Origin of the sequence: Klebsiella sp. CN_Kp097 (assembly GCF_040064495.1) — a bacterium.
GTDB lineage: Bacteria > Pseudomonadota > Gammaproteobacteria > Enterobacterales > Enterobacteriaceae > Klebsiella > Klebsiella aerogenes.
In genome coordinates this window covers 1-56,414 of sequence record NZ_JBEAIL010000004.1, presented here as the reverse complement: position 1 = coordinate 56,414, position 56,414 = coordinate 1, and the positions used below count along the sequence as shown (strand labels likewise).

52 protein-coding genes, 1 pseudogene and 1 riboswitch (1 of these 54 running past the window's edge) are annotated in these 56,414 nt (G+C 56.2%); of the genes and pseudogenes, 31 read left to right on the top strand and 22 right to left on the bottom strand.

The genetic code is table 11. From position 1 onward, the window contains the following. The 4 genes from galS to mglC all read left to right on the top strand — a co-directional run. Nucleotides 1-705, top strand: the 3' portion of a protein-coding gene (gene galS / locus ABLV07_RS05915) for an HTH-type transcriptional regulator GalS (RefSeq protein WP_015365710.1). Its footprint begins 318 nt before the window's first position; the window shows 705 of its 1,023 coding nt (coding positions 319-1,023); its start codon lies off the left edge, out of view; the stop codon is at nucleotides 703-705. A gap of 298 nt (nucleotides 706-1,003) precedes the next feature. Continuing rightward, a complete protein-coding gene (mglB, locus tag ABLV07_RS05910; protein WP_015365711.1) occupies nucleotides 1,004-2,002 on the top strand; it encodes a galactose/glucose ABC transporter substrate-binding protein MglB in 999 nt (332 codons plus the stop codon). A gap of 115 nt (nucleotides 2,003-2,117) precedes the next feature. Next, nucleotides 2,118-3,638: a galactose/methyl galactoside ABC transporter ATP-binding protein MglA gene (gene mglA / locus ABLV07_RS05905; protein ID WP_015365712.1), complete on the top strand. Its 1,521-nt coding sequence runs from the start codon at nucleotides 2,118-2,120 to the stop codon at nucleotides 3,636-3,638. A 15-nt stretch (nucleotides 3,639-3,653) separates the two neighbouring features. After that, nucleotides 3,654-4,664: a galactose/methyl galactoside ABC transporter permease MglC gene (gene mglC / locus ABLV07_RS05900; RefSeq protein WP_015365713.1), complete on the top strand. Its 1,011-nt coding sequence runs from the start codon at nucleotides 3,654-3,656 to the stop codon at nucleotides 4,662-4,664. Between the two features lie 70 nt (nucleotides 4,665-4,734). Here the strand turns inward: mglC and sanA are convergent, their stop codons facing one another. The 5 genes from sanA to ABLV07_RS05875 form a co-directional block, all read right to left on the bottom strand. Beyond that, nucleotides 4,735-5,451, bottom strand: a complete 717-nt coding sequence (gene sanA / locus ABLV07_RS05895; protein WP_015365714.1) for an outer membrane permeability protein SanA — start codon at nucleotides 5,449-5,451, stop codon at nucleotides 4,735-4,737. A gap of 169 nt (nucleotides 5,452-5,620) precedes the next feature. Beyond that, the gene (cdd, locus tag ABLV07_RS05890; RefSeq protein ID WP_015365716.1) at nucleotides 5,621-6,505 is read right to left on the bottom strand and encodes a cytidine deaminase; all 885 of its coding nucleotides are present in this window, start codon (nucleotides 6,503-6,505) and stop codon (nucleotides 5,621-5,623) included. Nucleotides 6,506-6,632: 127 nt separating this feature from the next. Continuing rightward, nucleotides 6,633-7,328, bottom strand: coding sequence for a CidB/LrgB family autolysis modulator (locus ABLV07_RS05885; RefSeq protein ID WP_015365717.1), 696 nt, complete (start codon nucleotides 7,326-7,328; stop codon nucleotides 6,633-6,635). Further along, complete coding sequence (locus ABLV07_RS05880; RefSeq protein ID WP_020078292.1) at nucleotides 7,325-7,723, bottom strand: CidA/LrgA family protein; 399 nt, start codon at nucleotides 7,721-7,723, stop codon at nucleotides 7,325-7,327. Before ABLV07_RS05880 ends, ABLV07_RS05885 begins: the two co-directional genes overlap by 4 nt. Before the next feature lie 112 nt (nucleotides 7,724-7,835). Continuing rightward, nucleotides 7,836-8,741 carry a LysR family transcriptional regulator gene (locus ABLV07_RS05875; protein WP_015706106.1) on the bottom strand — a complete coding sequence of 302 codons (906 nt, stop codon included), beginning with the start codon at nucleotides 8,739-8,741 and terminating at the stop codon, nucleotides 7,836-7,838. Nucleotides 8,742-8,868: 127 nt separating this feature from the next. On the opposite strand from ABLV07_RS05875, the gene ABLV07_RS05870 reads away from it, so the two are divergent. From ABLV07_RS05870 to ascB, 9 genes are all read left to right on the top strand, one after another. After that, complete coding sequence (locus ABLV07_RS05870; protein WP_020078293.1) at nucleotides 8,869-10,227, top strand: aromatic acid/H+ symport family MFS transporter; 1,359 nt, start codon at nucleotides 8,869-8,871, stop codon at nucleotides 10,225-10,227. A gap of 11 nt (nucleotides 10,228-10,238) precedes the next feature. After that, nucleotides 10,239-11,276, top strand: a complete 1,038-nt coding sequence (gtdA, locus tag ABLV07_RS05865; protein WP_015365721.1) for a gentisate 1,2-dioxygenase — start codon at nucleotides 10,239-10,241, stop codon at nucleotides 11,274-11,276. 17 nt (nucleotides 11,277-11,293) lie between these two features. Continuing rightward, nucleotides 11,294-11,995 (top strand): fumarylacetoacetate hydrolase family protein, encoded by a 702-nt coding sequence (locus ABLV07_RS05860; protein ID WP_048229075.1) that lies wholly within the window; start codon nucleotides 11,294-11,296, stop codon nucleotides 11,993-11,995. Between the two features lie 8 nt (nucleotides 11,996-12,003). After that, nucleotides 12,004-12,648, top strand: coding sequence for a maleylacetoacetate isomerase (gene maiA, locus ABLV07_RS05855; RefSeq protein ID WP_015706104.1), 645 nt, complete (start codon nucleotides 12,004-12,006; stop codon nucleotides 12,646-12,648). A 12-nt stretch (nucleotides 12,649-12,660) separates the two neighbouring features. Next, on the top strand, nucleotides 12,661-13,854 hold the full coding sequence (locus ABLV07_RS05850; protein WP_015365724.1) for a 3-hydroxybenzoate 6-monooxygenase: 1,194 nt from the start codon (nucleotides 12,661-12,663) through the stop codon (nucleotides 13,852-13,854). Nucleotides 13,855-13,928: 74 nt separating this feature from the next. Beyond that, entirely contained in the window at nucleotides 13,929-14,861 is a 933-nt protein-coding gene (dusC, locus tag ABLV07_RS05845; protein ID WP_015365725.1) for a tRNA dihydrouridine(16) synthase DusC, read from the top strand. Between the two features lie 210 nt (nucleotides 14,862-15,071). Continuing rightward, complete coding sequence (bglG, locus tag ABLV07_RS05840; protein ID WP_015365726.1) at nucleotides 15,072-15,905, top strand: transcriptional antiterminator BglG; 834 nt, start codon at nucleotides 15,072-15,074, stop codon at nucleotides 15,903-15,905. 28 nt (nucleotides 15,906-15,933) lie between these two features. Then, nucleotides 15,934-17,901 carry a PTS beta-glucoside transporter subunit IIABC gene (gene bglF / locus ABLV07_RS05835; RefSeq protein WP_162184139.1) on the top strand — a complete coding sequence of 656 codons (1,968 nt, stop codon included), beginning with the start codon at nucleotides 15,934-15,936 and terminating at the stop codon, nucleotides 17,899-17,901. 15 nt (nucleotides 17,902-17,916) lie between these two features. Continuing rightward, nucleotides 17,917-19,311, top strand: a complete 1,395-nt coding sequence (gene ascB, locus ABLV07_RS05830; RefSeq protein ID WP_020078295.1) for a 6-phospho-beta-glucosidase — start codon at nucleotides 17,917-17,919, stop codon at nucleotides 19,309-19,311. Between the two features lie 38 nt (nucleotides 19,312-19,349). On the opposite strand, the gene ABLV07_RS05825 is transcribed toward ascB, so the two are convergent. After that, complete coding sequence (locus tag ABLV07_RS05825; protein ID WP_020078296.1) at nucleotides 19,350-20,084, bottom strand: class I SAM-dependent methyltransferase; 735 nt, start codon at nucleotides 20,082-20,084, stop codon at nucleotides 19,350-19,352. Nucleotides 20,085-20,208: 124 nt separating this feature from the next. Here ABLV07_RS05825 and mdtQ point away from each other — a divergent pair, with 124 nt between their 5' ends. Next, a complete protein-coding gene (mdtQ, locus tag ABLV07_RS05820) occupies nucleotides 20,209-21,648 on the top strand; it encodes a multidrug resistance outer membrane protein MdtQ (RefSeq protein WP_045359634.1) in 1,440 nt (479 codons plus the stop codon). 27 nt (nucleotides 21,649-21,675) lie between these two features. On the opposite strand, the gene ABLV07_RS05815 is transcribed toward mdtQ, so the two are convergent. Next, a complete protein-coding gene (locus ABLV07_RS05815; protein WP_015365732.1) occupies nucleotides 21,676-22,269 on the bottom strand; it encodes a DedA family protein in 594 nt (197 codons plus the stop codon). Between the two features lie 154 nt (nucleotides 22,270-22,423). On the opposite strand from ABLV07_RS05815, the gene ABLV07_RS05810 reads away from it, so the two are divergent. Both ABLV07_RS05810 and pbpG read left to right on the top strand, forming a co-directional pair. Beyond that, the gene (locus ABLV07_RS05810) at nucleotides 22,424-23,011 is read left to right on the top strand and encodes a Yip1 family protein (RefSeq protein ID WP_015365733.1); all 588 of its coding nucleotides are present in this window, start codon (nucleotides 22,424-22,426) and stop codon (nucleotides 23,009-23,011) included. A gap of 174 nt (nucleotides 23,012-23,185) precedes the next feature. Then, a complete protein-coding gene (pbpG, locus tag ABLV07_RS05805) occupies nucleotides 23,186-24,136 on the top strand; it encodes a D-alanyl-D-alanine endopeptidase (RefSeq protein WP_161798740.1) in 951 nt (316 codons plus the stop codon). Nucleotides 24,137-24,180: 44 nt separating this feature from the next. Here the strand turns inward: pbpG and ABLV07_RS05800 are convergent, their stop codons facing one another. Together ABLV07_RS05800 and dld are read right to left on the bottom strand one after the other, a co-directional pair. Further along, nucleotides 24,181-24,735: a GNAT family N-acetyltransferase gene (locus ABLV07_RS05800; protein WP_015706095.1), complete on the bottom strand. Its 555-nt coding sequence runs from the start codon at nucleotides 24,733-24,735 to the stop codon at nucleotides 24,181-24,183. Nucleotides 24,736-24,827: 92 nt separating this feature from the next. Further along, nucleotides 24,828-26,561: a D-lactate dehydrogenase gene (dld, locus tag ABLV07_RS05795; RefSeq protein ID WP_058676197.1), complete on the bottom strand. Its 1,734-nt coding sequence runs from the start codon at nucleotides 26,559-26,561 to the stop codon at nucleotides 24,828-24,830. A gap of 201 nt (nucleotides 26,562-26,762) precedes the next feature. Between dld and bglX the strand changes: the two genes are divergently transcribed. The 5 genes and pseudogenes from bglX to ABLV07_RS05770 all read left to right on the top strand — a co-directional run bounded on the left by bglX (nucleotide 26,763) and on the right by ABLV07_RS05770 (nucleotide 32,947). After that, nucleotides 26,763-29,060, top strand: a complete 2,298-nt coding sequence (gene bglX, locus ABLV07_RS05790; protein WP_015706093.1) for a beta-glucosidase BglX — start codon at nucleotides 26,763-26,765, stop codon at nucleotides 29,058-29,060. A 146-nt stretch (nucleotides 29,061-29,206) separates the two neighbouring features. Next, the gene (locus ABLV07_RS05785; protein WP_020078301.1) at nucleotides 29,207-30,121 is read left to right on the top strand and encodes an ABC transporter substrate-binding protein; all 915 of its coding nucleotides are present in this window, start codon (nucleotides 29,207-29,209) and stop codon (nucleotides 30,119-30,121) included. A 6-nt stretch (nucleotides 30,122-30,127) separates the two neighbouring features. Continuing rightward, nucleotides 30,128-31,285, top strand: a complete 1,158-nt coding sequence (locus tag ABLV07_RS05780; protein WP_110916248.1) for an ABC transporter permease — start codon at nucleotides 30,128-30,130, stop codon at nucleotides 31,283-31,285. Then, nucleotides 31,278-32,223: pseudogene (locus ABLV07_RS05775) on the top strand (ABC transporter ATP-binding protein); the annotation flags it as partial. The gene ABLV07_RS05780 and the pseudogene ABLV07_RS05775, both read left to right, overlap by 8 nt. After that, nucleotides 32,210-32,947 (top strand): ABC transporter permease, encoded by a 738-nt coding sequence (locus ABLV07_RS05770; protein WP_015365742.1) that lies wholly within the window; start codon nucleotides 32,210-32,212, stop codon nucleotides 32,945-32,947. The pseudogene ABLV07_RS05775 and the gene ABLV07_RS05770, both read left to right, overlap by 14 nt. Here the strand turns inward: ABLV07_RS05770 and ABLV07_RS05765 are convergent. Together ABLV07_RS05765 and ABLV07_RS05760 are read right to left on the bottom strand one after the other, a co-directional pair. Continuing rightward, nucleotides 32,922-33,035, bottom strand: a complete 114-nt coding sequence (locus ABLV07_RS05765) for a protein YohO (RefSeq protein ID WP_015365743.1) — start codon at nucleotides 33,033-33,035, stop codon at nucleotides 32,922-32,924. The two genes, ABLV07_RS05770 and ABLV07_RS05765, sit on opposite strands and share 26 nt — an antisense overlap. A gap of 59 nt (nucleotides 33,036-33,094) precedes the next feature. After that, on the bottom strand, nucleotides 33,095-33,826 hold the full coding sequence (locus ABLV07_RS05760) for a MerR family transcriptional regulator (protein WP_015365744.1): 732 nt from the start codon (nucleotides 33,824-33,826) through the stop codon (nucleotides 33,095-33,097). Between the two features lie 199 nt (nucleotides 33,827-34,025). On the opposite strand from ABLV07_RS05760, the gene ABLV07_RS05755 reads away from it, so the two are divergent. From ABLV07_RS05755 to ABLV07_RS05745, 3 genes are read left to right on the top strand one after another with little or no spacing between them, the layout of a single operon-like run. Continuing rightward, a complete protein-coding gene (locus ABLV07_RS05755; RefSeq protein WP_015365745.1) occupies nucleotides 34,026-35,714 on the top strand; it encodes a sensor histidine kinase in 1,689 nt (562 codons plus the stop codon). Then, nucleotides 35,708-36,427, top strand: a complete 720-nt coding sequence (gene btsR, locus ABLV07_RS05750; protein ID WP_015365746.1) for a two-component system response regulator BtsR — start codon at nucleotides 35,708-35,710, stop codon at nucleotides 36,425-36,427. Before ABLV07_RS05755 ends, btsR begins: the two co-directional genes overlap by 7 nt. A 53-nt stretch (nucleotides 36,428-36,480) precedes the next feature. Beyond that, complete coding sequence (locus tag ABLV07_RS05745; protein WP_020078305.1) at nucleotides 36,481-36,948, top strand: DUF1456 family protein; 468 nt, start codon at nucleotides 36,481-36,483, stop codon at nucleotides 36,946-36,948. Nucleotides 36,949-36,991: 43 nt separating this feature from the next. Here ABLV07_RS05745 and ABLV07_RS05740 read toward each other — a convergent pair whose 3' ends face one another. Further along, entirely contained in the window at nucleotides 36,992-37,456 is a 465-nt protein-coding gene (locus ABLV07_RS05740) for a YehR family lipoprotein (protein ID WP_126027657.1), read from the bottom strand. Between the two features lie 138 nt (nucleotides 37,457-37,594). After that, nucleotides 37,595-39,628, bottom strand: coding sequence for a methionine--tRNA ligase (gene metG, locus ABLV07_RS05735; RefSeq protein ID WP_015706086.1), 2,034 nt, complete (start codon nucleotides 39,626-39,628; stop codon nucleotides 37,595-37,597). Nucleotides 39,629-39,779: 151 nt separating this feature from the next. Here metG and apbC point away from each other — a divergent pair, with 151 nt between their 5' ends. After that, nucleotides 39,780-40,889 (top strand): iron-sulfur cluster carrier protein ApbC, encoded by a 1,110-nt coding sequence (gene apbC / locus ABLV07_RS05730; RefSeq protein ID WP_348853355.1) that lies wholly within the window; start codon nucleotides 39,780-39,782, stop codon nucleotides 40,887-40,889. On the opposite strand, the gene ABLV07_RS05725 is transcribed toward apbC, so the two are convergent. Next, entirely contained in the window at nucleotides 40,886-41,338 is a 453-nt protein-coding gene (locus ABLV07_RS05725) for a GNAT family N-acetyltransferase (protein ID WP_042893879.1), read from the bottom strand. The genes apbC and ABLV07_RS05725 overlap by 4 nt on opposite strands. Further along, nucleotides 41,331-41,648 (bottom strand): RcnB family protein, encoded by a 318-nt coding sequence (locus ABLV07_RS05720; RefSeq protein ID WP_042893809.1) that lies wholly within the window; start codon nucleotides 41,646-41,648, stop codon nucleotides 41,331-41,333. Before ABLV07_RS05720 ends, ABLV07_RS05725 begins: the two co-directional genes overlap by 8 nt. Before the next feature lie 183 nt (nucleotides 41,649-41,831). Between ABLV07_RS05720 and ABLV07_RS05715 the strand changes: the two genes are divergently transcribed. Continuing rightward, the gene (locus ABLV07_RS05715) at nucleotides 41,832-42,731 is read left to right on the top strand and encodes a LysR family transcriptional regulator (RefSeq protein ID WP_015365754.1); all 900 of its coding nucleotides are present in this window, start codon (nucleotides 41,832-41,834) and stop codon (nucleotides 42,729-42,731) included. Here the strand turns inward: ABLV07_RS05715 and ABLV07_RS05710 are convergent. Next, nucleotides 42,721-44,064 carry an NCS2 family permease gene (locus ABLV07_RS05710; protein ID WP_032708742.1) on the bottom strand — a complete coding sequence of 448 codons (1,344 nt, stop codon included), beginning with the start codon at nucleotides 44,062-44,064 and terminating at the stop codon, nucleotides 42,721-42,723. The genes ABLV07_RS05715 and ABLV07_RS05710 overlap by 11 nt on opposite strands. Before the next feature lie 2 nt (nucleotides 44,065-44,066). Beyond that, on the bottom strand, nucleotides 44,067-45,878 hold the full coding sequence (locus tag ABLV07_RS05705; RefSeq protein WP_042893808.1) for an adenine deaminase C-terminal domain-containing protein: 1,812 nt from the start codon (nucleotides 45,876-45,878) through the stop codon (nucleotides 44,067-44,069). A 124-nt stretch (nucleotides 45,879-46,002) separates the two neighbouring features. On the opposite strand from ABLV07_RS05705, the gene ABLV07_RS05700 reads away from it, so the two are divergent. Further along, the gene (locus ABLV07_RS05700; RefSeq protein ID WP_032712026.1) at nucleotides 46,003-46,914 is read left to right on the top strand and encodes a LysR family transcriptional regulator; all 912 of its coding nucleotides are present in this window, start codon (nucleotides 46,003-46,005) and stop codon (nucleotides 46,912-46,914) included. Here ABLV07_RS05700 and ABLV07_RS05695 read toward each other — a convergent pair. After that, nucleotides 46,911-47,333, bottom strand: a complete 423-nt coding sequence (locus ABLV07_RS05695) for a universal stress protein (protein ID WP_032712025.1) — start codon at nucleotides 47,331-47,333, stop codon at nucleotides 46,911-46,913. The two genes, ABLV07_RS05700 and ABLV07_RS05695, sit on opposite strands and share 4 nt — an antisense overlap. Nucleotides 47,334-47,474: 141 nt before the next feature. Further along, nucleotides 47,475-49,451, bottom strand: coding sequence for an alkyl sulfatase dimerization domain-containing protein (locus tag ABLV07_RS05690; RefSeq protein ID WP_042893807.1), 1,977 nt, complete (start codon nucleotides 49,449-49,451; stop codon nucleotides 47,475-47,477). Nucleotides 49,452-49,666: 215 nt separating this feature from the next. Here ABLV07_RS05690 and ABLV07_RS05685 point away from each other — a divergent pair, with 215 nt between their 5' ends. Further along, the gene (locus tag ABLV07_RS05685) at nucleotides 49,667-50,302 is read left to right on the top strand and encodes a helix-turn-helix domain-containing protein (protein ID WP_020078313.1); all 636 of its coding nucleotides are present in this window, start codon (nucleotides 49,667-49,669) and stop codon (nucleotides 50,300-50,302) included. Between the two features lie 45 nt (nucleotides 50,303-50,347). Here the strand turns inward: ABLV07_RS05685 and ABLV07_RS05680 are convergent, their stop codons facing one another. Both ABLV07_RS05680 and ABLV07_RS05675 read right to left on the bottom strand, forming a co-directional pair. Next, nucleotides 50,348-52,324, bottom strand: coding sequence for an alkyl sulfatase dimerization domain-containing protein (locus ABLV07_RS05680; RefSeq protein ID WP_348853356.1), 1,977 nt, complete (start codon nucleotides 52,322-52,324; stop codon nucleotides 50,348-50,350). A 283-nt stretch (nucleotides 52,325-52,607) separates the two neighbouring features. Continuing rightward, complete coding sequence (locus ABLV07_RS05675) at nucleotides 52,608-53,033, bottom strand: hypothetical protein (protein WP_348853357.1); 426 nt, start codon at nucleotides 53,031-53,033, stop codon at nucleotides 52,608-52,610. A 291-nt stretch (nucleotides 53,034-53,324) separates the two neighbouring features. Continuing rightward, a riboswitch (TPP riboswitch) is annotated at nucleotides 53,325-53,421 on the top strand. Between the two features lie 34 nt (nucleotides 53,422-53,455). Here ABLV07_RS05675 and thiM point away from each other — a divergent pair. The 3 genes from thiM to fbaB all read left to right on the top strand — a co-directional run bounded on the left by thiM (nucleotide 53,456) and on the right by fbaB (nucleotide 56,227). Continuing rightward, entirely contained in the window at nucleotides 53,456-54,229 is a 774-nt protein-coding gene (thiM, locus tag ABLV07_RS05670) for a hydroxyethylthiazole kinase (protein ID WP_015365766.1), read from the top strand. After that, the gene (gene thiD / locus ABLV07_RS05665) at nucleotides 54,226-55,026 is read left to right on the top strand and encodes a bifunctional hydroxymethylpyrimidine kinase/phosphomethylpyrimidine kinase (protein ID WP_015365767.1); all 801 of its coding nucleotides are present in this window, start codon (nucleotides 54,226-54,228) and stop codon (nucleotides 55,024-55,026) included. Before thiM ends, thiD begins: the two co-directional genes overlap by 4 nt. A 148-nt stretch (nucleotides 55,027-55,174) precedes the next feature. Then, entirely contained in the window at nucleotides 55,175-56,227 is a 1,053-nt protein-coding gene (fbaB, locus tag ABLV07_RS05660; RefSeq protein ID WP_015365768.1) for a class I fructose-bisphosphate aldolase, read from the top strand. A 62-nt stretch (nucleotides 56,228-56,289) separates the two neighbouring features. Here fbaB and ABLV07_RS05655 read toward each other — a convergent pair. Beyond that, nucleotides 56,290-56,414: hypothetical protein (locus tag ABLV07_RS05655; protein WP_348853358.1), on the bottom strand; the 125-nt coding region annotated here is incomplete at its 5' end.

The window sequence follows — 56,414 nt, the reverse complement described above, 5'->3', positions numbered from 1 at the left end:
GCCATTGAGGTGCTGATTCGCCAGCGCTGTTCGGCGCTTATCGTGCATTCGAAAGCGTTAAGCGATGCCGAACTTGGCGACTTTATGCAGCATATTCCAGGCATGGTGCTGATAAACCGCATTGTGCCGGGCTTCGCGCACCGCTGCGTGGGTCTCGATAACGTCAGCGGCGCGCTAATGGCTACGCGGATGCTGCTCAATCACGGCCATCAACGGATTGGCTATCTCTCTTCCAACCACGGCATTGAAGATGATGAACTGCGCCGCGAAGGGTGGAGTAAAGCGCTGCAGGAGCAGGGCATTATCGCGCCGGATAGCTGGGTGGGCTCGGGTTCGCCGGATATGCAGGGCGGTGAAGCGGCGATGGTAGAACTGCTGGGGCGTAATTTAGGCCTGACCGCGGTGTTTGCCTATAACGACAGTATGGCTGCCGGGGCGTTAACCACTCTCAAGGATAACGGCATTGCCGTGCCGCAGCATCTCTCGCTGATTGGTTTTGATGACATTCCCATTTCCCGTTACACCGATCCGCAGTTGACTACCGTGCGCTATCCCATTATGTCGATGGCGAAATTGGCTACCGAACTGGCGCTACAAGGGGCGGCAGGGAAACTCGATAGCGAGGCTAGCCACTGCTTTATGCCCACGCTGGTGCGGCGCCATTCGGTGACGCAAAAGCAAAGTGTGGGGCCGATCACTAACTGAATCTATTAGCTGATGTAACCGCTTTCAATCTGTGAGTAAATTCACAGTATATTAACATTCAGCTGTTTATGATGGCAGCGTTGACCAGTCCGAACCAGACTGTACGGGTGATGCTTTAAAATATCATCTTAAACAATAGGTTAGGCACTTGATGAAGCCGTTTTTCTGGAGCGTTACCCTACACGGAAGACAGAATTAACGTTGTGAATATCGTTGTGCGGTAACCCTAATGTAACAACTCCCGCCAGCTATCTTCACGCCAAAAAAAACGATGCAAAATAATAAAACCGGAGATTCCATGAATAAGAAGGTCTTAGCTCTGTCCGCCGTCATGGCTGGCATGCTTTTTGGCGCCGCAGCGCATGCCGCGGATACCCGTATCGGCGTTACGATCTACAAGTATGACGACAACTTCATGTCCGTTGTGCGTAAAGCGATCGAAAAAGACGGCAAATCTGCGCCGGACGTGCAACTGCTGATGAATGACTCGCAGAACGATCAGTCCAAACAGAACGATCAGATCGACGTGCTGCTGGCGAAAGGTGTGAAGGCGCTGGCCATCAACCTGGTTGACCCGGCGGCGGCGGGTACGGTTATCGACAAAGCGCGTGGGCAAAATGTGCCGGTGGTGTTCTTTAACAAAGAGCCATCGCGCAAGGCGCTGGATAGCTACGATAAAGCCTATTATGTGGGTACCGACTCCAAAGAATCCGGGATTATCCAGGGCGATCTTATCGCCAAACACTGGAAAGCGAATCCAAACTGGGATCTGAACAAAGATGGTCAGATTCAGTTTGTTCTGTTGAAAGGCGAGCCGGGCCACCCGGATGCCGAAGCGCGTACTTCCTACGTTATCAAAGAGCTGAATGAAAAAGGTCTTAAAACTCAGCAACTGGCGTTAGATACCGCCATGTGGGATACCGCGCAAGCGAAAGATAAAATGGACGCCTGGCTCTCCGGCCCGAACGCCAACAAAATCGAAGTGGTCATCGCGAACAACGATGCGATGGCGATGGGCGCGGTAGAAGCGCTGAAAGCGCATAACAAGAGCAGCATTCCGGTGTTCGGCGTCGATGCCCTGCCTGAAGCGCTGGCGCTGGTGAAATCCGGCGCGATGGCCGGTACCGTGCTGAACGACGCCAACAACCAGGCCAAAGCGACCTTCGATCTGGCGAAGAACCTGGCTGACGGCAAAGAGCCCGCTGCTGGCACCAACTGGAAAATTGAGAATAAGATTGTCCGCGTACCGTACGTAGGCGTAGATAAAGACAACCTCAGCCAGTTTATCGGTAAATAAGTTCTTCATGCATTGCGGGCGCGCTCGCGCGCCCGATTATTCCTGATACCGAAGCCGATTTTGCTGCGATACAACTTATCGTCGCGGATCGGCACGAACGCAGCCAGGTATAACTATGGTCAGCAATAATAGCGTACAGTCGGGCGAATATTTGTTGGAAATGAGTGACATCAACAAATCTTTCCCCGGCGTTAAAGCTCTTGATAATGTCAACCTGAAGGTTCGTCCGCACTCTATCCATGCATTAATGGGGGAGAATGGCGCGGGTAAATCGACATTATTAAAATGCTTATTTGGAATCTATCAAAAAGATTCCGGCAGTATTCTTTTTCAGGGAAAAGAGATCGATTTCCATTCGGCGAAAGAAGCGTTGGAAAACGGTATTTCTATGGTGCACCAGGAATTAAACCTGGTACTTCAACGTTCGGTCATGGACAACATGTGGCTGGGACGTTACCCCACCAAAGGCATGTTTGTCGATCAGGATAAAATGTATCGCGATACCAAAGCGATATTTGATGAGCTCGATATTGATATTGATCCGCGCGCTCGTGTGGGGACTTTATCGGTATCGCAGATGCAGATGATTGAAATTGCCAAAGCATTCTCCTATGACGCGAAAATCGTCATTATGGATGAGCCTACCTCATCGCTGACAGAAAAAGAGGTTAATCACCTGTTTAAAATAATCCGCAAGCTGAAAGAGCGTGGCTGCGGTATTGTTTATATCTCCCATAAAATGGAGGAGATATTTCAGCTATGCGATGAGATTACGATCCTGCGCGATGGTCAGTGGATCGCCACCCAGCCGCTGGAGGGGCTGGATATGGATAAGATCATCGCGATGATGGTGGGACGTTCGCTGAACCAGCGTTTTCCGGATAAACAAAACAAACCGGGCGAAGTAATCCTTGAAGTTCGTAACCTGACCTCGCTGCGCCAGCCGTCAATTCGCGATGTCTCATTCGATCTGCATAAAGGTGAAATCCTCGGCATTGCCGGACTGGTGGGCGCTAAACGTACCGATATTGTTGAAACGCTGTTTGGCATCCGCGAAAAGGCCAGCGGCACAATTACCCTGCATGGCAAAAAAATTAATAACCATAGCGCTAACGAGGCGATAAACCACGGCTTTGCGCTGGTGACCGAAGAGCGTCGCTCGACGGGAATTTATGCTTACCTCGATATTGGTTTTAACTCGCTGATATCAAATATCAAGAAGTATAAAAACAAGGTCGGTCTGCTGGATAATTCGCGGATGAAAAGCGACACCCAATGGGTTATCGATTCCATGCGGGTTAAAACCCCAGGCCATCAAACGCAAATCGGTTCGCTGTCCGGCGGGAATCAGCAGAAGGTTATTATCGGTCGTTGGTTATTAACCCAACCGGAAATATTAATGCTTGATGAACCGACCCGCGGGATTGACGTCGGGGCCAAATTCGAAATTTATCAGCTGATTGCCGAACTGGCCAAAAAAGATAAGGGCATCATTATTATCTCTTCCGAAATGCCGGAACTGCTGGGAATTACCGACCGTATTCTGGTTATGAGTAACGGGCTGGTTGCCGGAATTGTTGAGACCAAAACCACGACGCAAAATGAAATTCTGCGTCTTGCATCATTGCACCTTTGAGATCAGGGGCTTTCCATGAGTGCGTTAAATAAAAAGAGTTTCCTCACTTACCTGAAAGAGGGTGGGATTTACGTTGTACTTTTGGTCTTACTGGCCATTATTATTTTCCAGGACCCGACCTTCTTAAGTCTGTTGAACTTAAGTAACATCCTGACGCAATCCTCGGTACGTATTATCATCGCGCTCGGCGTCGCCGGGCTGATTGTCACCCAGGGGACCGACCTTTCCGCCGGACGTCAGGTGGGTCTGGCGGCGGTGGTAGCGGCTACCATGCTGCAGGCGGTGGATAACGCCAACAAGGTGTTCCCGGAGATGGCGACCATGCCGATTCCGTTGGTGATTCTGCTGGTCTGCGCGATCGGCGCGGTGATTGGCTTGATTAACGGTATCGTCATTGCCTATCTCAACGTGACGCCGTTTATCACTACCCTGGGGACGATGATCATCGTTTACGGTATCAACTCCCTGTACTATGACTTTGTCGGCGCGTCGCCGATTTCCGGTTTCGACAGCCACTTCTCGCAGTTTGCCCAGGGCTTTGTCGCTTTAGGTTCATTCCGCCTGTCGTACATTACTTTCTACGCGCTGATCGCTATCTTCTTCGTGTGGATCCTGTGGAATAAAACCCGTTTCGGTAAAAACATCTTCGCTATCGGCGGCAACCCGGAAGCGGCGCGTGTCTCCGGCGTTAACGTGGCGCTGAACCTGCTGATGATTTATGCCCTGTCCGGGGTGTTTTACGCCTTCGGCGGGCTGCTGGAAGCCGGACGTATCGGTTCGGCGACCAACAACCTCGGCTTTATGTACGAACTGGATGCGATTGCCGCCTGCGTGGTGGGGGGCGTTTCCTTCAGCGGCGGCGTGGGTACGGTTTTCGGCGTGGTGACCGGGGTCATTATCTTTACCGTCATCAACTATGGTCTGACCTACATTGGCGTCAATCCATACTGGCAGTACATTATTAAAGGGGCGATTATCATCTTCGCTGTGGCGCTGGATTCACTGAAATACGCGCGTAAGAAATAAGATTGAACGTATAAAAAACCCGCGTCTGGCGCGGGTTTTTTATGCCTGAAATTCGATAAAACGACGGCGGCTATTTTTCTTTCTGTAGCTCCAGTAACTGCTCGGGCGTGACCGCCGGGTAGGATTGAGCATCCTCCGGAACTTCATGCTGCTGCGCCGGAATGGGGATCAGCGGCCCGAGGAAACGCGGTTCGCGTTTGAAGATATAGAGATCCGCCAGCGCGCCAAACCGGGCGCCAAACTCGCGCAGACGTACGGTCCACATATCCTTCGGCGAAGGCACCGCATAGCACTGCGCCTGAATCCCCATATGCAGGGCGATAAACAGCGCGCGTTCGCAATGGAAGCGCTGGGTGATAATAATAAAATCATTGGTATCGAACACTTTGCGGGTGCGCACGATCGAATCGAGGGTACGGAAACCGGCATAGTCCAGCACGATATCCGCCGGATCGACGCCGGCTTTAATCAGATCGCGGCGCATGGTCATCGGTTCGTTATAGCTTTGCAAGGCGTTGTCACCGCTCAACAGCAGATAATTAACCTTACCGCTATTGTAGGCGTTGAGCGCGCCCTGGATCCGATAACGATAATACTGATTGATCACGCCGGTGCGATAATATTTGGCAGTGCCCAACACCACGCCCACCTGGCGGTAGGGGAGATCCTGCAGCTCATCGTAAATATAGGGCGCGGTTTTCCAGCTCATCCAGCGGTCAAGACCCAGCACGGTCAACAGCAGCAGGCCGAGCAGGACTAACAGGCTGTATAACACACGCTTTAACATGAACTTGACTCAATGGTGGACGAGGGAAGCTTCAGGCTACTTTACCCGCCGGGTAAGCGCAAGAAACCATCGTTTAATTGCGGGGATTTTCAGCAATATGGCAGATTACCGAATCCAGGCCGGAGAAGCCAAAGGCGCATCCGGCAATCTGCTCAGGCTATCAGGCTAATTAACCTAACAGCACGCGGTCGATATTCTGACAGCCCAACGCTTTCAGGGTCGCGACGGTCGCATCCCACTGGATAAGCGATGCATCGGCTTTCTCGGCCAACAGCGCGCGCTGGATATCCGGATAGTCGTAACCGTTAAGGCTCAGCAGGTTCAGCGCGCCCTGTAGCGGCGGTAGTGTTGGATTGAACGCCGCGTTTTCCGCGTAGCTGCCGCAGAAAATGGTGCCGTCTTTCAGCTCCAGCGCCACGCCGGAAGGGGAGTTGCTGTACGGCGCGTGGCAGCGGTTCGCCGCCTGAATAGCCGCCTGCGTGAGCGCATCGCCGCTGAGGGGGAAGCCGTGATCCTGCTCATCCATCAGCAGAGTTTTGATTTCCAGGTCTTTCGGGCCAAAGGCGTCCGGCAGATAGTGCTGCAGGGAGTGCGCTTCGCGACCCGGCAGATGAATGCGCAGCGCCAGACCGCTATTCAGTTCATTCATAAACTGGCGGCAGTGACCGCAAGGCGTGTAGTTGACGGTAATGGCGCGCAGGGATTTTTCGCCGCGTAGCCAGGCGTGGCTGATGGCGCTCTGTTCCGCGTGGACGGTCTGTTGCATGGTGGCGCCGAGGAATTCCATGTTGCCGCCGAAGTACCAGCGACCGCTCACGCCGCGGGCGATAGCGCCAACGTTAAAGTGAGAAAGATCGGCGCGGGCGCAGGCGGCGGCAAGCGGCAGTAGCGCAAAGGCCAGCGCGTCTTCATCCAAACCTGTTGCTTGTTGTAGCGTCGCCACCTGATCGGCTTCGAGCAGCGCCGGGAAGTGCGGGTCTGCGAGCATCGGGGCGATGGCCGCCTGCAGGTCTGCCGCCAGATTAGTCAAAGCAGCTTGAAAACGAGAGTGCATAGCGTTGCCTCATAACAATGTAATGGGAAGCTAGTGTACGGGCCCGCACGGGACCCATATGTGACATAAGTCTCATTGTTTATGCAACGCTAATTTGTTGCATTTATAAATGTGATGCAAATCACAATTATCCGACAACAGCGACGATCACCGGGAACAGAAAAGGCGCGACCAGCGAGGTAATAATTCCGCACAGTACCAGCGCCAGCGAGCTAAACGCCCCTTCCTGGTAGTCCAGTTCGGCGCAACGCGCGGTGCCGAGGGCGTGCGAGGCGGTACCCATCGACAGGCCGCGGGATGCTTTAGTATGAATACGCATGGCGTTAAGCAGCGTATGGCCGAACACCGCGCCGAGGATCCCAACGAAAATGACGCACACGGCGCTAATCGCTGGAATACCGCCAATACTGCCGCTGACCGCCATGGCAATTGGCGTGGTGACGGATTTTGGCATGATGGAAGCGGCGATTTGCGGGGTGGCGCCCATCAGCAGAGCGACGGTGGTACCGGTGATCATCGCCACGCAGCTACCGATAAAGCAGATGGTGATGATGGATTTCCAACGCGCGCGGATCTGGTGCAGTTGTTCATATAGCGGAAAGGCCAGCGCAACCACCGCCGGCTGCAGCAGATCGTTAAGGATTTTGCTGCCGGCAAAATAGCGTTCATAAGAAATACCGGTGACCAGCAGGAAAGGAATAATGACCACCATGGCGACCAGCAGCGGGTTGAGCAGCGGAAATTTAAACCGCGCCGCCAGCTTGCGGGCAAGGAAAAAGACAATCAGCGTTAACGGTAGCGACCACCACATTTCATGGATCATTTTTTACTTCCTTTTTGCCCGATGATTTTGCGTTCACCGTGGACCAGATGCGAGCTCCAGCTCACCACCAAAAAGACTAATAAAGTACTGACGGCGCAGGACACCGCCACCGGTCCCAGCTGCGCACGCAGTAAATCCCAGTACTGCATTACGCCAACGCCGATAGGCACGAACAGCAGCGCCATGTAGCGGATCAGAATGTTGCAGCCGGGGTTGACCCACTGCGGCGGCATAATTTGCAGCGCCAGCAGCACGAACAAAATCAGCATGCCGATAATGCTGCCGGGGATCGTGATGGGCAGTAGCCCGGCGATAAAAATGCCTGCATACAAGCAGGCGTAAATCAGGACGAAAGCTCGCACGTACTGCCAGATAATATTCAGCGACTTACTCATGGTAATAACCCTTGATGAACTGCCATTCATCATACAATTAAACCCTGAAATGTGCTACCGATCACATCATGAATTCTAGGCATCGTCAGCATAGAAAATGGGAACAGCGGCCTTATTCTGCGAGGTAGTGCAGAAAACGAGTGAGCGCCAGCGATGGTACTTCGCTTTTGCGCCAGAACACCCCAACGCTACCTTTTTGTTCAATACGCGGCAAATTCAGAATCGTCAGCTGCCGATGTTCGGCGTAATGCTGCGCCAGCCGCAAAGAAAGAATAGAGATCATATCGCTGCTTTGCAGCAAATTGCTGGTGACATTCATCGAGGCTGACTCGATAGTATTCTCCGGCAGCATGACGCCGTTATCGACCAGCGCGTTATCAATGCTCTGACGAATGGGCGTGCCGGTAGGCCAGACTATCCAGCGCCAGGCGGCAAGATCCGCCCAGCTCAGACGCGGCATGCTAGCCAGCGGATGGTCGGGACGGGCGACGAAGCACACCGGTTCGGTATAGAGCACACGATAGTTGAGCGGCAGTTCCAGCGCGCGGCCACCAACACGTCCGACGACCACATCGACCACGCCGGAGAGCAGGTCGTGCAGCAGCGGGGTCATCACTTTTTCTTCAATATTCAGATGCAGGGTCGGCATCTCTTTAAGCAGGGAGAGGATCGCCTGCGCCACGCAGTCTGTCGCCACGGGAGAGCAGCCGATCATCAGGCTGCCGACCAGTCCACCTTGCTTAAAGCGCTCGATCTCGTACTGCGAGCGCGACATATCGTTGATTAGCCGCTGGGCGTGCTGAAGCAGCAGTTTGCCGCCTTCCGAAGGGCGCAGGCCCTTACTGTGGCGCTCAAAGAGCGGCATGCCGACTTCTTCTTCAAATTGCGTCAGCCACTTAGAGAGTGCGGGCTGGGTAATATTCATCATTTTCGCGACCTGCGTGAGATTGCCTTGCTCACCCAGCGCCACCAGCATTTTCAAATGCTGCAGCTTCAACTTTTGCGTCCAGTTCGCCATCAGCCGATAACCTCCAGGTTATGTCTATGCCCGAAAAGCCATTGTACATTTCATCGCCATGGTTACAAAATCGCAACATAAAAGAAATAAATACAACATCTACCCTGACCTGCACTGAGGCATCATTATGGCTCAACGACGTGAACTACAGACGTTACTTAACGCAGCGCCGGTTGGCGCCCTGCAGTGGCGTGTGATTATCTGCTGTTTTCTGGTGGTGATGCTTGATGGATTTGACACCGCCGCCATTGGCTTCATCGCTCCCGATATCCGTGTTCACTGGCAATTGAGCGCCAGCGACCTCGCGCCGCTGTTTGGCGCCGGACTATTGGGATTGACCGCCGGGGCGCTGCTCTGCGGCCCGCTTTCCGACCGTTTCGGTCGTAAACGGGTGATTGAGTTTTGCGTGGCGCTGTTTGGCCTGTTTAGTCTGCTCTCCGCATTCTCGACGAATCTAGAGATGCTGGTTTTTCTGCGTTTCCTCACCGGTCTGGGATTAGGCGGGGCGATGCCCAACACCATCACCATGACTTCGGAATATCTGCCCGCCCGCCGCCGCGGCGCGTTAGTTACCCTGATGTTCTGCGGCTTCACCCTCGGTTCGGCGCTGGGCGGGGTGGTGAGCGCCCAACTGGTGGCGCATATCGGCTGGCACGGCATTCTGGCCTTAGGCGGGATCCTGCCGCTGCTGCTGGCCGTCGCGCTGCTGTGGGCGCTGCCGGAATCGCCGCGCTGGCAGGTTCGTCGCGGGCTGCCGCAGGCGACTATCGCCAGAACCGTCAGCGCTATCACCGGCGAGCGCTATCCCGAGACCCATTTCTGGCTCGACGAACCGGCAGCCGGGCCGAAAGGCAGCATTAGCCAGTTGTTTGCCGGCCGACAACTGGCGATCACCTTGATGCTCTGGGTGGTGTTTTTTATGAGCCTGCTGATTATCTATTTGCTCTCCAGTTGGATGCCGACGCTGCTTAACCATCGTGGTATCGATTTACAGCACGCTTCGTGGGTGACCGCCGCGTTTCAGGTGGGCGGCACGCTCGGCGCACTGTTGCTCGGCATCCTGATGGACCGTTTCAATCCCTTCTTTGTACTGGCGCTAAGTTATTGCCTGGGCGCGTTGTGCATCGTGATGATCGGTTTAAGCGAAAACGGATTGTGGCTGATGGCGCTGGCGATTTTCGGCACCGGAATTGGCGTGAGTGGTTCGCAGGTGGGCCTGAATGCGCTGACCGCCACGCTTTACCCAACCCAGAGCCGCGCGACCGGGGTCAGCTGGTCCAACGCCATCGGCCGCTGCGGCGCCATCGTTGGTTCGCTCTCCGGCGGCATGATGATGGCGATGAATCTCTCTTTCGACACGCTGTTTTACGTTATAGCGGTACCGGCGGCGATCGGCGCGGTGATGCTCATCATGCTGATGCTGGCGGTTCGCCGTCCTGGATCTGTACCCGACGCGCTGCCCTCTGCGGGTGTCGCGAATAAATAAGGAGAACAATAATGACCCTATCTACTCCGCAATCGAACCGCGAACGCCAGCAGTTCTACCAGCATATTGCCGGGCAGAATCTGACGCCGCTGTGGGAATCCTTGCACCATCTGGTGCCGCAAACACCGAATGCCAACTGCGCCCCGGCGTACTGGAACTATCAGGAAATTCGCCCGCTGCTGCTGGAAAGCGGGCAGTTAATCGGCGCTAAAGAGGCGGTGCGTCGGGTACTGGTGCTGGAGAACCCGCAGCTGCGCGGCCAGTCGTCCATTACCGCGTCGCTGTATGCCGGCCTGCAGCTCATCATGCCGGGCGAGGTGGCGCCGAGCCACCGTCACAATCAGTCGGCGCTGCGCTTTATCGTGGAAGGCCACGGCGCGTTCACCGCCGTCGACGGCGAGCGCACGCCAATGCGCCCCGGCGATTTTATTCTGACTCCGCAGTGGCGCTGGCACGATCACGGCAATCCTGGCGATGAACCGGTGGTCTGGCTCGATGGTCTCGATTTACCGCTGGTCAACTATCTCGGCTGCGGATTTGCTGAAGATTATCCGCAGGAGCAGCAGCCGGTGACGCGTAAAGAGGGCGACTACCTGCCGCGCTATGCTGCCAATATGCTGCCGCTGCGCCATCAGGTGGGAAATTCCTCGCCGATTTTTAACTACCGCTACGACCGTAGCCGTGAGGCGCTGCACGACCTGACCCATCTTGGCGAGGCCGACGAATGGGACGGCTACAAGATGCGCTACGTCAACCCGGTCACCGGCGGCTATCCGATGCCCTCGATGGGCGCTTTCCTGCAACTGTTGCCTAAAGGGTTCCGGTCGCGGGTGGCGAAAACCACCGATAGCACCATCTACCACGTAGTAGAAGGTAGCGGCCAGGTGACGATTGGTGAACAAACCTTTGCATTCCAGGCGAAAGACATCTTCGTGGCGCCAACCTGGCACGGCGTATCGTTCAACGCCAGCGAAGAGTGCGTGCTATTTAGCTTCTCGGACCGTCCGGTACAGGAGGCCTTAGGCCTGTTCCGCGAAGCGCGTTATTAATAAGAAGGAAAACAATGATGACTCAATACGTTTTTGCACCCCAGGCGCCGATTAGCATCCCGGTTGTTGGCAGCGATGAGCAGTTCCCGGTACGCCGCGTTTACTGCGTTGGCCGTAACTATGCCGCCCACGCTCGTGAAATGGGCTTCGATCCGGATCGCGAACCACCTTTCTTCTTTTGTAAACCGGCGGATGCGGTTGTGCCGGTGGCGGCTGGCGAAACGCTGGGTCTGCCGTATCCGGCGCAGACCGACAACTATCACTACGAGATTGAGCTGGTGGTCGCCATCGGCAAAGCGGGACGCGACATCCCGCTGGAGCAGGCGCAGGAATATATCTGGGGCTATGCCACCGGACTCGATATGACCCGCCGCGACCGCCAGATGGAGATGCGCCAGATGGGGCGCCCGTGGGAGATAGGTAAAGCGTTCGATCTTTCCGCTCCTGTCGCGCCGCTGCATAAAGCCGCCGAGGCGCGCGAGGTCAATCAGGCCGGGATCTGGCTGCAGGTGAACGGTGAAGATCATCAGCGTAGCGATATACGCCACCTCATCTGGTCGGTAAATGAAACCATCAGCTATCTCTCGGGCTTTTTTGAACTGCAGCCCGGCGATCTGATTTTCACCGGCACGCCGGAGGGCGTCGGCGCGGTGGTGAAGGGGGATGTGATTACCGGCAACGTAGACGGACTGACGCCTATCGCCGTTCGCGTGGTGTGAGGTGAACAATGAAGCTGTACAGTTTTTTTAATAGCTCTGCCTCATATCGGGTGCGTATCGCGCTGGCCCTCAAGGGCATCGATTATCAGAGCGTTGGGGTGAATATCCGCATCGGGGCGCAGAATGCGCTGGAGTACCGGCGGCTCAATCCGGTTGGGCTGGTGCCGACGCTTATCACCGATGACGGTGAATCGCTGGGTCAGTCGCTGGCGATTGTTGACTGGCTTGACCGCCACTACCCACAAATGCCGCTGCTGCCGCAGGAGGATCCCGCGCGGATGCGGGTGCTGGAGATGGTCTACGCCATCGCCTGCGATATTCATCCGATTAATAACATGCGGGTCTTGCGCTACCTTAGCGATGAGTTGAAGGTCAGCGAAGCGGACAAAAAACGCTGGTATGCCCACTGGATCCAGCAGGGGCTGAGCGCGCTGGAGCAACTGCTGCGACAATCGAAATCCGGCGCTTTCTGCGTCGGCGATAGACCAACGCTCGCCGACTGTTGTCTGGTGCCGCAATGGGCCAACGCGCAGCGGATGGGGTGTGATTTGAGCCATTATCCGCGCTGCCAGGCGGTTTACGACGCCTGTACCCGGCTACCGGCCTTTATTGCCGCCGCGCCGGAAAATCAACAAGACAAAATTCCGGCCTAGGGAGGAGGGAAAATGGCGAAAGTGACGCGAGCAATTATCGTTGGCGGCGGCATTGGCGGCGCGGCGACGGCGCTCTCTCTGGCGCGCCAGGGGATCAAAGTGATGCTGCTGGAAAAGGCGCATGAAATCGGTGAAATCGGCGCCGGTATTCAACTGGGGCCGAATGCGTTTTCAGCGCTGGATAGCCTCGGCGTCGGCGAAGTGGCGCGCCAGCGCGCGGTGTTTACTGACCATATCACGATGATGGATGCGGTGAATGGGGAAGAGGTAGTGCGTATCGAGACCGGGCAGGCCTTCCGTGACCATTTCGGCGGCCCGTATGCGGTGATCCATCGGGTGGACATTCACGCCACCGTCTGGGAAGCCGCGCTGACCCATCCCGGCGTGGAATACCGGACTTCAACTCAGGTGGTGGATATCCGCCAGACCGCCGATGACGTGACGGTCTTTGATGACAAAGGCAACAGCTGGACCGCCGATATTCTGCTGGGCTGCGACGGCGTGAAGTCAGTGGTGCGCCAGAGTCTGCTCGGCGATGCGCCGCGGGTCACCGGCCACGTGGTGTACCGCGCGGTGATCGAGGCCGCCGACATGCCGGAAGACCTGCGTATTAACGCGCCGGTACTGTGGGCCGGGCCGCATTGCCATCTGGTGCATTATCCGCTGCGCGGCGGCAAACAGTACAACCTGGTGGTCACCTTCCATAGCCGCGAAAGCGAAGAGTGGGGCGTGCGCGACGGTAGTAAAGAAGAGGTGCTCTCTTACTTTAAAGGGATTCATCCGCGCCCGCGGCAGATGCTCGACAAGCCGACTTCCTGGCGCCGCTGGTCTACTGCCGACCGCGAGCCTGTTGCAAAGTGGGGCAACGATCGCATTACCCTGGTTGGGGATGCCGCCCATCCGGTAGCGCAATATATGGCGCAGGGCGCCTGCATGGCGCTGGAAGATGCGGTAACGATAGGTAAAGCGCTGCAGCAGTGCGACGGCGACGCCGCTCGCGCCTTCGCGCTGTACGAGTCGGTGCGTATTCCGCGTACCGCGCGAATTGTCTGGTCAACCCGTGAAATGGGGCGGATTTATCACGCGGCGGGGGTCGAACGTCAGGTACGTAATCTTCTCTGGAAGGGCAAAGCGCAGGATGAATTTTACCGCGGTATCGAGTGGCTTTACGGCTGGAAAGAGGATAACTGCCTCGAACCACGCTAAGGTCTGGTATTGAGGTCTTTCAACCGACGCACAGAGGCGCTACCATAGCGCCTCTTTTTTTTCCGGGTAACGATATGCGTGTATTACTGGCGCCAATGGAAGGCGTGCTCGATTCGCTGGTGCGCGAGCTGCTGACCGAGGTTAACGATTACGATCTGTGCATCACCGAATTTCTGCGCGTGGTGGACCAGCTGCTGCCGGTAAAATCGTTCTATAGACTGTGCCCGGAACTGCACCATCAAAGTCGCACTCCGTCCGGCACCCGGGTGCGCGTGCAATTGTTGGGGCAATACCCGCAATGGCTGGCGGAAAACGCCGCCCGCGCGGTGGAGCTTGGCTCTTGGGGCGTGGATTTAAACTGCGGCTGTCCATCGAAACTGGTGAACGGCAGCGGCGGCGGTGCGACGTTATTGAAAGATCCCGAGCTTATCTATCGCGGGGCGAAAGCCATGCGCGAAGCGGTTCCCGATCACCTGCCGGTGACGGTGAAAGTTCGCCTCGGCTGGGACAGCGGCGAACGGCGCTTTGAAATCGCCGACGCGGTACAGCAGGCGGGCGCCAGCGAGCTGGTGGTGCATGGCCGCACGAAAGAGGATGGTTACAAAGCTGAACGTATCAACTGGCAGGCCATCGGAGAAATCCGCCAGCGCCTGACTATTCCGGTGGTTGCCAACGGCGAAATCTGGGACTGGCAAAGCGCGCAGGAGTGCATGGCCGTCACCGGCTGTGATTCAGTGATGATTGGCCGCGGCGCGCTCAACGTGCCGAATCTCAGCCGGGTAATTAAATACAATGAACCGCGTATGCCGTGGCCGCAGGTGGTTGAGTTACTCAAAAAATATACCCAGCTGGAAAAGCAGGGGGATACCGGTTTATATCACGTGGCGCGCATTAAGCAGTGGCTGGGCTATTTACGCAAAGAATACACGGAAGCGCTTGGCCTCTTTAATGAAATTCGCACCTTGCAAACCTCAGCAGAGATAGCGAACGCCATTGCACGTTATTAGATAAGGCGGTGTTATTCCGTACGCACTTTATTAATTAGCACTCATCCTTGCACGATGCGACGCGAGCTGTATCACGTTTTTATTCCTTCGCGCTTGAGTCGCCACAAGAAGTTGATACAGTGCAATAGTTGGATTGCTACTGCTTCGGCAGGCGAAACCTGATTACCTGGCATTTGTCGGGGGTCAGGTTTTTTTGTTTCTGGGGTTCATATGCTAATCGCCAAAGTACTTAATAATAACGTGGTGGTAGTGGTCAACGAGCAGCAGCGCGAACAGGTGGTGATGGGGCGAGGGCTGGCCTTTCAAAAGCGCGTGGGCGACTCGTTGGACGAAAGTAAAATTGAAAAAGTCTTCGCCTTACAAAGCGATGAACTGGTTGGCCGCTTAGGCGAATTACTCAGTCAGATACCGTTAGAAGTGATGACCACCTGCGATCGTATCATCGACCTGGCCCGCGGGCGGTTGGGAAAGTTACAGGAAAGTTTGTACATCACATTAACTGACCACTGTCACTTTGCCATCGAGCGGCAGAAAAACGGCGTCGCGATTCGCAACGTGCTGCTGTGGGAGATTAAACGGCTGTATCCGAAGGAGTTCGAACTGGGTCAGGAGGCGAGGGCCATTATCGCCCGCCGGCTGGGCGTCGAGCTTGCCGAGGATGAAGCTGGGTTTATCGCTTTGCATCTGGTGACGGCGCAGCTCAACAGCGAAATGCCGGAAGTGATGCACGTGACGCGGGTGATGCAGGAGATCCTGCAACTGGTGAAGTATCAGCTGCAGCTTAACTATGACGAAGAGTCGCTCAGCTACCAGCGCTTTGTGACCCACCTGAAGTTTTTCGCCCAGCGCATGTTAACGCGAACGGTAGTGCAGGATGACGACGTCACGCTGCACAGCGCGGTGAAAGATAACTACGCCAAAGCGTGGAAGTGCGCGGAAACGGTGGCGAAGCACTTGCAAAAGAATTATCAACGGGCGCTGACCACCGAAGAGATTATGTTTCTTGCCATTCATATTGAACGGGTAAGAAAAGAGGGGCGTTAATTCCCCCACAAAACTGGATTGTTACTGCATGATGCAGGCAAAACCTGAGCGCGACGCCAACCGGCGTGGTTCTCGGGTTTTTTTATTTTTAATACTCAGTCGCCGGTTGTCTGTGGGCAGCGGCAGTAAGGAAAAGAGCATGGAATATAAAGCACTCGCGCAGGATATTCTTCACCGCGTCGGCGGCAAAGAGAATATTGTGAGTCTGGTTCACTGCGCGACACGTCTGCGTTTCAAATTGAAGGATAATGCGAAGGCCGATGCCGAAGGGCTGAAGGCGAACCCCGGTGTGATCATGGTGGTAGAAAGCGGCGGCCAGTTTCAGGTGGTCATCGGTAACCATGTTCACGATGTCTGGCTGGCAGTGCGCCAGCAGGCGGGGTTAAGCGACGACAGCGAACCGGTGCCGCAGGAGAAAGCGGCGAAAAGCTCGGTATTAAGTCAACTCATCGACATCATCTCCGGCATCTTTACCCCTTTTATTGGCGTGATGGCGGCGACGGGTCTGCTGAAAGGTCTGCTGGCGCTGGCGCTAACCTGCGGATGGCTCACGCCGCAGCAGGGGACCTATAAAATCTGGTTTGCCGCCAGCGATGCGCTGTTCTTTTTCTTCCCGCTGTTTCTTGGCTACACCGCCGGCAAAAAGTTTGGCGGCAACCCGTTTATCTCAATGGTGATCGGCGGGGCATTAACCCACCCGCTGATGATTCAGGCCTTTGAAGCCAGTCAGACGGGGGCGCCCGTGGAGCACTTCCTCGGTATACCGGTGACCTATATCAATTATAGCTCCTCGGTGATCCCGATTATCCTCGCCTCCTGGGTCTGCTGCTGGCTGGAACGGAAGAGTAACGCGGTGCTGCCGTCCGCGATGAAGAACTTTTTTACTCCGGCAATCTGCCTGGCGGTGGTAGTGCCGCTGACCTTTCTGGTGATAGGCCCGCTGGCGACCTGGCTGAGCCACATGATTGCCAATGGCTATCAGGTTATCTACGTTTTTGCCCCATGGCTGGCAGGCGCAGTGCTGGGCGCGCTATGGCAGGTATGCGTTATTTTCGGCCTGCACTGGGGGCTGATACCGTTGATGATCAATAACATGACCGTGTTGGGGCATGATTCTATGCTGCCAATTATTCTGCCGGCGGTGATAGCCCAGGTGGGCGCCGTGCTGGGGATACTGCTGGCCACGCGCGATTCGCGTCAGCGGATGCTGGCCGGTTCCGCGTTTTCCGCCGGGCTGTTTGGCATCACGGAGCCTGCCATTTATGGCCTGACGCTGCCGTTACGTCGCCCGTTTATCTTCGGGTGTATCGCCGGCGCGATTGGCGGCGCGATCACCGCCTTCAGTAATAGCTACGCCTATTCCTTTGGGGTGCCGAACATTTTCTTTCCGGCGCAGATGATCCCGCCCGGCGGTATTGATTTTAGCGTGTGGGGCGGATTAATCGGCACCGGGGTGGCTTTCATTCTCGCCTGCGTATTGACCTTCTTCGCCGGCTTACCGCGCAGCCAGGCGGAAGGCGCCGTCGTCGTCGCGCCTGCGGCGGAAAACGATATTCTGGCGCCGATGTCCGGCAGCGTGCTGGCCCTCGATCAGGTGCCGGATAGCACCTTCGCCAGCGGTCTGCTGGGTAAAGGCGTGGCCATTATTCCGGCGGTGGGCAAGGTCATTGCCCCGTTTTCTGGCGAGGTCGCCTCGCTGTTTCAGACTAAACACGCCATCGGCCTGCTGAGCGACAGCGGCATTGAGCTACTGATCCATGTCGGCATTGATACCGTCAAACTCGACGGCGTACCGTTTACCGCCCATGTCAAAGAAGGGGATAGAGTTCAGGCCGGCGATTTGCTGCTGGAGTTCGACCGTCAGGCTATTCTGGACGCCGGTTACGACCTGGCGACCCCAATTATTATCAGCAACAGCGATGATTACCGTAGCGTTGAGATTGTATCCGCGAGCGTCGTGGATGCCGGCCAGCCGCTGTTGTCCGTCAGCCATTAATTACAGGAGAGAGCGATGAAAACATTCCCACAGGGCTTTTTATGGGGCGGCGCCACCGCGGCAAATCAGGTCGAAGGGGCGTATCTGGAAGATGGCAAAGGTTTATCCACCTCCGACGTGCAGCCGCAGGGGGTATTCGGCGACGTCGTGGAGCGCGTTGCGGGCGACAGCGGTATTAAAGATGTGGCGATCGATTTTTACCATCGTTACCCGCAGGATATCGCGCTGTTCGCTGAGATGGGTTTCAACTGTCTGCGGGTCTCGATCGCCTGGACGCGTATCTTCCCGAACGGTGATGACGCCGAGCCGAACGAAGCCGGGCTGGCCTTCTACGACAAGCTGTTTGCCGAGATGGCCGCGCATAATATCACTCCGCTGGTGACGCTATCGCACTACGAGATGCCGTGGGCGCTGGTAAAAAACTATGGCGGCTGGGGCAGTCGCAAGGTGATTGGCTTTTTCGAACGCTACGCCAGAACGGTATTCAGCCGCTATAAAAATCAGGTCAAACTGTGGCTCACCTTTAACGAAATTAATATGTCGCTACATGCGCCAATGACCGGCGTCGGGCTGCCGGCCGGTAGCAGCAAAGGCGAAGTTTATCAGGCTATCCACCACCAGCTGGTAGCCAGCGCGCTGGCGGTCAAAGCCTGTCATGAACTGGTACCGCAAGGCAAGATTGGCAATATGCTGCTCGGCGGGCTGATGTATCCGCTGAGCTGCAAGCCGGAAGATGTCTTTGAAACGCTGCAGCAAAACCGCAGCTGGCAGTTCTTTGGCGATGTGCAGTGCCGTGGCGCCTATCCGGGTTACATGCAGCGCTATTTCCGCGAAAACGATATTACGCTGACCATCACCGACGGCGACCGGGAAGCGCTGAAAGAGACCGTCGATTTTATCTCCTTTAGCTACTATATGACCGGCTGCGTTACCGCCGATGAAGCGCTGAACCAGCAAGCGCGAGGCAACATTCTCAGCATGGTGCCCAACCCGCATCTGGCAAGCTCGGAGTGGGGCTGGCAGATAGACCCGCTGGGGCTGCGTACCCTGTTGAACGTACTGTGGGACCGCTATCAGAAGCCGTTGTTTATCGTTGAAAATGGTCTGGGGGCGAAAGATAAAATCGAAGCCGACGGCAGCATCAACGATGACTATCGCATCAGCTATCTCAACGATCATCTGGTGCAGGCGCGCGAAGCCATTGCCGACGGCGTTGAACTGATGGGCTTTACCAGTTGGGGGCCAATCGATCTGGTTAGCGCGTCGAAGGCCGAGATGTCCAAGCGCTACGGTTTTATCTATGTCGATCGTGACGATCGCGGGCAGGGAACGCTTGAACGGCGTAAGAAGAAAAGCTTCGCCTGGTATCAGGCGGTGATTGCCAGTAACGGCGGTAGCCTGCAGGAATAAGCTGTTCGGCGGCCCGGTTGATGCGGGCCGCATGCCGTTTAAGCCGGTTTACCGGCGCGCAGTAAAAAGATCATCGGGCGCTCTTTCTCTTCCTCCAGCGCCGGTTGGGCGGCGATTTGCTCGGCGCTCGGGCCCCACTCATCAAGCTGCTCCAGCACAAAACCGGCGGCGATGAGCGCGTTAATCCAGCTTGAGAGTTTGCGATGCTGTTTAATCACCCCCTCGGCAAACCAGTTGCTGATACGTTCGCCTTCCTGCTGATAGTGGCTGACCGGCCAGCGTTTCTGCCCCTGTTCATCCACCTGCCAGCCCTGCTGCAGCGGTGCGGTATAGATGGGATGTTCGGCGGAGAAGACCAGCGTACCGCCGGGAACCAGCGCCTGGTAGAGCGTGGCGAACAGCGGGGCGACATCCGGCAGGTAATGCAGCGCCAGCGAACTGTAGACCAGATCGCAGCTCTCGGCGGGCAGCGTCAGGGTTTGCAGGTCGGCGCAGCGATATTCGATAGTTTCGCCGGTGGTCATCTCCCGCGCGCGCTCCAGCATCCGGCTGGAGAGATCGAAACCGATTATCTGTTTTGCCCCCTGTTGCTGCGCCCAGCGGCAAAACCAGCCGTATCCGCAGCCGAGATCGACTACTCGCAGGCCGTCTAACTGTGGCAGCAGGCGCTGAATTGCCGGCCACTCCGGCGCGCCGTCAAGCCCCTTCACCGAACGATCAAGGGTGGCGTAACCGGCAAAGAAACCGGGATCGTCATAAATGTTCTGACTCATTGCAACTCCAATAATAACTTTGTTTATTTTTAGCTGACTCATTGTCAATGCACACGCTTTACTTAACGAACGTCATTCAATTAATTTATGATGACCAACCTTTATAAGTAACCCGACCTGAAGAATGAACCTTACACTGAGCAAAAGCGTGCTGGCGGCACTGCCACTGGCCATCGCGCTGGCTGGCTGCGCGCCATCCCATGACATTGGCGGCCCTTTAAAGCAGCAAACCCCGGCATCTCATGTTTCGATGGATCTTCCCGCCGCCGTAAAAAATGGCTGGCCGCACACCGACTGGTGGAAAGACTACCACGATGCCCAGCTGGATAATCTGATTCAGCGCGCGTTAGCCAATGCCCCGGACATGCAAATTGCCGCGCAGCGCATCAAACTGGCCGAAGCGCAGGCGCGAATGTCGCAGGCGAATCTTGGTCCGGAGATGGATTTCTCCGCCGATATCGAACGGCAGAAAATGTCCGCGGAAGGCCTGATGGGACCGTTCGCTACCGATACCGACGGCAACACCGGGCCCTGGTACACCAATGGTACCTTTGGTCTGACTGCCGGTTGGGATCTGGATCTGTGGGGGAAAAACCGTGCGTTGGTGAAAGCGCGTATCGGCGAAGTGAAAGCCCAGGTCGCCGAGCAGGCGCAGACCCGCGAGCTGCTGGCCAGCAGCGTGGCGCGCCTGTACTGGCAGTGGCAGACCGAAGCAGCGGTAAAAACGGTGCTGCAGCAGGTTAAAAGCGAACAGAATAATATTGTTAGCGTCGATACCGCGCTCTATCAGCGTGGTATCACCAACTCTGCCGAAGGGGCGGAGAACGACATTAACGTCAGCAAAACCGATCAGCAGCTGGCCGACGTGGCGGGTAATATGAAAGAGATTGAAGCGCGGCTGATGGCGTTAACCAACAGCCAGAGCCAGTCGCTCAATCTGCGAGCGGCGCCGCTGCCCGCAGTCAGCGCGCAAATGCCGAGCGAACTGGGCTATGAACTGCTGGCCCGCCGTCCGGATCTGCAGGAAGCCCACTGGTATATTGAATCCTCGCTAAGCGAAGTTGATGCGGCGAAAGCGGCGTTTTATCCGGATATCAACCTGATGGCGTTCCTGCAACAGGATGCGCTGCATTTAAGCGATCTGTTCCGCCACTCGGCGCAGCAGATGGGCGTCACCGCCGGGCTGACGCTGCCTATCTTTGATAGCGGCAGGCTGAATGCCAATCTCGACATCGCCAGCGCGCAGAACGGCCTGTCGATCGCTAAATACAACAAAGCCGTGGTCGATGCGGTGAACCAGGTAGCGAAAACCGCAAGCCAGGTCGAGACGCTGATGGAGAAAAACCAGCAGCAGCAGCAGGTGGAAAAAGACGCGCAGCGGGTGGTCAATCTCGCCCAGGCGCGGATGAATGCGGGAATCTTATCCGGTTCCCGCGTGAGCATAGCGAAGCTGCCTGCGCTTCAGGAGCGAATCACCGCACTGCGTCTGCACGGCCAATGGCTGGATGCCAGCATTCAGCTGACTTCCGCACTGGGCGGCGGTTATCACCAGACGACAAAATAACGGCATCAATAGCGGCGCGCGGCGCCGCTATTGATTATCATCCTCTGTATCTTCCTCTTTTCTTTTCGCTTCCCGGCGTTTCAGCCACAGATGAACCCCGACCACCAGCGCCACTACGAGGATCAGCCAGATCCAGTGTTTAACGTGCTGATCGAGATGGTGCAGCCACGGGCCGATCGCCTCGCCGCCAAGATAGCCAAGGGTAGTAAAAATCAGCGCCCAAACGATGGCGCCAAAAATATTCAGCGGTAGAAATATTTTTGGCGGCAAGCGGCTGGCGCCGATCAAGACCGGGCCGATAACCCGAAAGCCGTACATAAAGCGGGTGCCGATAACGAACAGATAGGGATGGCGCTGAATCAGGCGCTGCGCTTTACGGATGCGCGCCTTCTGCCGCGAGAAGCGGCGCAGTAGCTTACCGCCGAACTGACGTCCAAGGAAATACAACAGCTGATCGCCGATCATGCCGCCCAGGGCCACGGCGATGACCACCAAAGGAAACTTCAATAGACCCTGATGTGCCGCCACGCCGCCAAGGATGGTGATGGTTTCACCTTCTGCGATGCTGCCAATAACCAGCGCCGCGTAGCCGTATTGGGAAATCAGGTGATTGATATCCATATAAACATAAACTCCTACTCTTACCAGTCCCTTAATCATACACCCTGATGATTAAAACGCGCTGAAGCGGATTTTTATCGCTGTACACAAAATAATCTACAGAGTGAATTATACTTGGATCAGTGCTGTACGAAGCCGTGACAAGGGGGACGCTATGAACCATGTCTGGGGACTCTTCGCTCATCCTAATCAAGAGATGAGCGTGATCAAGAGTGAAAATGAGACCGTTTCGCACCACTACACGCACCATGTGCTGGTGATGGCGGCGGTTCCGGTTATCTGCGCCTTTATCGGTACGACGCAGCTCGGCTGGAACTTCGGCGACGGTACGGTGATTAAGCTCTCGCTGATGACCGGGTTGGTATTAGCGGTACTGTTTTACGCCGTGATGTTAGCGGGGGTGGCGGTGATGGGGCGGGTGATCTGGTGGATGGCCAGAAGCTATCCGCAGCAGCCGTCGCTGAAACGCTGTATGGTCTTTGCCGGCTACGTCGCGACGCCGCTATTTTTAAGCGGGATCGTGGCGCTCTATCCGCTGGTATGGCTGTGCGCGCTGATAGGCACCATCGCGCTGTTTTACACCGGTTATCTGTTGTATCTGGGTATTCCGACCTTCCTGAGTATTAATAAGGAAGAGGGGCTCAGCTTCGCCAGCTCAACCCTGGCTATCGGGGTGCTGGTGCTGGAAGTGCTGCTGGCGATCACCGTCGTGCTGTGGGGCTACGGGTACCGACTCTTCTAATCAAATGCATTGCCGGCAGAAATGAATAATTATGTCGGCAATGCAGCATTTACTCACGATTCTTATTGGCCTCAGGGCGTTATGACGCGGTATGATGGCGTTTGCCAGCGGCGTAGCTCACTTTACGCCGCGGCGTACGTTCTATAACGTGCAAAAATACTTTTCAGAATGCCCATGATGCCGAATTTTCGAATTTCTTTGCTCAGCCTGACTTTGCTGCTGGCTGTGCCTTTTGCGCCCCAGGCGATAGCAAAAACCACTGCGGTAACCGCCGCTTCACAGCCGGATATCGCTTCCGGTAGCGCGATGATCGTCGATCTGGCGACCAAGAAAATCATTTACGCCAGCCAGCCCGATTTGGTGCGCCCGATGGCGTCGATCACCAAAGTAATGACCGCTATGGTAGTGCTGGATGCGCATTTACCGCTGGACGAAATGCTGACCGTTGATATCAGCCAGACGCCGGAGATGAAAGGTATCTATTCCCGCGTACGACTTAACAGCCAAATCAGCCGCCGCAATATGCTGCTGCTGGCGCTGATGTCTTCGGAAAACCGTGCCGCCGCCAGCCTGGCGCACCACTATCCTGGCGGTTATAACGCTTTTATCCGCGCGATGAACGCCAAAGCGCAGGCGCTGGGTATGACCCACACACGCTATGTTGAGCCGACCGGCCTGTCGGTGCATAACGTCTCCACGGCGCGCGATCTGACTAAGCTGCTGATCGCCAGCGAACAATATCCGCTGATCGGCCAGCTAAGCACCACCAAAGAAGATACCGCCACCTTTGCGCATCCGGCGTATACCTTGCCGTTCCGCAATACCAACCATCTGGTGTATCGCGATAACTGGAATATTCAGTTGACCAAAACCGGCTTTACCAACGCCGCCGGCCACTGCCTGATTATGCGTACGGTGATTAATCAACGCCCGGTAGCGTTGGTGGTAATGGACGCGTTTGGCAAATATACCCACTTCGCCGACGCCAGCCGGTTACGGACCTGGATTGAAACCGGTAAGGTGATGCCGGTTCCGGCGTCAGCATTGAGCTATAAAAAGCAGCGTGAAGCGCAGATGGCGGAAGCGATGCTGAAAGGCGGCACGCAGACCGCGCAGAACGATTAATTTGTCCTTCCCCCGGATTGCGCCGCAATCCGGGAATTTTGATATCACTCCGGTAACGTCCAGTCGCCGTCGCCAAGCTGGCGCTGCATGATTAGGGTATCGCGCCAGTCGCCCATCTTATAGCCGACGCTGCGCAGCTGTCCGGTAACGGTAAAGCCAAATTTCTTATGAATGGCAATCGAGGCGGCGTTATTGTGGCCGTCGCCAATAATCGCCAGCATCTGCCGCCACGGCCCCTGTTCACATTGCGCGATGAGACGCGTCAGCAGCGCGCTGCCGATGCCGCGCCCGCCCATGCCGGACTCGACGTAAATCGACTCCTCCAGCGTATAGCGATAGGCCGGGCGAGGGCGGTAAAAGGTGGCGTAGCAGTAGCCGACAATGGTGCCGCGCCACAGCGCGACCAGCCACGGAAGCCCGTTATCGCGCACGGTTTTGATTCGCTTACGCATTTCGTCGACGGTAGGCGGGATCTCTTCAAACGAGGCGCGGCCGTTAAGCACGTGCCAGACGTACAGCGCGGCAATCGCATGCGCGTCATCAGGCAACGCTTCGCGGATCTCTAAGTCGGCGTCTTGTAACTTATCCTTGGCGGACATGGGGGCTCCTCAAGCTAATTGGCCGGAGAGTCTTTTTCTCCGGCGTGCAGCGTAATACAGAAGCCCCGCGGCTGAACAGTCCTGGTTGACGATTATTGTGCTTCCGTCGGCTTCTGCGCCTCGCCCCAGTATTTTTGTTTGCTGGTTTTGCCGATCCCCGGATTCATGCTGTTGGTGGGATCGTTCTGGCGATAGAAGCGTTTTAAACTCTCCGCCGCTTCATACAGATGGCCGACGTTGTGCTCCGCCGGGTACTGCGCGCCGCGCGCTTTCAACAGATCCAGCATTTTTTCCTTCAGTTCGTGCGCGTCTACCCCTTTCTTCACGATGTAATCCTGGTGGAAGACGTGGCACATAAAGTGGCCATAGTAAAGCTTGTACACCAGCTGGCTGTCGATTTCCGCCGGCAGATGTTCGAACCATTCGGTGTCATTGCGGCGCAGGGCGATGTCCAGCGCCAGAATATCTTCCACTTCGTCGGCATGTACCGCCTGATAGCGGATCGCCGCGCCGGCGGCGGCGAAGCGGTGCAGGAATGCCTTACTGCCTTCTTCCGCGGTACAGACAAAGAAATCGCCTTCGGCCTGCTGGAAATACTCCGTAAGCCACTTCTGCGCTTCTTCGATGCCGTCGCCGGCCATTTTCAGCAGCAGATGATGTTCGTACTTATCGCGCCAGGTTTTCATGCGCTCCGGCAGGTGCGCCGGGAAGGCGTGACCGAGCTTCTGCATAAAGCGGTCGGTGAAGTGCGGCTTGAACAGGGAGACTTTTTCCAGCATCGCGTCGGTGCGCCCCTTCATGGTGAAGAAGAACGGCATTTTGTCGGTGCCGAGCTTATCGATCATCAGGAAAGTGTCTTTGCCATATTTTTCGGCGATATCGTAAATATCGCGGTGCATATATTCACCGGCCACCGGCAGATTATTGAATTCAGCGAGGATGTGGCGGCGGATTTCGGTGAGCACTTCCGGCTGATTGGTGCCGATATAGAACACCTGCTGGCGTTTTTCCGCCGGAAAAGTATCGAGACGGACGGCGAAGACCGCCAGCTTGCCGGCGCAGCCGGAGGATTCGAACAGGCGGTCCGGGTCGGCGTTATAGCGAGCCGGGGTATCGGCGTTGACGTCGCGCACGCGGGTGACGTAATCGTGATCGTGGGCGTGGCGGCCATCGTGCTGCACGTCGGCATCGTTGATACGGTCATCGTCGAGGCGGCTCAGGATTTGCTCCGGCGTTGAGCCAAGATCGATTCCCAGATGGTTGACTAATTTCAGTTTGCCGTCGGCGTCAATCTGCGCGAACAGCGACATTTCGGTATAGGCCGGTCCGCGTTGCACCAGCGATCCGCCGGAGTTGTTACAGATACCGCCGATGACGGATGCGCCGATGCAGGAAGAGCCGATCACCGAGTGCGGTTCGCGGCCCAGCGGTTTTAGCGCTTTTTCCAGTGAATAGAGAGTGGTGCCAGGGTAGGCCAGTACCTGCTCACCCTTATCCAGCAGGTGCAGCTTATCCAGACGCAGCGTGCTGATAATGACGATTTCGCGATCGTAATCATTGCCGTTTGGGGTGGAGCCTTCGGTGAGGCCGGTATTCGCCGCCTGCATCAGGATAATTTTGTCAGCCTGGACGCAGGCGCTGAGCACTCGCCATAATTCAAGCAGGGTACCGGGGAACACCACCGCCAGCGCATCGCCGTGGCCGGAGCGGAAACCTTTCCGGTAACGCTGGGTTTTCGCCGGATCGGTTAACAGATGCGAGGAGCCAACCAGCCGCGCCAGTTCCGCCAAAAAGGGAGGGTTATTTATTGTTGTTGCAGATGACATGATTCACTCCTTGTGGGCACAGAAAAGCTATATCGCTGTTAGCATACCGCTTTGTATGACAATTTGGTGTATGAATGTTTCTATAAATCAGATAAGAACCTTAGCATTCTACGGGCGCGTTGTTTATATATATGGCAAACTGCGGTTTTTGCTGCGTTTTCGCTGGGCTATTAGCACCGAATCAAAGAGGGATACATAATAATGAAATGGTTGTGTACTGTTGGCGTCGCCGTGAGCCTGGCGCTGCAACCCGCGCTGGCGGATGAACTGTTTGGTAACCATCCGCTGACGCCTGAGGCGCGAGATGCGTTTGTTAGCGAACTGCTGAAAAAAATGACGGTCGATGAAAAAATCGGTCAGCTGCGCCTAATCAGCGTCGGTCCGGATAACCCGAAAGAGGCGATCCGGGAAATGATCAAAGACGGTCAGGTAGGGGCGATTTTTAATACCGTGACCCGGCCTGATATCCGCGTGATGCAGGATCAGGTGATGCAGCTAAGCCGCCTGAAGATCCCGCTGTTTTTCGCCTACGATGTGCTGCACGGCCAGCGTACCGTCTTCCCGATAAGCCTCGGCCTGGCCTCCTCTTTTAATCTCGACGCGGTGAATACCGTCGGACGTATCTCGGCCTATGAAGCGGCTGACGATGGTCTCAATATGACCTGGGCGCCGATGGTCGACGTCTCTCGCGACCCACGCTGGGGCCGCGCCTCCGAAGGTTTTGGCGAGGATACTTACCTGACCACCGTGATGGGTAAAGCGATGGTGGAGTCGATGCAGGGTAAGAGCCCGGCAGACCGCTATTCGGTGATGACCAGCGTTAAACACTTCGCCGCCTACGGCGCGGTTGAAGGCGGCAAAGAGTACAACACCGTCGATATGAGCCCGCAACGCCTGTTCAACGACTACATGCCGCCGTATAAAGCCGGTCTCGATGCCGGCAGCGGCGCGGTGATGGTGGCGCTAAACTCGCTCAACGGTACGCCGGCGACTTCCGATTCCTGGCTGCTGAAAGACGTCCTGCGCGACCAGTGGGGCTTTAAAGGCATCACCGTTTCCGACCATGGCGCCATCAAAGAGTTGATTAAACACGGTGTCGCCTCCGACCCGGAAGACGCGGTGCGCGTCGCGCTGAAGTCCGGTATCAACATGAGCATGAGCGATGAGTACTACAGCAAATATCTGCCGGGGCTGGTGAAATCCGGTAAGGTGACGATGGCCGAACTGGATGACGCTACCCGCCACGTGCTCAACGTCAAGTATGATATGGGGCTGTTCAACGATCCGTACAGCCATCTGGGGCCGAAAGCATCCGACCCGCAGGACACCAACGCCGAAAGCCGTCTGCATCGTAAAGAGGCGCGTGAAGTGGCGCGAGAAAGCCTGGTGCTGCTGAAAAATCGTCTCGATACGCTGCCGCTGAAAAAATCCGGCACGATCGCCGTAGTAGGCGCGCTGGCGGATAGCAAGCGCGACATGATGGGCAGTTGGTCGGCGGCGGGCGTGGCCGATCAGTCGGTCACCGTGCTGACCGGCATTAAAGAAGCGCTGGGCGATAAAGGCAAAGTGATTTATGCCAAAGGCGCTAACGTTACCGACGATAAAGGCATTGTCGATTTCCTTAACCTGTATGAGAAAGCGGTGCAGGTCGATCCGCGCTCGCCGCAGGAGATGATCGATGAAGCCGTGGCGGCGGCGAAACAGTCCGACGTGGTTGTTGCGGTAGTGGGTGAAGCGCAGGGCATGGCGCATGAGGCTTCCAGCCGGACCGATATCACCCTGCCGCAAAGCCAACGCGATCTGATTAGCGCGCTGAAAGCGACCGGTAAGCCGCTGGTGCTGGTGCTCATGAACGGGCGTCCGCTGGCGCTGGTGAAAGAGGATCAGCAGGCGGATGCGCTGCTGGAGACCTGGTTTGCCGGTACTGAAGGCGGCCATGCAATCGCCGATGTGCTGTTTGGCGATTACAACCCTTCCGGTAAGCTGCCGATGTCTTTCCCACGTTCGGTGGGGCAGATCCCGACCTACTACAGCCATCTGAATACCGGCCGTCCGTATAATCCGGAAAAGCCCAATAAATACACCTCGCGTTATTTTGATCAAGCGAATGGCCCGCTGTATCCATTTGGTTATGGCCTGAGCTACACCACCTTCAGCGTTTCGGATGTTAAAATGTCGGCGCCAACGATGCCGCGCGACGGCAGCGTGACCGCCAGCGTGCAGGTGACCAACACCGGCAAGCGCGAAGGGGCGACGGTGATCCAGCTTTATTTGCAGGACGTGACCGCGTCGATGAGCCGCCCGGTGAAAATGCTGCGCGGCTTTAAGAAGGTGAATCTCAAGCCGGGCGAGACGCAAACCGTCAGCTTCCCGATTGATGTTGAAGCGCTGAAATTCTGGAACCAGCAGATGAAATACGTTGCTGAACCGGGCAAATTCAACGTCTTTATTGGGGTGGATTCCGCCCGCGTTAAGCAGAGCGAATTTGAGTTGCTGTAATCGATAGCCCTGTGAAAGGGGATAAACCGGGTATTACTCCTGAAAGGCCGATTAATCGGCCTTTTTTTTTCGTTCGCCGGCCAAATGGACTACGCTTTTCTCTTAAGCTTCTGTAAACGGAGCGCAAAAGAAGAGAAGGAAGCAGGATGATGGCAACGAAATGGTCAGGCGCGTTGGCGCTAGTGGCGCTGGTCAGCCTGCCGCTGCAGGCGGCGGAACCGGTGAAAGTGGGCTCGAAAATCGATACGGAAGGGGCGCTGCTCGGCAATATCATTTTGCAGGTACTGGAAAGCCACGGCGTGAAAACGGTCAATAAAGTCCAGCTTGGCACCACGCCGGTGGTTCGCGGAGCGATTACCGCCGGTGAGCTGGATATCTATCCGGAATACACCGGCAACGGGGCTTTCTTCTTTAAAGATGAAAATGACCCGGCGTGGAAAAACGCCAAACAGGGCTATGAAAAAGTTAAAAAGCTGGACGCGGAAAAAAACAAGCTGGTCTGGCTGACCCCGGCTCCCGCCAATAATACCTGGACTATCGCGGTGCGACAGGAAGTGGCGGAGCAAAATCATCTTGCTTCATTGGCCGATCTTAGCGCCTATCTACAGAAGGGCGGCGATTTTAAACTGGCGGCTTCCGCGGAGTTTATCGAGCGCGCCGATGCTCTCCCGGCGTTCGAAAAAGCCTATGGCTTTAAGCTCAATCAGAATCAGCTGTTGTCGCTGGCGGGCGGCGATACCGCGGTGACCATTAAAGCGGCGGCGCAGCAAACCTCCGGCGTAAACGCGGCGATGGCCTATGGCACCGATGGCCCGGTAGCGGCTTTGGGGCTGCAAACCCTGAGCGATCCAAAAGGCGTACAGCCTATTTACGCCCCGACGCCGGTTGTGCGTGAAGCGGTGCTGAAGGCGTATCCGCAGATGGCGCAGTGGTTGGAACCGGTGTTTGCCAGCCTCGATGAAAAAACGTTGCAGAAATTAAACGCCAGCATTGCCGTTGAAGGGCGTGACGCGAAGAGCGTAGCCGCCGATTACCTGCAACAAAAAGGGCTGCTGAAGTAAATACGAGTGACTATTCGTTGTTATAACCGCGTGGCGCTGCTGCTCACGCTACTGCTGTTGGCCGTGACGGCGCTGCCATTTGTCACTTATGCCCCTAATCGTCTGCTTTCCGGTGAAGCGCGCTGGCTATGGACGCAGATGCCGTGGCTGGCGGCGGCGCAGCTGGCGGGCGCGCTGCTGCTGTTGTTATTGTGCTGGATCCCAGGCCGTCTGGCGCTGCTCGCTAGCCTGCTTATTGCCGATTTGCTCCTGCCACTACTAATGTGGGGCGCCGGAGACATCGCGCTTCAGCTGGTGCAACAGGGCTCCCCGCTGGCGCGTACCTCTCCCGGAAGCGGATTATGGCTTTCGCTGGCGCTATGTCTGCTACTCGCCAGCGATACTATCCGCCGCCTGACTCCGCACGCTTTATGGCGTTGGCTACTGAATGCGCAGCTTTGGCTGCTACCGTGCCTGCTGCTGTGGCATGGGGCGCTCGATCAACTCTCTTTGCTGAAAGAATATGCTAACCGTGAGGATGTCTTTAATGACGCGCTGCGTCAGCACCTGTGGTTGTTGTTCGGGACGTTGCTGCCCGGATTATTATTGGGTCTATCGATAGGCTTCGCCCTCTGGCGGCGACCGCACTGGCAGGCGCCAGTATTTACCTTCCTTAATGTGATTCAAACTATTCCTTCGGTGGCGCTCTTCGGTTTGTTGATCGCGCCGTTGGCCGGGTTGACGCGCCATTTTCCGCTACTGGGCAAAATTGGCATTTCCGGAACCGGCCTGGCGCCGGCGCTAATCGCACTGGTGCTATATGCGTTATTGCCGCTGGTACGCGGGGTGGTGACCGGGCTGCAACAGGTACCACGCGAGGCGCTGGAAAGCGCAACCGCAATGGGAATGAACGGCTCCCAGCGTTTTCGCCAGGTTCAGTTACCGTTGGCGCTGCCGGTCCTGTTGCGCAGCCTGCGGGTGGTCAGCGTACAGACTGTCGGTATGGCGGTGGTAGCGGCGTTGATAGGCGCGGGCGGCTTCGGCGCTTTGGTGTTTCAGGGGCTGCTCAGCAGCGCGCTGGATTTGGTGCTGCTGGGCGTCATTCCGACGATTGCGTTGGCGGTAGTCGTGGATGCCGTGTTTGCACTGTGGAGCGCGTTACTAAAAGGAGAAACGCATGATTGAGTTCGACGGGGTGAATAAAGCCTTTGCCGGGCAACCCGCGGTGAAAGATCTCAACCTGCATCTGCGCGAGGGGGCGTTTTCGGTGCTGATTGGTACCTCCGGCTCCGGAAAATCAACCACCCTGAAGATGATTAACCAACTGGTAGAACAGGATAGCGGAGTGATACGCTTCGCCGGCGAGGATATCCGTCGACAGCCATTGCTGGCGCTGCGCCGCCGTATGGGGTACGCCATTCAGTCAATTGGCCTGTTTCCACACTGGACGGTGGCGCAAAATATCGCCACCGTGCCGCAGTTGCAAAAGTGGCCGCGCGCAAAAATTACCGAGCGGGTTGATGAATTGATGGCGTTATTAGGCCTGGAGCCTCTACTACGCGATCGCTACCCGCATCAGCTTTCCGGGGGCCAGCAGCAGCGCGTCGGCGTGGCGCGGGCGCTGGCGGCCAACCCGGAGGTGCTGTTAATGGATGAGCCGTTCGGCGCGCTGGATCCGGTGACCCGCGAAGCACTGCAGCAGGAGATGCTGCGCATTCATCGTCTGTTTGGGCGCACGATTGTGCTCGTCACCCATGATATCGATGAAGCGCTACGCCTGGCGGATCATCTGGTGCTGATGGACGGCGGCGAAGTGGTGCAGCAGGGAGAGCCGTTACAGATGTTGCTGGAGCCAAAGAACGCCTTTGTCGAAACCTTCTTTGGCCGCAGTGAACTAGGGGTGCGGCTGCTCTCGCTACGCGGCGTCGGGGATTATTTACGCCGGGATGAGCGGCTGGCGGGCGATGCGTTAAACGTCTCAATGACGTTGCGCGAGGCGTTGTCGCAGTTTGTCGCTCACCGTCGCGACGTTTTGCCGGTGGTTGATGAACAGGGCGAAGCGTGCGGTACGTTGCACTTTGCTGATTTGTTACGTGATGGAGGTGGGGCGTGAAGGCGCTTCGCGATCCGCTGCTGTGGTTGGTGGCGCTGTTTATCGCGCTGCTGCTGGTGTTGCCCCATAGCGCGCCGCTGTTTAGCTGGCTATTTCCGGAACTGCCGCGCCCGGTTTATCAGCAGGAGAGTTTTCTGGCGCTGACGCTGGCGCATTTTTGGCTGGTGGCGTTATCAAGCCTTGTCGCAACGGTTATCGGTATCGGGGCCGGGGTTATCGTCACCCGGCCCGCCGGACGAGAGTTTCGTCCACTGGTGGAGACCATTGCCGCCATGGGACAGACATTTCCGCCGGTGGCGGTACTGGCGATTGCGGTACCGGTGATGGGCTTCGGCTGGCAACCGGCGCTTATCGCGCTGGCGCTGTACGGAATATTGCCCGTGCTGCAGGGGACGTTGGCTGGATTAAGTTCGATATCGCCTGGGGTATTGAACATTGCCGAGGGGATGGGGATGAGCGGCTGGCAGCGGTTGTGCAAAGTGGAGCTGCCGCTGGCGGCCCCGGTCATGCTGGCCGGGATCCGCACTTCGGTCATCGTCAATATTGGTACGGCAACCATTGCCTCAACGGTGGGCGCCAACACGCTCGGCACGCCAATTATTATCGGCCTCAGCGGCTTTAATACCGCTTACGTGCTGCAGGGGGCGCTGCTGGTAGCGCTGGCGGCGATCATCATCGATCGCTTTTTCGAACGGCTAAACCAGTGGGTCAGCCGACACCACCGCGAACAATAAACGAGTAACCCGCTAGCATCACGCCGCCGATCCCGCCGATGGCCATGCATAAGAAGAGGGTAATGACCGCGATTTTCGCAGGCTTCATGATAGGCTCCTTTTGTTAACGGAGGGATTATACGGTGAAGCGCTGGTGTTAACGAAACATTAATTGCTATTTAGCCAGATCAGGTTTTCCCGCTGTTCCCAATCGCGAAGCTGTGCTGCCTGTGGACTACCTGGCGGTGTGGGGCACCACACCAGTAGGGTGCTGTCAGGAAACAGTTGCGGACGGATCTGGTTCAGGGAATGTGCGACAACGTCGACCCGCCAACCTTGCTCGCAGGCTTTCCAGCCCTCCAGCCACAGTCGGGTGGTGTCATCGGTATTCCAGCCAACCACCACCGCGTGATGGCCGGGGCGTTTCCAGGCATGGGCGAGACATTGGGCGATATGATTGATCAAGATGCCGTCGAGCAGGCTGCGCAGCGCCAGTAGCGTTGGCTGCGGGCTTAACAGGCGGTGGCGGAGCGGATTAATCAGGTAATGGACCAGCGTTTGCGCGGAATAGCTGTGGCTGCGCTCTTTTAGCCATAGGCGCAAGCGTTGGTAATGACCTTCCTGTAGAAAACCGAGCAATATCTCCTGCTGTTCGCGCCAGCCGTCTTCAGCATCCTCTTCGCGGTCAGGTAGCAGGTTTTTTACCTTGCTGACCTGTACGCCGGCATCAATCCAGCGCTTAATTTCGCGAATACGCTCAATTTCATTGTCATTGAATAATCGATGACCGCCATCGGTGCGCTGCGGTTTAATAAGTTCATAACGTCGCTGCCAGGCTCGCAGCGTCACGGGATTGATATCACAAAGCTGAGCCACTTCGCCTATCGTATACAGCGCCATTTTCCCCTCCCGCCGTGTTCTCCTGATTTAACTGTAGAAGGGGTTTATCAATTGTTCATTTTTTGCGCTTTCGGGCGCTAATGAGACGATGGGAAGTGTGATCGTCACCATGATTTATCATTTTCTTGTATCGCTTCAAAGAAAGTTATAGGCGGTCAGTGTATGTTACGCGCTTTCAAAGGTTGTGTGGTTTGCGGGTATGTACGAGTTCGATCTGGTATTGCTGCTGCTCCAGCAGATGTGCGTGTTTCTGGTCATCGCCTGGCTGATGAGTAAAACGCGGCTGTTCATTCCCCTGATGCAGGTCACCGTGCGTTTGCCGCATAAATTGCTGTGCTATGTGACCTTCTCGATTTTTTGCATTATGGGGACCTATTTCGGTCTGCATATCGAAGATTCTATTGCAAATACCCGCGCTATTGGCGCAGTGATGGGCGGCCTGCTCGGCGGTCCGGTGGTCGGCGGGTTGGTCGGCCTGACCGGGGGCTTGCATCGTTATTCGCTGGGCGGAATGACGGCGTTAAGCTGTATGGTGTCGACCATTGTCGAAGGGCTGCTCGGTGGTCTGGTGCACAGCATTCTAATCAGGCGCGGCCGCCCGGATAAAGTGTTCAGCCCGCTTACCGCCGGGGCGATTACCTTTTTCGCTGAACTGGTACAGATGCTGATAATCCTGCTCATTGCGCGACCCTTTCAGGATGCGCTGCACCTGGTACAGAGTATTGCCGCGCCGATGATGGTTACCAATACCGTCGGCGCCGCGCTATTTATGCGTATCCTGCTGGATAAGCGGGCGATGTTTGAAAAATACACGTCGGCTTTTTCCGCCACCGCGCTGAAAGTGGCGGCCTCTACCGAGGGGATCCTGCGTCAGGGATTCAACGAAGAGAATAGTATGAAGGTGGCTCAGGTGCTGATTCAGGAACTGGATATCGGTGCTGTAGCCATTACCGACCGCGAGCGGCTGCTGGCGTTTACCGGCATCGGCGATGACCACCATCTACCAGGTAAGCCGATCTCATCATCCTATACGCAAAGGGCGATTGATACCGGCGAAGTGGTTTATGCCGACGGCAACGAGGTGCCGTACCGCTGTTCAATTCATCCTGGCTGTAAACTGGGCTCGACGCTGGTCATTCCGCTGCGCGGTGAGAATCAACGGGTTATTGGCACCATTAAGCTATATGAAGCGAAAAACCGCTTGTTCAGCTCGATTAACCGTACGCTGGGGGAGGGGATCGCCCAGCTACTGTCGGCGCAGATCCTTGCCGGTCAGTATGAACGGCAGAAGGCGTTGCTGACCCAGTCGGAAATTAAGCTGCTACATGCCCAGGTCAACCCGCACTTTTTGTTTAATGCCCTGAATACCCTTAAGGCGGTGATTCGTCGCGATAGCGATCAGGCCGGACAACTGGTGCAGTATCTATCAACCTTCTTTCGCAAAAATCTGAAGCGACCAACGGAGATCGTCACCCTGGCGGACGAAATTGAACATGTGAATGCCTATCTGCAAATTGAGAAGGCGCGATTCCAGGATAATTTACAGATACGTATGCAGGTTCCTGCATCGCTTGAACATCTGCAACTACCGGCGTTTACGTTACAGCCGATAGTCGAAAACGCGATCAAGCACGGCACTTCTCAGCATCTTGGCGTGGGCGAAATTACCATTCGCGCCAGTCAGCATGAGCGTTGGTTACAGCTGGATGTGGAAGATAACGCCGGTCTGTACCGGGATAACCCTAATGCCAGCGGGCTCGGAATGAGCCTGGTGGACAGAAGACTGCGTACGCGCTTCGGCGCCGACTGCGGAATTAGCGTCGCTTGCGAAGCGGAACATTTTACCCGCATTACGCTGCGACTGCCTCTGGAGGAGAATGCATGCTAAAAGTTTTAATCGTCGATGATGAGCCGCTGGCGCGGGAAAATCTGCGCATTCTGCTGGAGGCGCAAAGCGATATTGATATCGTCGGCGAATGCGGCAACGCCGTCGAGGCGATTGGCGCGGTGCATAAGCTGCGTCCCGACGTGTTGTTTCTGGACATTCAAATGCCGCGCATCAGTGGGTTGGAGATGGTTGGTATGCTCGATCCAGAGCATCGCCCCTATATCGTCTTTTTAACCGCCTTCGATGAATATGCGGTGAAGGCCTTTGAAGAGCACGCCTTTGATTATCTGCTCAAGCCGATCGAAAACGCCCGGCTGGAGAAAACCCTGAGCCGCCTGCGCCAGGAGCGCAGCCTGCAGGATGTATCCCTGTTGGATGATGCCCGGCAGGCGCTGAAGTACATTCCCTGCACCGGTCACAGCCGCATCTGGTTGCTGCAGATGGAAGATGTGGCTTTTGTGAGTAGCCGGATGAGCGGGATTTACGTCACCGATAGCGAAGGCAAAGAAGGGTTTACCGAACTGACTTTGCGTACGCTGGAAAGCCGTACGCCGCTGTTGCGCTGCCACCGTCAATATCTCGTTAACATGGCGCATTTGAAGGAGATCCGCCTTGAGGAGAATGGGCAGGCGGAATTGTTAATGCGCGCCGGGCAAACGGTGCCGGTCAGCCGCCGCTATCTGAAAAGCCTGAAGGAGGCGATTGGGCTGTAAAAACGCGGAATCATGGTAGACTTAGCGCCAGCATTTTTCATCATGAAGGCATTATGATCAGTAACGATATTTTACGTAGCCTGCGCTACACCCTGAAAACGAATAATAACGGTCTGGTACGCATCTTTGCGCTGGCGGATGCGCCGGTGAGTGCGGAACAACTGGTACCCTGGCTGAAAAAAGAAGAGGAAGAAGGGTTTGCGCGCTGCCCGGATGTCGTGCTGTCGAATTTCCTCAACGGTCTGATTTACGACAAGCGTGGTAAAGATGAGTCGGCGCCGCCGCTGGCGGTCGAGCGCCGGGTGAATAACAATATCGTACTGAAAAAATTGCGTATCGCCTTCTCATTGAAGACCGACGACATTCTGGCAATCCTGACTCAGCAAAAATTCCGTGTGTCGATGCCGGAAATCACCGCCATGATGCGCGCGCCGGACCACAAAAACTACCGCGAATGCGGTGATCAGTTTTTGCGCTATTTCCTGCGCGGTCTTACCGAACGCGAGCACGCCAAAGGCTAAGCGCCTGACTTGACCCGGGCCTGCGCCCGGGCCCTGCACCTCTTTACTTCTTCACCTCTTTAAAACCCTGCGATTCCAGCAATTTAGTTGACACAGATAGTGAAACAAACTGTTGTGAGCAGTCGGTGAACATCGAGCCCGGCAGTTTGCACAGCTCGCTGATTTTCGCTTTGCTAAAATCCACGGTCAGATGCTCAAGCGCATAGGAATCTTTATAGTCGATGGTCTGTTCTACGCCCTGTAGATTACGATACACGCTGCTAATCGGCTCAATAATGGCCCGCGCCTGTTCTTTATTTTCGGCGCCGATCGATTTATAGGGAATGGTGTTGTCGGCATCCTGACGCAATACTTTGTCGCCGTCATAGTGGTAGGTAAAGCTGAGTTCGACGCCGTTGGTATTCAGCGCAAAGGTTTTACTCTCTTCTTTTTTATTATCGCAGCCGGCGAGGGCCGCCAGCAGAACAGATACGGCCAGCACGCTAGCCATCTTGCGGTTAAATTTCATCACGATTCCCTATGTTGAGTGGTATTGCGCGTCCAGAGAGGAGCAGACAGTAATGATTATTATGGCTATTGCGCGTTGTCGCAACAGAAGGCGTGAAGGGAATAAAAAAGCGCTGCCGGAGCAGCGCTTTTACGGAGGTTATTTAACCTGCTGACCCGGCTGTGCGCCGCTGTCAGGGCTTAACAGGAAGATATCTTTCCCGCCAGGGCCGGCGGCCATCACCATCCCTTCGGAGATGCCGAAGCGCATTTTACGCGGCGCCAGGTTGGCGACCATCACTGTCAGGCGGCCAATGAGCGCCTGCGGGTCCGGGTAGGCGGAGCGGATGCCGGAGAAGACGTTACGCTTCTCGCCGCCGAGATCGAGAGTCAGGCGCAGCAGCTTATCGGAACCGTCGACGAACTCGGCGTTTTCAATCAGCGCGATACGCATATCCACCTTGGCGAAATCGTCAAAGGCGATAGTTTCCTGGATCGGATCATCGGCCAGCGGGCCAGTCACCGGCGCGGCGGCGGCTTTCACTTCTTCTTTAGAGGCTTCCACCAGCGCTTCGACCTGTTTCATCTCAATGCGGTTGTACAGCGCTTTGAAGGCGTTAACCTTGTGCGCCAGCAGCGGCTGCTGGATGGCGTCCCAGCTCAGCTCGGTGTTGAGGAATGCTTCAGCGCGCGCGCTCAGCCCCGGCAGAACCGGCTTCAGCCAGGTCATCAGCACGCGGAACATGTTCAGCCCCATGGTGCAGATTGCCTGCAGATCGGCGTCGCGGCCTTCCTGTTTTGCCACCACCCACGGCGCCTGCTCGTCAACATAGCGGTTAGCGACGTCGGCCAGCGCCATAATTTCGCGGATGGCTTTACCGAACTCGCGGCTTTCCCACGCTTCGCCGATAGCGGCAGCCGCATCGGTGAAGGTTTTATACAGCGCCGGGTCAGCCAGTTCGGCGGAGAGCATCCCGTCGAAGCGCTTATTGATAAAGCCGGCGTTACGCGAAGCCAGGTTCACCACTTTGTTAACGATATCGGCGTTAACGCGCTGGATAAAGTCTTCCAGGTTCAGGTCGATATCATCAATGCGCGAAGAGAGCTTAGCGGTGTAGTAGTAGCGCAGGCTGTCGGCGTCGAAATGGTTCAGCCAGGTGCTGGCCTTGATAAAGGTACCGCGTGATTTGGACATCTTGGCGCCGTTTACCGTGACATAGCCGTGAACGAACAGGTTGGTCGGCTTACGGAAATTGCTGCCTTCCAGCATGGCCGGCCAGAACAGGCTGTGGAAGTACACGATATCTTTACCGATGAAGTGATACAGCTCGGCACTGGAATCTTTCTTCCAGTATTCATCGAAGCTGGTGGTGTCGCCGCGTTTGTCGCACAGATTCTTAAAGGAACCCATGTAACCGATCGGCGCATCCAGCCAGACGTAGAAGTATTTGCCCGGCGCGTTGGGAATTTCAAAGCCAAAGTACGGCGCGTCACGGGAAATATCCCACTGTTGCAGGCCGGATTCGAACCACTCCTGCATTTTGTTCGCCACCTGCTCCTGCAGCGCGCCGCTGCGGGTCCACGCCTGCAGCATTTCGCTAAAGGACGGCAGGTCGAAGAAGAAGTGCTCGGATTCACGCATCACCGGCGTCGCGCCGGAAACCACGGACTTCGGATCGATGAGCTCAGTTGGGCTGTAGGTGGCGCCGCAGACTTCGCAGTTATCGCCGTACTGGTCCGGGGATTTACACTTCGGACAGGTACCTTTGACGAAACGGTCCGGCAGGAACATGCCCTTTTCCGGATCGTAGAGCTGAGAGATAGTGCGGTTTTTAATAAAACCGTTTTCTTTCAGACGGGTATAGATAAGCTCCGACAGCTCGCGGTTCTCGTCGCTGTGCGTCGAGTGATAGTTGTCGTAGCTGATATCGAAACCGGCAAAATCGGTCTGATGCTCCTGACTCATTTCGCCAATCATCTGCTCCGGGGTGATGCCAAGCTGCTGGGCTTTCAGCATAATCGGGGTGCCGTGAGCGTCGTCGGCGCAGATGAAGTTGACTTCGTGGCCGCGCATTCGCTGGTAACGGACCCAGACATCAGCCTGGATGTGCTCCAGCATGTGGCCGAGGTGGATAGAGCCGTTGGCGTACGGCAGCGCGCACGTTACCAGAATTTTTTTCGCGACTTGAGTCATAGTGGGCATTACATCTTCTGTTGTAAAAAGGGCTTTTGATGTTACCTGAAAGGCAATAATTTGGTAAGCCCAAAGCTTATTGTGGGGGAATTATTCCCTTTCAGGTAAACTTAACGGACAAGAATCAACTCACAATAACAAAGGAGTCGGGATGAGTTCGCAATCCCAGGCCAAATCCCCCGAACGTCTACGTGCGATGGTCGCCGGGACTCTGGCTAATTTCCAGCACCCAACCCTGAAACATAACCTCACCACGCTAAAGGCGCTGCACCATGTCGCCTGGCTTGACGATACCGTGCATATCGAGATCCAAATGCCGTTCGTCTGGACCCGCGCGTTTGAGGCGTTGAAGGAGCAATGCAGCGCCGAGCTGCTGCGTATCACCGGCGCGAAAGCCATCGACTGGAAGCTCTCTCACAGTATCGCCACCCTGAAGCGGGTGAAAAACCAGCCGGGTATTAATGGCGTGAAAAACATCATCGCCGTCAGTTCCGGTAAAGGCGGGGTGGGCAAATCCTCTACCGCCGTCAACCTCGCGCTGGCGCTGGCGGCGGAAGGGGCCAAAGTGGGTATCCTTGATGCCGACATCTATGGTCCGTCGATTCCGACCATGCTTGGCGCGGAAGACAGCCGCCCGACATCACCGGATGGCACCCATATGGCGCCGATTATGAAGTATGGCCTGGCGACGAACTCCATCGGATATCTGGTGACCGATGACAACGCCATGGTGTGGCGCGGCCCGATGGCCAGCAAGGCGCTGATGCAGATGCTGCAGGAGACGCTGTGGCCGGATCTGGATTACCTGGTGCTGGATATGCCGCCGGGAACGGGCGACATCCAGCTGACCCTGGCGCAGAACATTCCGGTAACCGGCGCGGTGGTGGTGACGACGCCGCAGGACATCGCGCTGATCGACGCCAAAAAAGGCATCGTGATGTTTGAGAAAGTAGAAGTGCCGGTCGTAGGCATCGTGGAAAACATGAGCATGCATATCTGCAGCAACTGTGGCCACCACGAACCTATCTTTGGCACTGGCGGCGCCGAGAAGCTGGCGGCGAAGTACCGCACTCAGTTGCTAGGCCAGTTGCCATTGCATATCACGCTGCGTGAAGATCTGGATAAAGGTACGCCGACGGTTATTGCGCGTCCGGAAAGCGAGTTTACCGATATCTACCGCCAGCTGGCGGGACGCGTGGCGGCGCAGATGTACTGGCAGGGCGAGGTTATCCCGAGCGAGATTGCCTTCCGCGCCGTTTAAGGCTGGGTGTAACGCATCAGCCAATAATCTCCGTCAGGAGACGCGCCCTGTGCTTCGAGTTTCCAGCCGTGATGCTGGTAGAAGCGCAGGGCGTTTTCATTTCGCGACAGACACTTCAGCGTACCACTGTGCTTGAATGAGCGCTGAACCTGTTCCAGCAGCAGGCTACCGACGCCTTTTCCCTGCCACTGCGGATCCACAAACAGGTTATGCAGGAAGTTGTCGATAACCCACACCGAGGCGAATCCTGCCAGCACATCGCCGCATTCGGCGACCCATAGCTGTTCGTCTTGCACCACGGCATCAAAATCTTCCAGCCGCCATTGATCGCCGTTAAGCCATGTCCATGAGGCAAGACGCGCGTCAAGAAACAGCTGACGCAGGCGAGGGTAGTCGCTGGCGCGACCGGGGCGAATGCGCAATTGCGCCTGCGTCGAGGACTTAGCGATGATAGAAGATCTCGCCGTCATACACTTTCAGGATCTTGCCTTCGGTGTCGGTGATCAGAACGTAGTTGCCGCCCATATAGGTCCAGTGACTGCCGGCATCCGGCGCGGGCAGGTTACGCAATTGCCACTGTTTGATGTTGTACTCTGGAGTGAGGTACATCGCCGGCACGGTATCGCCAATATGAAATTGGGTAAAATCAGCGGTGAATTCTTTCATCGCATACTGTTCAATCCCGGAGGCCGGCGCCGCCCAGCTTGCGCTGGCGCTGACAAGAAGTACGCCCAGAAGCATCATTTTTGTTTTACGCATATTTTCCTCAATATTACCTGGACTCAAAATAGCAGCCTCGTATCATTCCTGAAGCGCTGCTGAAATGGCAAGCACTGGTTTTTTAAAAAGTGTAAGCAAAACACGGCTGAAGTCTTGTCCCGCTTGCGTTGTTAGGCGGTAAATCGCTATTTTGGGAGCATTCTGAAGCAGGGGAGAATTGGCATGTTCAGGCTGGAAGATCTGACCTTATTTGTCCGCGCGGCGGCGTTAGGCAGTTTTAGCGAGGCGGCGCGGGAGGCGGGGCAGCAGCCAGCGCAGGTCAGCGCGGCGATCAAACGCCTGGAGACGACGCTCAACATTCGTCTTTTTGCCCGTTCGACCCGTAGCCTGCGCCTGACCCCGGAGGGCGAAACCTGGCTGCCCTACGCCACCCAGATGCTTGATACCCTTCAGGCCGGGCTACAGAAAATTCAGGCGCCGGGGGATGAAGTCCGCGGCACGCTGCAAATCGCCGTGCCATCCGATCTTGGACGTAACCTGCTGCTCAAGGTGTTTTGCGCTTTTCGCGAACGTCACCCGGCGCTGCGCCTGCGGCTGCACTTTTCCGATCATCTGACCGACGTGTTTAAAGATCCGGTGGATGTCGCTTTTCGCTACGGCTACCACGAAGACGCTTCGTTTATCTCGCTGCCCGTCGCGCCGGAAAACCGTCGGGTGTTGGTGGCTTCACCGCAGTGGGTTGCCCGCCACGGTCAAATCAGTAGTCTGGAGGAGTTATCCCGGCACAGCGCGCTGTTGTACGTATTACGCGGCCGCCCTTTTGACCGCTGGCCGCTGATTTCAGGTAATGAAGTGCATACCGTGGAGATGAACGGCGCGATTATGAGCGATGATGCGGAGGTGATCCGTCGGCTGGCGGTAGCCGGGGAGGGGATCGCTTATAAATCGTTTCTTGATGTCAGCGACGACCTGCGGGAAGGGCGTCTGGTGCGGTTGCTGCCGGACTTTCAGGGCGATTTAACGCCGCTGAACATGATTTGTCCGCACCGCAAACAGCTCTCTGCCGCGGTGCGTTTGTTATATCAAGAGGTGAAATCACATTGTGAAGCGCTTAGTGCTTAACTAAGGTCGCGAAGTAATAGATTAGCGGGATCGCCAGCACCCACAGGCCAATCGGAATTTCACGCCACTTACCGGCGATCGCTTTGATGACAATATAAAACAGCAGCCCACCGGCAATACCGGTGCCGAAGCTGTTGGCGATTAGCGTAATCATCACCATCATTAACACCGGCAGTCCGTCGGTAAAGTTCCCCAGATCGACTTTGCGCAGGCCGCTAAACATGTTCAGGCCTATCAAAATTAACGCCGGCGCGGTGGCCTCTTTAGGGATCATGAGCGCCACCGGCGTAAACAGCAACATCAGCAGGAACATCACCGCCGCCGCCAGCGCGGTGAGGCCGGTCTTGCCGCCGGCTTCCGCTGCCGCGGATGATTCAATCAGCGCCGTGGCCGCCGGAATACCGACCCACGGGCCCAGCGCGGCGGCAATCGAATCGACCATAAACGGGCGATTAATCTGCGGCATGTTGCCTTCTTCATCCAGTAAGCCCGCCTCGCCGCCGACCGCCAGCGTCGTACCCATGGTCGAGAAAAACTCGGACGCGAAAAAGACGAACAGGAATGGCAGGAAGGCGATATTTAATGCCCCCAACAGATCGATTTGCCCGAACACCGGAGCCAGCGAGTGAGGAACATCAATAAAGCTGCCCGGTAGCTTTGTTACGCCGAATGGAATACCCACCAGGGTGGCGAAAAGAATGGCCCACAATATCGCGCCTGGCACTTTACGCGCCTGTAGCGCTATCGCCAGAAACAGGCCGCACAGCGCCACCAGCGCGCCGGGGGCAAGAAAATCACCGAGCATCAGGGCGTTGGTTTTGGCATTCGCCAGCACCAGCCCGGCATTGCGAAAGCCGAGCACCGCAACGAATAACCCGATCGAGGCCGTGAGTCCCAGCTTAATTGACTGCGGTACCGAGCGGGTGACCACTTCGCGCAGGCCGAATTGGGTCAACAGGAAGAAGAGGATCCCCGACCAGCAGGCAATCCCGAGGCCTATCTGCCAGCCAATACCTTCGCTGCCCGCCAGCGTCACCCCCACCAGTACCGAGCCGCCAATGCCCGGACCGACGATAAACGGCAGGTTGGCATAAAACGCCATTAATAACGAACCGGCGACAAAGACCAGGATGGTGCCGGTGGTGGCGGCGCCTTTATCCATTCCGCCAATCGCCAGCAGTCCTGGAATAACCACCAGTAAATAGGCGGCGGCGAGAAAGCCGGTGATCCCGGCCAGGCATTCGGTGCGTAGCGAACCGCCCCGTGAGTGCAGCGCAAAGCGGCGCTCCAGCCAGTGGCTACGGGCAGAAGTATGAAGTGTGTTATCGGCCATGCTCAGGCTCCCTGAGGATTATTGTTGTGATGAGTTGGCGCCGGAGTATCCCGGCAGGCTATCAACGGGTCAACTATCTGGCGACTGCCGCCGTCGGTGAGACCCAAATCGGTTAGATGCGGCCCGGCATTACAGGCGAGGCAGGTGCCTTCAATCGCTTTAAATACCCGGTATGGCGGCTCCCAGTCGGCGACTTTACTGCTTAAATCTCGCAGCTCGCGGAACTGCCGCGCCAGCTCGGCGGCGGGAAGATCGGAGAGCATTCCGGCAATCGGCATCGCCACATGGGCCAGGATCTCGCCCTGTTGCGCCAGCGCCATTCCGCCGCCGGAAGCGATCAACTGATTTGCCGCCAGCGCCATATCATTCGCATCGCGCCCGAGCACCACCAGGTTATGTGAGTCATGCGAGTAGCTGGTGGCAATGGCGCCACGCAGCTCGCCCCAGCCTTCGAGCAGGGCGATTTGCGGCGTTGCCTGATGGCGGCCATGGCGGTGCTTCACCCAAATCAGGCTAAAGCCCGCGGGCAGTTGTACTTCGCCGTCGCGGATCTGTACTTCTACTTCACCCCATTTCGTGAAGCGCGCGCCGCTGATGTGGCGCAGGCGGGCGACACCATGGCGAATGCCCTTAATTCGCAGAATAAAGTCTTCTGCATCGAGGGGGGCTAACTGCAGAGTATCACGCGGTGGCGTCACGCCGGGCGCGGCGGCAAGGGGGGTTAGCAGGCAGCCGTTACGAGCGATAAGTTTGCCGCCGACATAGACCTCCTGAGCCTCGAGTTTCTCCAGCGAATCAAACACCACCAGATCCGCGCGTCGCCCCGCGGCAATCAGCCCAAGATCGTTGCGCTGCAGGCGAATAGCGGCATTAAGGGTGGCGAAACGCAGCACATCGACCGTTGGTAAACCATGTTCAATCAACAGGTTGAGCAGGGCGATAATGCCGCCTTTCTCCAGCAGCATATCCGGCGGTACGTCATCGGTGCAGACGGTGATTTGCGAGGAGAGATGCGGCAGCGTTTTTAACGCCGTAACGATCTCTGGCAGTAGATAGGGGTGCGAGCCGCGAATTTCGATAGTCAGCCCGGCGCGCAGTTTTTCCAGCGCATCGGCCGCTGAAGTCAGTTCGTGATCCGAGGTGACGCCGGCGGCGAGATACGCCTGCAAATCGGCGCCGCTGAGCCCACGGGCATGGCCCTCAATCAGTTTGCCGCTGTTAAGCCCGGCCTGGACAATCTCCTGCATCCGTTCGCTACCGTTCAGCACGCCATGCATATCCATCACTTCCGCCACGCCGCGTACTTCCGGCCAGCCGAGCATGGTTTCCATTTCAGCACCGGCGAAATCAGCGCCGGACATTTCGAGACCTGGCGTAGAGGGGACGCTGGATGGCGCGGCCACCATCACCTGTAGCGGCAGGTGGCGACTGGCATCAACCGCGTAGCGCACGCCATCGACGCCGAGCACGTTTGCCAGCTCATGCGGGTCCCAGAACACCGCGGTGGTACCCTGCGTCAGGACGATTTCGGCATAGCGCTCGGGCGGTAGATGCGAACTTTCAAGGTGTACGTGGGTGTCCATCAAGCCAGGCGACAGATAGCCGCCCTGCAGCGAGCGCACTTCATGGGCGTCGGCGCGGCTGCCGCGCGGATGCACGCTGGCAATCATGTCGCCAACGATGCCAACGTCGGCGTCGCGGATTTCGCCAGTGGCCATATCGACGATCTGCGCATCGACGAGCAACAGATCAAACGGGGATTCGCCGCGTGCGGCCTGCACCGCGCGACGACGGACTTCAGCATTGCTGGACATAACAACTCCACCACAAGGATAATGCGGATACTCTAGGGGCACAGCAAACGTTTGCCCAGATGAATAAATTTATCGCCCGATAAGCTCGGGTTATTGTGTATGACCATTGGTAGCGAACCTGACAATGAACGAACCCTGGCAACGTTTGCCCGCGCTCTCGCTGAAGCAGCTGCAGTATTTTGTGACCCTGGCTCAGTTGCGCCATTTTACCGATACCGCCAATCGGCTGGCGATTAGCCAACCGGCGCTCAGCAGCGCGCTGCGGCAGATTGAAACCGTGATCGGCGGCAAGCTGGTCAATCGTACCGCCTCGGCGGTGACCCTGACGGAACTGGGGTCGGCGATTTTACCCCATGCCCAGCGGATACTGAGCGTGGCCCAGGCTTCTTTTTTTGATATGCAGCAGATTGTGGAAGCGGGCGGCGATGGCACGGTGCGGATCGGGCTGGTGCCGTCGGTGAGCTCACTGCTGTTTCCGCTGCTGCCGCAAACCCTGGCGCAAGCCTTTCCGCGTCTGCGCATTGAATTTCATGACCAGACCAACGATGCGTTAATGCGGGCGCTGCAAAGCGGTGAGATTGATTTTGGTATCGGCGCGATCGACAGTTCGCTACCAGCTGAGCTACTGGTTTATCCACTGCGCGAGGATCCGTTCGTGGCGGTACTGCACCGCGACGATCCGCTCGCTGCACAGCCAAATTTACCGTGGAAGCAGTTGGTAGGCCGTGATATTGCCGTTTTCTCAAAGGGGAATATTCAGCGGCTAGTGGCGGCGCTGGTGGAAAGCCAACGTTTGACCTTAACGACGCGTTACCAGGTAGACTATATCGAAACCCTTTATGGGCTGGTACGTTCGCGGCTGGCGGTGGCCATTCTCCCGGCGCTGTATACGACCTATTTGCACGATCCGGCGTTAAAGGTGGCGCAACTGCAGCAGCCGGCGCTCACGCGGACGGTGGCCCTAATGCGTGGGCCGCAGGCGCTTGCACCGTTAATCGAAGAGTGTTTTTCTCTGTTACAGTCCGCATTGCGCTAGGGCAGGTGTTTTATCAGTACGTCCACCGTCAAATGGTTGATGTACTCCAGCGAGTGCGAGGACAGCACCCCCAGTAGCCGGTTATGGTGTCCGGCGATAATTAAATCGATATGGCGTTGTTGTACGCACTCTTCGACATCAGCAAAACGGCGGGTCGTCACCAGCGATAGCGTCTGTACCGGCAGGGCGACGGTCGTCGCCAGCTCGTTGAGCAGGGCTTTGGCCTGAATGACCTCTTGCGATACTTCATCATTCTGCAGGCTGTCGGATACGTAATTAAGCGCCCGGTAGTCGGTGCTGATGTGGGCGATGGTAATCCGCATCCCGTTTTCCTGCGCCATCCTGGCGGCGTGTTGTAGCAACGGAATACCATCAAGGCTGCTATTAATCAGTACCAGCGCATGGTGATAAACGGTCATATATACCTCCGCGCAATTAAACAGTCCTGAACTTATTTTGAGCCTGCGGCGAGGGGAACGCAAACCAGAACATGCGTGGCCAACGGATAAAAAAATCCCCCGCGGCCAGAAAGGGCGCGAGGGAGATTCAGCGATTATCGCTTACGGGGTGACAATGTTGAACCAGAATTCAAATTTGTCCATGTAGCTCAGCATTTCATCGAGCTTAGCGCCATTGCCGCTAATCTTGACGTCGCCCTTATCTTCAGCCTGCTTCAGCGTTTCCTGTTTCAAAATGATTTTGTTCAGGGTATCGCGGTTCAGAGTAATACTGGCGTCAGCGTTGTCTGCTACCGCATTAGCGGTGTGGTTAAGCACGCCATTTTCCAGTTCCAGCTTGTACTTACCGCCATCTTTACCAAGATCGATGTTGAAGACCGCTTTTGCCGCGCCGGCTTTCTGGCCGTTGATATGTACGCCCAGGTAGTCGAAGAACATCTCCGGAGTCATTGCACGAACGGTATCCGGGCTGGCGGTGTTAGGCGTCGGGAGCTTCTGTACGCCGTTACGCAGTTCCTGCGCGCCGGTCAGGTAGAAGTTGCGCCAGGTACCGGCTTCCGCCTGGTAGCCTAACTGCTCCAGGGCATCCGCTTCGAGGTTACGCGCATCGGCATTCTGCGGGTCGGCGAAGACGATTTTACTGGTCACCTGCGCCACCCAGCGGTAGTTCCCCTGCTGATAGTCGGCTTTGGCTTTCTGCATGATGGCATCGGCGCCGCCCATGTATTCAACGAACTTCTTCGCAGCCTGTTGCGGCGGCAGCTCGTCGAGGGTCGCCGGGTTGCCATCGAACCAGCCGAGGTAGTAAACGTAAGTCGCTTTCACATCGTGGCTGACGGAGCCGTAGTAACCGCGGCTTGACCACTGTTTTTCCAGCGATTCCGGTAGCTTGAAGTTAGCGGCGATTTCATCGCGGGTCAGGCCTTCGTTGGCCATACGCAGGGTCTGGTCGTTGATGTAGCGATACATGTCGCGCTGACCTTTCATCAGCTTGATAATGTTGTCATTACCCCAGGTTGGCCAGTGGTGCTGAGCGATAATGACTTCAGCATCGTTGCCCCAGCGGTCGATAGCGGCGTTAATATATTTTGACCAGGCCAGCGGATCGCGGATCTTCGCGCCGCGTAGCGAGTAAGTGTTGTGCAGGGTATGGGTAACATCCTCTGCCGCTTCAATCATTTTCTTCTCTTTGACATACCACAGCATTTCCGACGGTGCTTCGGAACCTGGCGCCATCATGAAGTCGTAGGTCAGGCCATCAATCACTTCCTGCTGGCCGGTTTTAGTGATGTAGTTGGTCGGCTGGAGCAGCGTCACGGTACCCGCAGAGGTGGTGGTGCCAAGACCAGCTCCGACCTGGCCTTTGGCGTCAGGCTTCAACAGGTTGCCGTACATATAGCTGGCGCGACGACTCATCGCGGTACCGGCCATAATGTTCTCGGAAACCGCTTCTTCCATGAATCCGGCCGGGGCGTAGATTTTTACTTTGCCAGCCTTCACGTCGGCTTCATCAACCACGCCGCGGATGCCGCCGTAGTGGTCAACATGGCTGTGGGTGAACAGGACGGCGACAACCGGCTTTTTACCGCGGTTGGCGTAGTAGAGATCCATCGCTTCTTTCGCCGGCTCGGCGCTCAGCAGCGGGTCGATAACGGTGATCCCTTTCTCGCCTTCGATGATGGTCATGTTGGAGAGATCGAGATTACGGATCTGATAAACACCGTCGGTGACTTTAAACAGGCCGCCGATATTAATCAGCTGTGACTGGCGCCACAGGCTCGGGTTAACGGTATCCGGGGCTTTTTCACCTTCTTTGACGAAGTCATATTTTGCCGGGTTCCAGATAACGTTGCCTTGCTCGCCTTTAATCATGGCCTGCGGCAGCGCGGCGATAAAACCTTTATGCGCGTTATCGAAATCAGTTTTATCGGCAAACGGCAGTTTGTTGTACAGCGCGTTATTTGCCTGCTGAGTTGCCGGGGTGGCGTCCTGCTGCTGGGCGGCAGCGAAGGCGGAAAGCGACAGCGAAGTTAAAACACCGGCCAGAGCCAGATGTTTAGCGATCTGATTTAATTTCATTGCATGGCCTCTTAGATTATTTGTTCCGCTATCAATGTTTAATATCAGCGGATAATTCAAATGCGGACTAATTACTGGCCATTTTAAAGCGAATACTTTGCGTTGATAGTCCCATATGGGACTGGTCATTATCAAAGAAATAATCACCCTCGAATCTGCTATCACTTCGCTGCTATACTCGATACCACAGCAGACTGCGCAGCAAGGGGCATAGCGTGAATTTTCAGGATATCCATAGCTATTATCAGCAACTCAACATTGATGCCTTTTTTCCGCAAATAATTGCGCAAGGGGAAGCCCTGACGGTTGCGGCTAATAAAAAATTAGCAATTCAGCCAGGATATATTTATTTTTGCACTGAAGGTTCGCTGTCAATATTAATGCCGGATAGTGGCCTTCATATTGGTAATTCCATTGAGTATATGCCGATAGGGCTTATGGAAAGGTACTGCCCGCTGGCGAAGTTTGAATATATCGGCAGCGCAGCGGTGAAGCTGGTTAAAGTCACTTATGATGTCTTTGACCAAATCTTTTTACACGGCGGCCCTGAACGCGTGCAGGAGCTGGCGACCATTCTGACCTATATGTCGATTTTTACTATCGATCTTCATAACGAACGCCGGCAGATGACCAGCTATCAGACCATCAGGCCGATGCTGTTTCGTTATCTTTATCGCCAGAGTACCCATCAGGGGGAAAACGAAGGCCTGGCGCTGTTTATTATCAAGCGTACTAATCTGTCGCGCACGCATGTTTTTCGGGTGCTGGCGGATTTGAAAGCCGGGGGCTATATCACGATGAAGCGCGGCAAACTGATTTCTATCGACCGACCATTGCCGGAAGCCTACTAGCAGAGAGGGAAAACTCCCACGACCGATCGCCGCGGGAACAGGACATTATGGCGTAACGATGTCGAACCAGAATTCGAACTTGTCCATATAGCCCAGCATTTCATTGAGCTTATCGGCGTTACCGGTGATTTTCGCGTCGCCGTTATCGACGGCCTGCTTCAGCGTTTCCTCTTTGAGGATGATCTTATTCAGGGTGGCGCGGTTGAGGGCGATAGTGGTATCGGCATCTTTCGCTTCCGCATTGGCGGTATGGTTCAGTACGCCGTTTTCCAGCTCCAGCTTATACTTGCCGCCGTCGCTGCCGAGATCGATATTAAAGACCGATTTCGCGTTACCCGCTTTTTCGCCGTTGATATGTACCGCCAGATAGTCGAAGAACATTTCTGGTGTCATTGCGCGCACGGTATCCGGGCTGGCGGTGTTCGGGGTAGGACCTTTCACCACGCCGTTACGCAACTCCTGCGCGCCGGTGAGGTAGAAGTTACGCCACGGGCCGGATTCTGCCTGGTAGCCTAACTGTTCAAGGGCATCAGCTTCCAGATTACGCGCATCCTGGTTTTTCGGATCGGCGAAGACGATTTTACTGACCACCTGAGCTACCCAACGATAGTTACCCTGGTCGTAATCCTCTTTCGCTTTCTTCATGATGGCATCGGCGCCGCCCATGTAATCGACGAATTTCTTCGCCGCTTTTTCCGGCGGCAGTTCGTCGAGGGTGGCCGGGTTGCCGTCGAACCAGCCGAGATACAGCACGTAGGTGGCTTTCACGTCGTGGCTAACAGAGCCGTAGTAACCGCGGTTGGCCCAGGTGTTGGCAAGGCTATCCGGCAGTTTGAATTTAGCGGCAATTTCATCGCGGGTCAGCCCTTCGTTAGCCATGCGCAGGGTCTGGTCGTTAATGTAACGGTACAGGTCACGCTGGCTCTTCAGCAGGTTGACCACGTTGTCGTTGCCCCAGGTCGGCCAGTGGTGCTGAGCCATAATAATCTCGGCCTTGTCGCCCCAGCGTACGATCGCTTCGTTGATGTACTTCGACCACGGTAGCGGTTCGCGGATTTTCGCACCGCGCAGCGAATAGGTGTTGTGCAGGGTGTGTGTTACGTCTTCCGCGGATTCAATCAGTTTTTTCTCTTCGATGAACCACAGCATTTCCGATGGCGCTTCTGAACCTGGCGCCAGCATAAAGTCATAGGTCAAACCGTCAATGACTTCTTTCTGGCCGTCTTTTTCAATGATATTGGTTGGGGCAATCAGGGTAACGGTACCCGCCGAGGTGGTGGTGCCCAGACCGGCGCCGACCTGTCCGGTGGCCGATGGTTTCAGCAGGTTGCCGTACATGTAGCTGGCGCGGCGGCTCATGACATTACCGGCCATGATGTTTTCTGCCACCGCCGCTTCCATAAAGCCGGACGGCGCGTAAATTTTCACTTTGCCGGATTTCACATCCGCTTCATCAACCACGCCGCGCACCCCGCCGTAGTGGTCAACGTGGCTGTGGGTATAGATAACGGCGACGACCGGTTTCTTACCGCGGTTTTTGTAATACAGGTCCATGCCCACTTTGGCGGTTTCTGCCGACACCAGCGGATCCACGACGGTAATGCCTTCTTTACCTTCGATGATGGTCATGTTGGAGAGATCAAGATTGCGGATCTGGTAGACGCCGTCGGTCACCTCAAACAGGCCGCTGATGTTAATCAGCTGCGACTGCCGCCACAGGCTCGGGTTGACGGTATCCGGGGCTTTTTCACCTTCTTTGATGAAGGAGTACTGTTGCGGATCCCATACTACGTTACCTTGTTCGCCTTTAATGATCTCGGTGGGCAGGGCGGCAATAAACCCTTTATGGGCGTTGGTGAAATCGGTGTTATCTGAGAAGGGGAGTTGGTTATAGAGAGCGTCGTTGGCTTGTTTGGTGGCAGCGGTCGCTTCTTTTGCGGCGACTTCCGCCCATGCTGACAAGCTGATCGATGACAGCAAGCCGGCAATGGCTAATCCTTTCACTATGGGGGTCAATTTCATTGGAATCCTCTTACCTTAATGGCGATTCACTCGTTAATTCCGATCTGACGTGGTGTTACAACTTGTAACGCTTTCTTGAACTATAACCAATTGTTTACATTGAGCAAGTTTGTGGTTACAAAAAAAATACATTAATTAAAAAACTACTCTATCGTAGGTAAAATGAGATTTATCCAATGGGATTAATGTCGCTTATTTAACTCGGCGTTTGACGTGTCGGCTACTGCGGAGAAGGGGAAAAAAGCGGCCCTTAGGCCGCTTTTAAATTGACAAGGAAGCGGCGCTATTTGGCGTAGCCTAAAAATTTACCGTCCTGCATGACGGCAATTTTTCCTGATTGGTAGATAATAAAAACGTATAAACCCTGAGAATAGGTTTTCGCGTCAGCATTGCTTTCGTCTAAGGCCGCGGGTTTGCCATCAACTGTCAGCCCGGTTGAGTTTGTGACCAGCTTCATACCATTGAAGATCTTCACTTTTTTGCTGGATTGCGCTTTCTGCACGGGATATAAAGCCTGTGCATTTTCCAGCGCCTGTTTCTCCGCTGCGGCGTTCACCGTAGCCTGTTTGTTTTGTTCCGCAATATAGCAGGCATCTTTACTGATCCCCTGTGCTTCGCACTCGTCCATACGCTGCGCCGGTGAACTGCAACCGGTCGCGATGGCTGCGCTGAGTGCCAGCAGCATCATCGAGACGTGTTTCACTTTCATCATTAACGACCTTATCGTAGATATTATTTTATGCATGCGACGAACATTCATGACAGCGGCGATCGCCCGCGAATCGTAGGTGTGCTTATTTCGTAACGCATAGTGACTATGTCGTAGAGTGATTAAGTAAAGTGTGATCTACATCAATCGCCGGACGGATAGCTAAAAAATAGTGTAATCGTTTACAGTGAGTGGCGACATGTGCATGTCAGGAACCCTTCTGGATACATCATTCCTGCTTGCATCAACGACGCCGTTCCCTTACGCTCTCCTCATTACAGATATTTTTGTAATCATGACTCGGGGTGCCCTTCTTTGTGAAGGCTGAGAAATACCCGTACCACCTGATCTGGATAATGCCAGCGTAGGGAAGTCAGAGACCGCATGGTCTGCGCTGCTTCCTCATCTGGCGGGAGCAAACCATGCATCAACCGCTAAATCCGGCGCATATCGCGCACCTGCAGCAGCTTTTCCGCACCTCTTCGCCGCTTGTTCACTGTATGACCAACGATGTGGTCCAGACTTTCACCGCTAACGTCCTGCTGGCTATTGGCGCCTCGCCGGCGATGGTGATTGATCCTACGGAAGCCGCGCAGTTTGCCGCCATTGCCGATGCGCTATTGATTAATGTCGGGACCTTAACCACTGAGCGCGCCAACGCGATGCGCGCGGCGGCGCAGAGCGCCCGCCAGGCGGGAAAACCCTGGACGCTGGATCCGGTTGCCGTCGGCGCGCTGACGCTACGCACTGATTTTTGTCGCGAATTACTGGAACTGCGGCCTGCGGCGATTCGCGGTAACGCCTCGGAAATCATGGCGCTGGCGGGGAGCAGCGGCGGCGGGCGCGGCGTGGACACGACCGATAGCGTAGCTGCGGCGTTACCCGCAGCCCAGGTGCTGGCGCGCAAGCTCAATACCGTGGTCGCGGTGACGGGCGAGGTGGATTACATCAGCGACGGTGAGCGCACGCTTGCCGTGAGCGGCGGTGATGTCCTGATGACGCGGGTGGTAGGGACCGGCTGCGCGTTATCCGCGGTTGTGGCGGCAAGCGCCGCGATGCCCGGCGATCGGCTGCAAAACGTGGCAGCCGCCTGCGGCCTGATGAAAATGGCGGGAGGTGAAGCGGCGCGACACGGCGGCCCCGGCAGTTTTATCCCGGCATTCCTCGACGCGTTATACGCGGAGGTGCCGGCATGAAGCGGATTAACGCCTTAACCATCGCCGGCACCGATCCCAGCGGCGGCGCCGGGATCCAGGCCGACCTCAAAACCTTCTCCGCACTCGGCGCTTACGGCTGCTCGGTGATCACCGCGCTGGTGGCGCAGAATACCCGCGGCGTGCAGTCGGTATACCGCATTGAGCCGGACTTCGTGGCGGCGCAGCTGGATTCGGTGTTTAGCGACGTGCGAATCGATACTACGAAAATCGGCATGCTGGCGGAAACCGATATCGTTGAAGCGGTGGCGGAACGTCTTGCTCGCTATCAAATTGCCAACGTGGTGTTGGATACCGTGATGCTGGCGAAAAGCGGCGATCCGCTGTTATCCCCTTCCGCCATTGCGACGCTGCGCCAGCGCCTGCTGCCGCACGTTTCACTGATCACCCCGAATTTGCCGGAGGCCGCGGCGCTGCTCGATGCGCCGCATGCGCAAAGCGAGCGCGAGATGCTGGAACAGGGCAGGGCGTTGTTGGCGCTAGGCTGCGGGGCGGTATTAATGAAGGGCGGACATCTGGACGACGCCGAAAGCCCGGACTGGCTGTTTACCCGCGAAGGCGAACAGCGCTTTACCGCGCCGCGCGTGCAGACCAAAAATACCCACGGTACCGGCTGTACGTTATCTGCCGCGCTGGCGGCGCTGCGTCCGCGCTATGCCGATTGGGGACAAACGGTCGCCGAAGCGAAGGGCTGGCTGTCGGCGGCGCTGGCGCAGGCCGATTCGCTGGAAGTGGGGCACGGTATCGGCCCGGTACATCATTTCCACGCCTGGTGGTAAATGGCAGTGAAACGAGACAGCAGAATCTACTGAAAAAACGCGCTCCCGGCTGGAAAATATGCTAACTCGGTACCAGGCTTAACCTGCCCAAAATTTTTGGGTTGGGATAAAACATGCTGGCTGCGGCCAGCACTTACGGGAGATAGCTATGACTGATATTACGCAGTTGCTTGGCAAAGATGCCGACAGCCTTTTACAGCACCGTTGTATGACTATTCCAGCCGATCAACTCTATTTACCGGGAGCGGATTACGTCGACCGGGTGATGGTGGATAACAACCGCCCGCCTGCGGTGCTGCGTAATATGCAGACCCTCTACAACACCGGGCGTCTGGCGGGAACGGGGTACCTCTCCATTCTGCCGGTCGACCAGGGCGTAGAGCACTCGGCGGGCGCGTCGTTCGCCGCCAACCCGCTCTACTTCGATCCGAAGAATATCGTGGAACTCGCCATCGAAGCCGGCTGTAACTGCGTGGCTTCTACCTATGGCGTACTGGCCTCGGTATCGCGCCGCTACGCGCACCGCATTCCATTCCTTGTTAAGCTCAACCATAACGAAACGCTGAGCTACCCGACCGAGTATGACCAGACTCTGTACGCCAGCGTCGAGCAGGCGTTCAACATGGGGGCGGTCGCCGTTGGCGCGACGATCTATTTCGGCTCCGAACAGTCGCGTCGGCAGATTGAAGAGATCTCCGCCGCCTTCGAGCGCGCGCACGAGCTCGGCCTGGTCACTGTGCTGTGGGCCTATCTGCGCAACCCGGCATTCAAAAAAGATGGCGTCGATTACCACGTTTCCGCTGACCTGACCGGCCAGGCCAACCATCTGGCCGCCACCATTGGCGCTGATATCGTGAAGCAGAAAATGGCCGAGAATAACGGCGGCTATAAGGCGGTGAACTTCGGTTATACCGACGATCGCGTCTACAGCAAGCTGACCAGCGATAACCCGATCGATCTGGTGCGCTATCAGCTGGCGAACTGCTACATGGGCCGCGCCGGGTTGATTAACTCCGGCGGTGCGGCGGGCGGCGAAACCGATCTTGCCGATGCGGTGCGCACGGCGGTGATCAATAAACGCGCCGGCGGCATGGGGCTGATCCTCGGTCGTAAAGCCTTTAAGAAATCGATGAGCGAAGGCGTGAAGCTGATCAATGCGGTGCAGGATGTCTATCTGGACGGCAAAGTCACCATCGCATAAGGCAAAAATCCGGGCGCGAGGCCCGGATTGGCTATTTTACTTACCCCGGTCTCCGGGGTTTTTTATGATTTTGCTGTGCTGACGTTCAGCGGTTCAGCCGCTTCGCTGGTAGCAAAACCAGGCTGCTCAACGCGAATAAACGGGCACAGACAAAACGCCAGCAGATAGAGCGCGGTATAGGCCACCA

Excerpts from the sequence above, each read along its gene's own strand:
- ABLV07_RS05700 (WP_032712026.1), top strand. The coding sequence starts at position 46,003 with ATGAACGAACCCTGGCAACGTTTGCCCGCGCTCTCGCTGAAGCAGCTG.
- ABLV07_RS05745 (WP_020078305.1), top strand. The coding sequence starts at position 36,481 with ATGATCAGTAACGATATTTTACGTAGCCTGCGCTACACCCTGAAAACG.
- mdtQ (WP_045359634.1), top strand. The coding sequence starts at position 20,209 with ATGAACCTTACACTGAGCAAAAGCGTGCTGGCGGCACTGCCACTGGCC.
- fbaB (WP_015365768.1), top strand. The coding sequence starts at position 55,175 with ATGACTGATATTACGCAGTTGCTTGGCAAAGATGCCGACAGCCTTTTA.
- ABLV07_RS05785 (WP_020078301.1), top strand. The coding sequence starts at position 29,207 with ATGATGGCAACGAAATGGTCAGGCGCGTTGGCGCTAGTGGCGCTGGTC.
- bglF (WP_162184139.1), top strand. The coding sequence starts at position 15,934 with ATGATGCAGGCAAAACCTGAGCGCGACGCCAACCGGCGTGGTTCTCGG.
- ABLV07_RS05705 (WP_042893808.1), bottom strand. The coding sequence starts at position 45,878 with ATGTCCAGCAATGCTGAAGTCCGTCGTCGCGCGGTGCAGGCCGCACGC.
- ABLV07_RS05675 (WP_348853357.1), bottom strand. The coding sequence starts at position 53,033 with ATGAAAGTGAAACACGTCTCGATGATGCTGCTGGCACTCAGCGCAGCC.
- ABLV07_RS05885 (WP_015365717.1), bottom strand. The coding sequence starts at position 7,328 with ATGATCCATGAAATGTGGTGGTCGCTACCGTTAACGCTGATTGTCTTT.
- ABLV07_RS05850 (WP_015365724.1), top strand. The coding sequence starts at position 12,661 with ATGGCGAAAGTGACGCGAGCAATTATCGTTGGCGGCGGCATTGGCGGC.
- gtdA (WP_015365721.1), top strand. The coding sequence starts at position 10,239 with ATGACCCTATCTACTCCGCAATCGAACCGCGAACGCCAGCAGTTCTAC.
- btsR (WP_015365746.1), top strand. The coding sequence starts at position 35,708 with ATGCTAAAAGTTTTAATCGTCGATGATGAGCCGCTGGCGCGGGAAAAT.
- pbpG (WP_161798740.1), top strand. The coding sequence starts at position 23,186 with ATGATGCCGAATTTTCGAATTTCTTTGCTCAGCCTGACTTTGCTGCTG.
- ABLV07_RS05875 (WP_015706106.1), bottom strand. The coding sequence starts at position 8,741 with ATGGCGAACTGGACGCAAAAGTTGAAGCTGCAGCATTTGAAAATGCTG.
- ABLV07_RS05860 (WP_048229075.1), top strand. The coding sequence starts at position 11,294 with ATGACTCAATACGTTTTTGCACCCCAGGCGCCGATTAGCATCCCGGTT.
- mglC (WP_015365713.1), top strand. The coding sequence starts at position 3,654 with ATGAGTGCGTTAAATAAAAAGAGTTTCCTCACTTACCTGAAAGAGGGT.
- maiA (WP_015706104.1), top strand. The coding sequence starts at position 12,004 with ATGAAGCTGTACAGTTTTTTTAATAGCTCTGCCTCATATCGGGTGCGT.
- ABLV07_RS05715 (WP_015365754.1), top strand. The coding sequence starts at position 41,832 with ATGTTCAGGCTGGAAGATCTGACCTTATTTGTCCGCGCGGCGGCGTTA.
- thiM (WP_015365766.1), top strand. The coding sequence starts at position 53,456 with ATGCATCAACCGCTAAATCCGGCGCATATCGCGCACCTGCAGCAGCTT.
- apbC (WP_348853355.1), top strand. The coding sequence starts at position 39,780 with ATGAGTTCGCAATCCCAGGCCAAATCCCCCGAACGTCTACGTGCGATG.
- ABLV07_RS05810 (WP_015365733.1), top strand. The coding sequence starts at position 22,424 with ATGAACCATGTCTGGGGACTCTTCGCTCATCCTAATCAAGAGATGAGC.
- sanA (WP_015365714.1), bottom strand. The coding sequence starts at position 5,451 with ATGTTAAAGCGTGTGTTATACAGCCTGTTAGTCCTGCTCGGCCTGCTG.
- ABLV07_RS05690 (WP_042893807.1), bottom strand. The coding sequence starts at position 49,451 with ATGAAATTAAATCAGATCGCTAAACATCTGGCTCTGGCCGGTGTTTTA.
- ABLV07_RS05710 (WP_032708742.1), bottom strand. The coding sequence starts at position 44,064 with ATGGCCGATAACACACTTCATACTTCTGCCCGTAGCCACTGGCTGGAG.
- ABLV07_RS05825 (WP_020078296.1), bottom strand. The coding sequence starts at position 20,084 with ATGAGTCAGAACATTTATGACGATCCCGGTTTCTTTGCCGGTTACGCC.
- ABLV07_RS05815 (WP_015365732.1), bottom strand. The coding sequence starts at position 22,269 with ATGGATATCAATCACCTGATTTCCCAATACGGCTACGCGGCGCTGGTT.
- ABLV07_RS05880 (WP_020078292.1), bottom strand. The coding sequence starts at position 7,723 with ATGAGTAAGTCGCTGAATATTATCTGGCAGTACGTGCGAGCTTTCGTC.
- ABLV07_RS05695 (WP_032712025.1), bottom strand. The coding sequence starts at position 47,333 with ATGACCGTTTATCACCATGCGCTGGTACTGATTAATAGCAGCCTTGAT.
- ABLV07_RS05755 (WP_015365745.1), top strand. The coding sequence starts at position 34,026 with ATGTACGAGTTCGATCTGGTATTGCTGCTGCTCCAGCAGATGTGCGTG.
- thiD (WP_015365767.1), top strand. The coding sequence starts at position 54,226 with ATGAAGCGGATTAACGCCTTAACCATCGCCGGCACCGATCCCAGCGGC.
- ABLV07_RS05740 (WP_126027657.1), bottom strand. The coding sequence starts at position 37,456 with ATGAAATTTAACCGCAAGATGGCTAGCGTGCTGGCCGTATCTGTTCTG.
- bglX (WP_015706093.1), top strand. The coding sequence starts at position 26,763 with ATGAAATGGTTGTGTACTGTTGGCGTCGCCGTGAGCCTGGCGCTGCAA.
- ABLV07_RS05720 (WP_042893809.1), bottom strand. The coding sequence starts at position 41,648 with ATGCGTAAAACAAAAATGATGCTTCTGGGCGTACTTCTTGTCAGCGCC.
- mglA (WP_015365712.1), top strand. The coding sequence starts at position 2,118 with ATGGTCAGCAATAATAGCGTACAGTCGGGCGAATATTTGTTGGAAATG.
- ABLV07_RS05765 (WP_015365743.1), bottom strand. The coding sequence starts at position 33,035 with ATGAAGCCTGCGAAAATCGCGGTCATTACCCTCTTCTTATGCATGGCC.
- ABLV07_RS05760 (WP_015365744.1), bottom strand. The coding sequence starts at position 33,826 with ATGGCGCTGTATACGATAGGCGAAGTGGCTCAGCTTTGTGATATCAAT.
- dusC (WP_015365725.1), top strand. The coding sequence starts at position 13,929 with ATGCGTGTATTACTGGCGCCAATGGAAGGCGTGCTCGATTCGCTGGTG.
- bglG (WP_015365726.1), top strand. The coding sequence starts at position 15,072 with ATGCTAATCGCCAAAGTACTTAATAATAACGTGGTGGTAGTGGTCAAC.
- dld (WP_058676197.1), bottom strand. The coding sequence starts at position 26,561 with ATGTCATCTGCAACAACAATAAATAACCCTCCCTTTTTGGCGGAACTG.
- ABLV07_RS05870 (WP_020078293.1), top strand. The coding sequence starts at position 8,869 with ATGGCTCAACGACGTGAACTACAGACGTTACTTAACGCAGCGCCGGTT.
- metG (WP_015706086.1), bottom strand. The coding sequence starts at position 39,628 with ATGACTCAAGTCGCGAAAAAAATTCTGGTAACGTGCGCGCTGCCGTAC.
- ABLV07_RS05800 (WP_015706095.1), bottom strand. The coding sequence starts at position 24,735 with ATGTCCGCCAAGGATAAGTTACAAGACGCCGACTTAGAGATCCGCGAA.
- cdd (WP_015365716.1), bottom strand. The coding sequence starts at position 6,505 with ATGCACTCTCGTTTTCAAGCTGCTTTGACTAATCTGGCGGCAGACCTG.
- mglB (WP_015365711.1), top strand. The coding sequence starts at position 1,004 with ATGAATAAGAAGGTCTTAGCTCTGTCCGCCGTCATGGCTGGCATGCTT.
- ascB (WP_020078295.1), top strand. The coding sequence starts at position 17,917 with ATGAAAACATTCCCACAGGGCTTTTTATGGGGCGGCGCCACCGCGGCA.
- ABLV07_RS05680 (WP_348853356.1), bottom strand. The coding sequence starts at position 52,324 with ATGAAATTGACCCCCATAGTGAAAGGATTAGCCATTGCCGGCTTGCTG.